51 protein-coding genes and 1 pseudogene (1 of these 52 running past the window's edge) are annotated in these 56,080 nt (G+C 73.1%); 26 read left to right on the forward strand and 26 right to left on the reverse strand.

Annotation, left to right across the window (positions count from 1 at the left end):
- Positions 1-217: 217 nt before the first annotated feature.
- Both IE273_RS18090 and IE273_RS18095 read left to right on the forward strand, forming a co-directional pair.
- Positions 218-1,111, forward strand: coding sequence for a polysaccharide pyruvyl transferase family protein (locus IE273_RS18090; RefSeq protein ID WP_189816215.1), 894 nt, complete (start codon positions 218-220; stop codon positions 1,109-1,111).
- 101 nt (positions 1,112-1,212) lie between these two features.
- The gene (locus tag IE273_RS18095) at positions 1,213-1,782 is read left to right on the forward strand and encodes a hemerythrin domain-containing protein (protein ID WP_189816216.1); all 570 of its coding nucleotides are present in this window, start codon (positions 1,213-1,215) and stop codon (positions 1,780-1,782) included.
- A gap of 110 nt (positions 1,783-1,892) precedes the next feature.
- On the opposite strand, the gene IE273_RS18100 is transcribed toward IE273_RS18095, so the two are convergent.
- The gene (locus IE273_RS18100; RefSeq protein ID WP_189816217.1) at positions 1,893-2,243 is read right to left on the reverse strand and encodes a DUF3040 domain-containing protein; all 351 of its coding nucleotides are present in this window, start codon (positions 2,241-2,243) and stop codon (positions 1,893-1,895) included.
- 261 nt (positions 2,244-2,504) lie between these two features.
- On the opposite strand from IE273_RS18100, the gene IE273_RS18105 reads away from it, so the two are divergent.
- From IE273_RS18105 to IE273_RS18140, 8 genes are all read left to right on the forward strand, one after another.
- The gene (locus tag IE273_RS18105) at positions 2,505-2,684 is read left to right on the forward strand and encodes a hypothetical protein (protein ID WP_189816218.1); all 180 of its coding nucleotides are present in this window, start codon (positions 2,505-2,507) and stop codon (positions 2,682-2,684) included.
- 209 nt (positions 2,685-2,893) lie between these two features.
- Positions 2,894-4,108 carry a cytochrome P450 gene (locus IE273_RS18110; RefSeq protein ID WP_189816219.1) on the forward strand — a complete coding sequence of 405 codons (1,215 nt, stop codon included), beginning with the start codon at positions 2,894-2,896 and terminating at the stop codon, positions 4,106-4,108.
- Between the two features lie 136 nt (positions 4,109-4,244).
- Entirely contained in the window at positions 4,245-4,988 is a 744-nt protein-coding gene (locus IE273_RS18115) for a beta-phosphoglucomutase family hydrolase (protein ID WP_189816220.1), read from the forward strand.
- Complete coding sequence (locus tag IE273_RS18120; RefSeq protein WP_189816221.1) at positions 4,985-7,381, forward strand: glycoside hydrolase family 65 protein; 2,397 nt, start codon at positions 4,985-4,987, stop codon at positions 7,379-7,381. The genes IE273_RS18115 and IE273_RS18120 overlap by 4 nt, the downstream gene beginning before the upstream one ends.
- A 31-nt stretch (positions 7,382-7,412) precedes the next feature.
- Complete coding sequence (locus IE273_RS18125; RefSeq protein ID WP_189816222.1) at positions 7,413-8,303, forward strand: class I SAM-dependent methyltransferase; 891 nt, start codon at positions 7,413-7,415, stop codon at positions 8,301-8,303.
- Positions 8,304-8,456: 153 nt separating this feature from the next.
- The gene (gene dhaK, locus IE273_RS18130) at positions 8,457-9,449 is read left to right on the forward strand and encodes a dihydroxyacetone kinase subunit DhaK (RefSeq protein WP_189816223.1); all 993 of its coding nucleotides are present in this window, start codon (positions 8,457-8,459) and stop codon (positions 9,447-9,449) included.
- Between the two features lie 67 nt (positions 9,450-9,516).
- Positions 9,517-10,122: a dihydroxyacetone kinase subunit DhaL gene (gene dhaL, locus IE273_RS18135; RefSeq protein WP_189816224.1), complete on the forward strand. Its 606-nt coding sequence runs from the start codon at positions 9,517-9,519 to the stop codon at positions 10,120-10,122.
- Positions 10,119-10,529 carry a PTS-dependent dihydroxyacetone kinase phosphotransferase subunit DhaM gene (locus IE273_RS18140; RefSeq protein ID WP_103816057.1) on the forward strand — a complete coding sequence of 137 codons (411 nt, stop codon included), beginning with the start codon at positions 10,119-10,121 and terminating at the stop codon, positions 10,527-10,529. Before dhaL ends, IE273_RS18140 begins: the two co-directional genes overlap by 4 nt.
- Before the next feature lie 332 nt (positions 10,530-10,861).
- Here the strand turns inward: IE273_RS18140 and IE273_RS18145 are convergent, their stop codons facing one another.
- Entirely contained in the window at positions 10,862-11,641 is a 780-nt protein-coding gene (locus IE273_RS18145) for a glycoside hydrolase family 75 protein (RefSeq protein ID WP_268257508.1), read from the reverse strand.
- A 418-nt stretch (positions 11,642-12,059) separates the two neighbouring features.
- On the opposite strand from IE273_RS18145, the gene IE273_RS18150 reads away from it, so the two are divergent.
- Both IE273_RS18150 and IE273_RS18155 read left to right on the forward strand, forming a co-directional pair.
- Entirely contained in the window at positions 12,060-13,037 is a 978-nt protein-coding gene (locus IE273_RS18150; RefSeq protein WP_189816225.1) for a fibronectin type III domain-containing protein, read from the forward strand.
- A 218-nt stretch (positions 13,038-13,255) separates the two neighbouring features.
- Positions 13,256-13,828, forward strand: a complete 573-nt coding sequence (locus tag IE273_RS18155; RefSeq protein ID WP_189816226.1) for a hypothetical protein — start codon at positions 13,256-13,258, stop codon at positions 13,826-13,828.
- A 36-nt stretch (positions 13,829-13,864) separates the two neighbouring features.
- On the opposite strand, the gene IE273_RS18160 is transcribed toward IE273_RS18155, so the two are convergent.
- From IE273_RS18160 to IE273_RS18175, 4 genes are all read right to left on the reverse strand, one after another.
- Positions 13,865-14,410 (reverse strand): PadR family transcriptional regulator, encoded by a 546-nt coding sequence (locus IE273_RS18160; RefSeq protein ID WP_189816227.1) that lies wholly within the window; start codon positions 14,408-14,410, stop codon positions 13,865-13,867.
- 31 nt (positions 14,411-14,441) lie between these two features.
- A complete protein-coding gene (locus IE273_RS18165) occupies positions 14,442-16,457 on the reverse strand; it encodes an NADPH-dependent 2,4-dienoyl-CoA reductase (RefSeq protein ID WP_189816228.1) in 2,016 nt (671 codons plus the stop codon).
- A gap of 162 nt (positions 16,458-16,619) precedes the next feature.
- A complete protein-coding gene (locus IE273_RS18170) occupies positions 16,620-16,994 on the reverse strand; it encodes a hypothetical protein (protein ID WP_189816229.1) in 375 nt (124 codons plus the stop codon).
- 94 nt (positions 16,995-17,088) lie between these two features.
- The gene (locus IE273_RS18175) at positions 17,089-17,970 is read right to left on the reverse strand and encodes a hypothetical protein (protein ID WP_189816230.1); all 882 of its coding nucleotides are present in this window, start codon (positions 17,968-17,970) and stop codon (positions 17,089-17,091) included.
- Between the two features lie 337 nt (positions 17,971-18,307).
- Here IE273_RS18175 and IE273_RS18180 point away from each other — a divergent pair, with 337 nt between their 5' ends.
- The gene (locus tag IE273_RS18180; protein ID WP_189816231.1) at positions 18,308-20,386 is read left to right on the forward strand and encodes a SpoIIE family protein phosphatase; all 2,079 of its coding nucleotides are present in this window, start codon (positions 18,308-18,310) and stop codon (positions 20,384-20,386) included.
- A gap of 78 nt (positions 20,387-20,464) precedes the next feature.
- Here the strand turns inward: IE273_RS18180 and IE273_RS18185 are convergent, their stop codons facing one another.
- Together IE273_RS18185 and IE273_RS18190 are read right to left on the reverse strand one after the other, a co-directional pair.
- The gene (locus IE273_RS18185) at positions 20,465-21,157 is read right to left on the reverse strand and encodes a putative protein N(5)-glutamine methyltransferase (RefSeq protein ID WP_229887275.1); all 693 of its coding nucleotides are present in this window, start codon (positions 21,155-21,157) and stop codon (positions 20,465-20,467) included.
- 211 nt (positions 21,158-21,368) lie between these two features.
- On the reverse strand, positions 21,369-22,463 hold the full coding sequence (locus IE273_RS18190) for an ABC-2 transporter permease (RefSeq protein ID WP_189816232.1): 1,095 nt from the start codon (positions 22,461-22,463) through the stop codon (positions 21,369-21,371).
- A 127-nt stretch (positions 22,464-22,590) separates the two neighbouring features.
- Here IE273_RS18190 and IE273_RS18195 point away from each other — a divergent pair, with 127 nt between their 5' ends.
- Complete coding sequence (locus IE273_RS18195; protein ID WP_229887286.1) at positions 22,591-22,989, forward strand: MarR family winged helix-turn-helix transcriptional regulator; 399 nt, start codon at positions 22,591-22,593, stop codon at positions 22,987-22,989.
- Between the two features lie 33 nt (positions 22,990-23,022).
- Here the strand turns inward: IE273_RS18195 and IE273_RS18200 are convergent, their stop codons facing one another.
- On the reverse strand, positions 23,023-23,784 hold the full coding sequence (locus IE273_RS18200; protein WP_189816234.1) for a GNAT family N-acetyltransferase: 762 nt from the start codon (positions 23,782-23,784) through the stop codon (positions 23,023-23,025).
- 326 nt (positions 23,785-24,110) lie between these two features.
- On the opposite strand from IE273_RS18200, the gene IE273_RS18205 reads away from it, so the two are divergent.
- The 6 genes from IE273_RS18205 to IE273_RS18230 all read left to right on the forward strand — a co-directional run bounded on the left by IE273_RS18205 (position 24,111) and on the right by IE273_RS18230 (position 30,098).
- Complete coding sequence (locus tag IE273_RS18205; protein WP_189816235.1) at positions 24,111-24,716, forward strand: sulfite oxidase-like oxidoreductase; 606 nt, start codon at positions 24,111-24,113, stop codon at positions 24,714-24,716.
- Entirely contained in the window at positions 24,709-25,464 is a 756-nt protein-coding gene (locus IE273_RS18210) for a ferredoxin reductase (protein ID WP_189816236.1), read from the forward strand. Before IE273_RS18205 ends, IE273_RS18210 begins: the two co-directional genes overlap by 8 nt.
- Before the next feature lie 627 nt (positions 25,465-26,091).
- Entirely contained in the window at positions 26,092-26,676 is a 585-nt protein-coding gene (locus tag IE273_RS18215) for an Rv1733c family protein (RefSeq protein WP_189816326.1), read from the forward strand.
- 247 nt (positions 26,677-26,923) lie between these two features.
- A complete protein-coding gene (locus tag IE273_RS18220; RefSeq protein WP_189816237.1) occupies positions 26,924-27,892 on the forward strand; it encodes an acetylxylan esterase in 969 nt (322 codons plus the stop codon).
- A 109-nt stretch (positions 27,893-28,001) separates the two neighbouring features.
- A complete protein-coding gene (locus IE273_RS18225) occupies positions 28,002-29,201 on the forward strand; it encodes a serine hydrolase domain-containing protein (protein WP_189816238.1) in 1,200 nt (399 codons plus the stop codon).
- A gap of 153 nt (positions 29,202-29,354) precedes the next feature.
- Positions 29,355-30,098: a GntR family transcriptional regulator gene (locus IE273_RS18230; RefSeq protein ID WP_189816239.1), complete on the forward strand. Its 744-nt coding sequence runs from the start codon at positions 29,355-29,357 to the stop codon at positions 30,096-30,098.
- Here IE273_RS18230 and IE273_RS18235 read toward each other — a convergent pair.
- From IE273_RS18235 to IE273_RS18245, 3 genes are all read right to left on the reverse strand, one after another.
- Positions 30,068-30,841: a class I SAM-dependent methyltransferase gene (locus tag IE273_RS18235; protein ID WP_189816240.1), complete on the reverse strand. Its 774-nt coding sequence runs from the start codon at positions 30,839-30,841 to the stop codon at positions 30,068-30,070. The two genes, IE273_RS18230 and IE273_RS18235, sit on opposite strands and share 31 nt — an antisense overlap.
- 96 nt (positions 30,842-30,937) lie before the next feature.
- Positions 30,938-31,402 carry a hypothetical protein gene (locus tag IE273_RS18240; RefSeq protein ID WP_229887276.1) on the reverse strand — a complete coding sequence of 155 codons (465 nt, stop codon included), beginning with the start codon at positions 31,400-31,402 and terminating at the stop codon, positions 30,938-30,940.
- A 27-nt stretch (positions 31,403-31,429) separates the two neighbouring features.
- Complete coding sequence (locus IE273_RS18245; protein WP_189816241.1) at positions 31,430-32,044, reverse strand: PadR family transcriptional regulator; 615 nt, start codon at positions 32,042-32,044, stop codon at positions 31,430-31,432.
- Positions 32,045-32,120: 76 nt separating this feature from the next.
- On the opposite strand from IE273_RS18245, the gene IE273_RS18250 reads away from it, so the two are divergent.
- Positions 32,121-32,519 (forward strand): nuclear transport factor 2 family protein, encoded by a 399-nt coding sequence (locus IE273_RS18250; protein ID WP_189816242.1) that lies wholly within the window; start codon positions 32,121-32,123, stop codon positions 32,517-32,519.
- A 30-nt stretch (positions 32,520-32,549) separates the two neighbouring features.
- Here the strand turns inward: IE273_RS18250 and IE273_RS18255 are convergent, their stop codons facing one another.
- Together IE273_RS18255 and IE273_RS18260 are read right to left on the reverse strand one after the other, a co-directional pair.
- Positions 32,550-33,425: a hypothetical protein gene (locus IE273_RS18255; protein WP_229887277.1), complete on the reverse strand. Its 876-nt coding sequence runs from the start codon at positions 33,423-33,425 to the stop codon at positions 32,550-32,552.
- 116 nt (positions 33,426-33,541) lie between these two features.
- Positions 33,542-34,792 (reverse strand): cytochrome P450 family protein, encoded by a 1,251-nt coding sequence (locus IE273_RS18260; protein ID WP_189816243.1) that lies wholly within the window; start codon positions 34,790-34,792, stop codon positions 33,542-33,544.
- A gap of 379 nt (positions 34,793-35,171) precedes the next feature.
- Here IE273_RS18260 and rho point away from each other — a divergent pair, with 379 nt between their 5' ends.
- Positions 35,172-36,320: a transcription termination factor Rho gene (gene rho / locus IE273_RS18265; RefSeq protein WP_189816244.1), complete on the forward strand. Its 1,149-nt coding sequence runs from the start codon at positions 35,172-35,174 to the stop codon at positions 36,318-36,320.
- 101 nt (positions 36,321-36,421) lie between these two features.
- Positions 36,422-37,267 (forward strand): annotated as a pseudogene (locus IE273_RS18270) (D-alanyl-D-alanine carboxypeptidase family protein); the annotation flags it as partial.
- A 59-nt stretch (positions 37,268-37,326) separates the two neighbouring features.
- Here IE273_RS18270 and IE273_RS44955 read toward each other — a convergent pair.
- From IE273_RS44955 to IE273_RS18325, 12 genes are all read right to left on the reverse strand, one after another.
- On the reverse strand, positions 37,327-38,751 hold the full coding sequence (locus tag IE273_RS44955) for a glycosyltransferase family 87 protein (protein WP_308437045.1): 1,425 nt from the start codon (positions 38,749-38,751) through the stop codon (positions 37,327-37,329).
- Complete coding sequence (gene mptB / locus IE273_RS18275) at positions 38,748-40,142, reverse strand: polyprenol phosphomannose-dependent alpha 1,6 mannosyltransferase MptB (RefSeq protein WP_189816246.1); 1,395 nt, start codon at positions 40,140-40,142, stop codon at positions 38,748-38,750. The genes IE273_RS44955 and mptB overlap by 4 nt, the downstream gene beginning before the upstream one ends.
- Before the next feature lie 212 nt (positions 40,143-40,354).
- A complete protein-coding gene (locus IE273_RS18280) occupies positions 40,355-41,284 on the reverse strand; it encodes a glutaminase (protein ID WP_373309367.1) in 930 nt (309 codons plus the stop codon).
- 142 nt (positions 41,285-41,426) lie between these two features.
- Positions 41,427-42,839, reverse strand: coding sequence for an aspartate ammonia-lyase (gene aspA, locus IE273_RS18285; RefSeq protein ID WP_189816247.1), 1,413 nt, complete (start codon positions 42,837-42,839; stop codon positions 41,427-41,429).
- 116 nt (positions 42,840-42,955) lie between these two features.
- On the reverse strand, positions 42,956-43,972 hold the full coding sequence (locus tag IE273_RS18290) for an asparaginase (protein WP_189816329.1): 1,017 nt from the start codon (positions 43,970-43,972) through the stop codon (positions 42,956-42,958).
- Between the two features lie 41 nt (positions 43,973-44,013).
- Positions 44,014-45,453 carry an amino acid permease gene (locus IE273_RS18295; RefSeq protein ID WP_189816248.1) on the reverse strand — a complete coding sequence of 480 codons (1,440 nt, stop codon included), beginning with the start codon at positions 45,451-45,453 and terminating at the stop codon, positions 44,014-44,016.
- On the reverse strand, positions 45,450-46,127 hold the full coding sequence (locus IE273_RS18300; RefSeq protein ID WP_189816330.1) for a FadR/GntR family transcriptional regulator: 678 nt from the start codon (positions 46,125-46,127) through the stop codon (positions 45,450-45,452). Before IE273_RS18300 ends, IE273_RS18295 begins: the two co-directional genes overlap by 4 nt.
- A gap of 184 nt (positions 46,128-46,311) precedes the next feature.
- Positions 46,312-47,148 carry an undecaprenyl-diphosphate phosphatase gene (locus IE273_RS18305; RefSeq protein WP_189816249.1) on the reverse strand — a complete coding sequence of 279 codons (837 nt, stop codon included), beginning with the start codon at positions 47,146-47,148 and terminating at the stop codon, positions 46,312-46,314.
- Between the two features lie 656 nt (positions 47,149-47,804).
- Positions 47,805-48,764, reverse strand: coding sequence for an SMP-30/gluconolactonase/LRE family protein (locus IE273_RS18310; RefSeq protein ID WP_189816250.1), 960 nt, complete (start codon positions 48,762-48,764; stop codon positions 47,805-47,807).
- A gap of 54 nt (positions 48,765-48,818) precedes the next feature.
- On the reverse strand, positions 48,819-49,106 hold the full coding sequence (locus tag IE273_RS18315; RefSeq protein ID WP_189816251.1) for a helix-turn-helix domain-containing protein: 288 nt from the start codon (positions 49,104-49,106) through the stop codon (positions 48,819-48,821).
- Between the two features lie 192 nt (positions 49,107-49,298).
- Positions 49,299-50,861: a glycosyl hydrolase 53 family protein gene (locus tag IE273_RS18320; protein WP_189816252.1), complete on the reverse strand. Its 1,563-nt coding sequence runs from the start codon at positions 50,859-50,861 to the stop codon at positions 49,299-49,301.
- A 106-nt stretch (positions 50,862-50,967) separates the two neighbouring features.
- Positions 50,968-52,989 carry a beta-galactosidase gene (locus IE273_RS18325; protein WP_189816253.1) on the reverse strand — a complete coding sequence of 674 codons (2,022 nt, stop codon included), beginning with the start codon at positions 52,987-52,989 and terminating at the stop codon, positions 50,968-50,970.
- Positions 52,990-53,225: 236 nt separating this feature from the next.
- On the opposite strand from IE273_RS18325, the gene IE273_RS18330 reads away from it, so the two are divergent.
- The 3 genes in view from IE273_RS18330 to IE273_RS18340 are tightly spaced (each overlapping or abutting the next) and all read left to right on the forward strand, a layout consistent with a single transcriptional unit that may run on beyond the window.
- On the forward strand, positions 53,226-54,542 hold the full coding sequence (locus IE273_RS18330; protein WP_189816254.1) for an ABC transporter substrate-binding protein: 1,317 nt from the start codon (positions 53,226-53,228) through the stop codon (positions 54,540-54,542).
- Positions 54,539-55,465, forward strand: coding sequence for a carbohydrate ABC transporter permease (locus IE273_RS18335; RefSeq protein WP_189816255.1), 927 nt, complete (start codon positions 54,539-54,541; stop codon positions 55,463-55,465). The genes IE273_RS18330 and IE273_RS18335 overlap by 4 nt, the downstream gene beginning before the upstream one ends.
- A protein-coding gene (locus IE273_RS18340; protein WP_189816256.1) for a carbohydrate ABC transporter permease crosses the window boundary here: on the forward strand, positions 55,462-56,080 show its 5' portion. Its footprint extends 287 nt past the window's final position; 619 of the gene's 906 nt are visible here — the first part of the coding sequence; it begins with the start codon at positions 55,462-55,464; its stop codon lies off the right edge, out of view. The genes IE273_RS18335 and IE273_RS18340 overlap by 4 nt, the downstream gene beginning before the upstream one ends.

Below are 56,080 nucleotides of genomic sequence, written 5' to 3' on the forward strand. Positions count from 1 at the left end.
CGCGTCGCCGGGACCGACGTCGTCGGCCCGCTGGGAAGAAGAGGGCTCGGCCCGGGTCCCCGCTGATCGGGGGGACCGGCCTGACAGGCCGCCGCTTGCTGGACGGCACTGGCAGCTGAGTTCCCCTGCCAGTTGTATTCACACGTTGGATTCTTATTCTCCGGTCCCAGGGGTACTCGCGCGACTCCTGCGCCCCGCCCACCACGCTGGAGAACCGATGCACCACGATGTCGCGGAGGCGGTCCTGCGCTCCCTGCACGCACCCGGCCGGCCTCCGGAGCGGTTGCTGCTCACCGGCTGGTTCAGCTTCCGGGACGGGGAGGCGACGGCCGGGGACGTGCTCGCGCAGCAGCACATGTCGGCCGCGCTGACCAGGGCGGGCATCCGGCACGAGACGGCGTGGAGCCCCGGCTTCCGGCCCGGTGAGCTGTCGCTGGAGACGGCCGACCCGCGGGCGTACGACACCCTGCTGTTCGTGTGCGGTCCCGTGCACGGGCCGCAAGTGGCCGCTCTGCACGGAAGGTTCGGGTTGTGCAGACGACTGGCGGCCGGGGTCTCGGTGGTCGATCCGGCGGACCCGGCGGTCACCGGTTTCCACGCGATCGTCGCGCGGGACGGCACCGCCGCCCCGGCCCGGCGCGATCTCGCCGCCGACGCCCCGACGGGCCCGCTGCCGCCCGTCGCCGGAGTGGTCCTCTCCCACGGCCAGGGCGAGTACGGGGCACGCCGCCGGCACGCGGAGGTGACCGAGCGGATCACCGGCTGGCTGGCCGGCAAGGACTGCGCGCGGGTGCCGGCCGACTCCCGGCTGGCCACCGACGACTGGCGGCTGTGCGCCACCGCCGAGCAGTTCCTCGCCCTCGTGGCCCGCCTCGACCTGGTCGTCACCACCCGGCTGCACGGCCTGGTGCTGGGCCTGCGCACCGGCACCCCGGTGATCGCGGTCGATCCGGTGGCGGGCGGCGCCAAGGTCAGCGCCCAGGCCCGCGCCCTCGACTGGCCGGCGCTGGTGGCGGCGGACGCGCTGACGCCGGACATCCTGGACCACTGGTGGGAGTGGGCGCTGTCCGGGGCGGGCCGGACGGCCGCCGCCTGTCACTCGATGCGCTGACCGGGCGCGGCGAGTCGTGTAGCGCGCCCGGCCGGGGGCACTCGGCGCGGCGACGGCCGGCCGTTCACGGGCCGCCGCGTTCCACGCAGGAGGTAACGACCATGGGTCACGGCGGAAACGTCATCCAGGAGCTGACCACGGACCACCGCGAGGTCGAGGAGATCTTCGGCCGCATCGAGGCCCTGCCGCCCGGCTCCCAGGAACGCAAGACCCTCTGCGACCAGGCCACGATCGAACTGGTCCGCCACTCGGTCGCCGAGGAGGCCTACCTCTACCCGGCGGTGCGCCGGCACCTGACGGGCGGGGACGCCCTGGCCGACAAGGAACTGGCGGACCACGCCAAGGCCGAGCAGATCATGAAGGACCTGGAGGGCTGCCAGGCGGACGATCCGCGGTTCGACTCGCTGATGGCGCAGCTGATGAGCGAGATCCGGTCCCATGTGACGGACGAGGAGCAGAACCTCTTCCCGCAGCTGGAGGCGGCCTGTCCCCCGGATGCGCTGATGGACCTCGGTGACAAGGTCCGCCGGGCGAAGAAGACGGCGCCCACCCGTCCGCACCCGTCGGCACCGGACACTCCCCCGGCCAACAAGCTGCTGGCACCGGGGGCCGGTCTGGTCGACCGGATGCGCGACGCGCTGACGGGGCGGGGCAAGGAGAGCCAGGGCTGAGCGAGGCCGTCGCCGCCCGGGCCCGCGGGGGCCGGGCGGCGCCGGCCTGTGGACTCACGCGTTCGGGTCCAGGTCCAGCGTCCGGACTCGCCCCAGCGCCGGGCCGCGCCTCACAGCCACGGTTGCGTGCCACGGGGCGTCCGGGCGCCGGAGCGGGGACGGGTGCGGGTCGCCCGGCACAGCAGCCGGAACACCTGGAAGAGGGCCAGCGGCCACAGCAGCGCGAAGCACCACAGCAACGCGGGGTCCGAGGTGCGGATGCCCATGACGGCGACGAACACCGACGCGACCGTCAGCAGCAGCACCGCCACCGGCAGCCAGACCTCGCGCGGGGCGGCGCCCATACGGCGCGCGAACCGCCGGTCCCGTCGCAGGTCCGCCTCGATCCGCAACAGCGCCAGCCGCTCGCGCGGTGACAGCCGTACCTCGTCGCGCATCTCCCACATCTCCCAGTCGTCCACGGCAACGCCACCTCCTCCGCCGATCGGCGGCATCCGGGTCCCGGGCGACCGAGTTCCCCGGTCGGCCCGGCCGATGCGGTGCCGTGGCGGCCGGGCGGACGAGGGGTGAGGAGGCTTGTGGGAACCCGGGGTGGAGAAAACTCCACCCCGGGTCCGGTGGCCACCCTGACTGAATCGCGGCCCTCGCACGGTCCACGATGGAGCCGGTCCAGCCTCCGTACGTCCGGCCGTCCGCCGTCGTCCGCCCCGCGAGGAGCCACCGTGTCCGAGTCCACCGAGGTCCAGCCGACGGTTCGGTCGGCGGCCCAGCAGACGGTTCAGCCGACGGCTCGGTCGGCGGCCCAGCCGGCCGAGGAACACCCGATGTGGCCCTGGGTGGTCGTCGCGGCCGTCGTGGCCGGCGTGGTCATCGTCCTCGTCAACGTGCTGATGACGGCCTGAGCCGGTTCGTCCCCGGAGCGCCCGTGGTGCGGGAGCGGTCGGCGTACCGCATAGTGAACACAGCTCTCGCACCAGGTCGGCCGGGGAGGACCGGGGCTGCCCGCACCACGCCTTCGCCCCCGGGGCCGCCGCGACGACGCTGAGCGGCCGGCACGGGTAGGACCGGCCCCCCGGAAGCGACGCGCCCGGCGGCGCACAAAGGAGGCTGTATGTCGTCCCACGACCCGGCAGTGCTCGACTGCCCCTTCGACTTCGCCGACGCACTGGAGTACGACCCAGCGCTGGACGCCCTGGCACGGCGCGGCCCGGTCAGCCGGATCCGGTTGCCCTACGGCGAGGCGGAGGCGTGGCTGGTGACCAGTTTCGCCGGAGTGCGCCAGGTGACGTGCGATCCCCGGTTCAGCCGGGCGGCGATCGTCGGACGCGACTATCCGAGGATGACGCCCGAGCCGATCGTGTCACCCGAGTCGATCAACGTGACGGACCCTCCGCACGCCACCCGGCTGCGGCACGTGGCGGCCCAGGCGTTCACCCGGGAGCGGGTGGCGGCCATGCGGCCGGCCGTGGACCGGGTGGTGGCCGGGCTGCTGACGGCGATGGACGAGGCGGGGCCGCCCGCGGACCTGGTCACCCATCTGTCCGTGCCGCTGCCCCACCTGACGATCTGCGAGCTGCTCGCCGTCCCCGAGGCCGACCGCGACGAGCTGCGCGCGCACACCATGCGGCTGCTGGCCACGTCGCCGGACGCGCGGAAGGACGCGGCCGACGCCAAGGCCTGCCTGCGGACGTACTTCGCCGAACGGATCCCGGCCCGGCGGAGCTCGCCGGGCGAGGACCTGCTCAGCACGCTGGCCACCGCCCCGGTGCCGGAGGGCGAGGAACCGCTGAGCGACGACGAGCTGGCGGTCCTGGCGGTGACGCTCATCCTCAGCGGCAACGACACCGCGACCTGCCAGATCAGCGACATCGCCTATCTGCTGCTGACCCGGCCCGAGGAGATGGCCGCGCTCGCGCGCGACCCCGGGCGGTTCCCCGGCGCGCTGGAGGAGCTGCTGCGGTTCATCCCGTTCCGCAAGGGCGTGGGCATCCCGCGGATCGCGCTGGAGGACGCGGAGATCGAGGGCGTCCCGATCCGCGCGGGCGACTACGTGCACGTGTCCTACCTCGCGGCCAACCGGGACCCGGACGTCTTCCCCGACCCGCACAGACTCGACCTGGAACGGCCCGTGCGCCCGCACATGACCTTCGGCTGGGGCGGGCACCACTGCCTCGCCGCACCGCTCGCACGGGCGGAGCTGGACAGCGCGGTCTCCGGCCTGCTGGCCCGCTTCCCCAAACTGCGCCTCGACGTCCCCGCCGAGGACATCGAGTGGGACAACGGCACCATCCGCCGCTTCCCGCTGAGTCTGCCGGTCACCTGGTGAGGCCGGGCCGGGCCACCACGGCGACGCGGTGGCCCGGCCCCGTCGCCCATCCCGTCTCCACCGAGTGGGTGCCTTCCGGGCCCGGGGCGCGGTGTCCTGCCGCCGCGGGCCGCCCCGGGCTCCTAGCCTCGGCGGCATGCTGGGGCTTCCTTCTCGTGTCCGTGCCTGTCTGTTCGACCTCGACGGCGTGCTCACCCAGACCGCGAAAGTGCACGCGGCTGCCTGGAAGGAGATGTTCGACGGCTACCTCCGCGAGCGCGCGACCCGTGAGGGGACCGCGTTCGTCCCCTTCGACGCGGTCGACGACTACGACGAGTACGTGGACGGGCGGCCCCGTGAGGACGGGGTGCGCACGTTCCTCGCCTCGCGCGGGGTGCACCTGCCCGAGGGATCGCCGGACGACCCGCCGGAGGCGGAGACCGTGAACGGTCTGGGCAGCCGGAAGAACAACCTGGTCCTACGGCGGATCCGCGAGGACGGCGTGGAGCCCTACGAGGGCTCGGTCCGTTTCGTGCACGCGGTGCGCGAGGCCGGACTGCGCTGCGCGGTGGTGTCGTCCAGCGCGAACTGCCGGGACGTCCTGGTGGCGGCCGGGATCGAGGACCTGTTCGACGAGCGGATCGACGGCGTGGTGGCACGCGAGCGCCATCTGCGCGGCAAGCCAGCCCCGGACACCTTCCTGGAGGCGGCCCGCGGACTGGGCCTCCCACCGGACGAGGCGGCCGTGTTCGAGGACGCCCTGGCCGGTGTCGAGGCGGGCCGGGCGGGACGGTTCGGCGTGGTCGTGGGCGTCGACCGGGTGGGCCAGGCGGAGCAACTGCGCGAGCACGGGGCCGATGTGGTGGTCCGGGACCTGGCCGAGCTCCTGGAGTCGCGGTGATCACTCATCCCAGCTACACGGTCGAGCCGTGGTGCCTGCGCGAGACCGAGCTCAATCTCGATGTGCTCGCCCAGAGCGAATCGGTGTTCGCGCTGTCCAACGGGCACGTCGGATGGCGCGGCAACCTCGACGAGGGAGAGCCGCACGGACTGCCCGGCGCCTATCTCAACGGTGTCTACGAGCGGCACCCGCTGCCGTACGCGGAGGCGGGCTACGGATATCCCGAGTCCGGCGAGACGATGATCAACGTCACCGACGGCAAGGTCATCCGCCTGCTCGTGGACGACCACCCGTGCGATCTGCGCTACGGCCGGCTGCGGGCGCACGAGCGGGTCCTGGACTTCCGCTCCGGTGTGCTCAGCCGGACCGCGCGGTGGACGTCGCCCGGCGGCCGTACCGTCCGGATCACCTCCCGCCGGCTCGTCTCCTTCACCCAGCGCGCGGTCGCCGCGATCGTCTACGAGGTGGAGCCGGTCGACGGACCGACGACGGTCGCCGTGCAGTCCGAGCTGGTCGCCAACGAACAACTGCCCAGCTTCCACGGCGACCCGCGCGTCGCGGCGGCGACCGAATCCCCGCTGATGCCCGAGGAGCACTTCGCGCAGAACACCCGGCTACGGCTCGTGCACTGCACCGGCAGCAGCAGGCTGCGGGTCGGTACGGCGGCCGACCACCTCGTCGAGGGCCCCGAGAGCACGAAGTGGACGGCGCACAGCGAGCCCGACGTCAGCCGGCTGACGGTGACCGCGGACCTGGTGCCCGGTCAGCCGCTGCGGCTGGTCAAGTTCGTGGCCTACGGCTGGTCCGGCGAGCGTTCGCTGCCGGCCGTGCACGACCAGGTGGACGGTGCGGTGGCGGCAGCCGTCAGCACCGGCTGGGACGGGCTGGTCGCCGCCCAGCGGGCGTACCTGGACCGCTTCTGGGCCGGCGCGGACGTCGAGGTGGAGGGAGACGTGCAGATCCAGCAGGCGGTGCGGTTCGCTCTCTTCCATGTGCTCCAGGCGGCGGCCCGCGGCGAGAACCGGGCGATCCCCGCGAAGGGCCTGACCGGAACCGGGTACGACGGACACTCCTTCTGGGACACCGAGTCCTATGTGCTGCCCGTCCTGACCTTCACCGCGCCGGAGGCCGTCGCGTCGGCGCTGCGCTGGCGGCACCGGACGCTGCCGGCGGCGCGGGAGCGCGCGCGTCAACTCGGGCTGTCCGGAGCGACGTTCCCCTGGCGGACCATCGACGGCGCCGAGTGCTCCGCCTACTGGCCCGCCGGTACCGCCGCCTTCCACGTCAACGCCGACATCGCCATGGCCGTCGTGCGGTACGTCATGGTGACCGGGGACGAGGAGTTCGAGCGCGCCGAGGGGCTCGACCTCCTCGTGGACACCGCCCGGCTGTGGCGCTCCCTCGGTCACCACGACCCGGAGGGCGTCTTCCACATCGACGGGGTCACCGGTCCGGACGAGTACAGCGCCTTCGCCCGGGACAACCTGTACACGAACCTGATGGCCCGGCAGAATCTGCTGGCCGCCGCCGACGCGGCGGTGCGTCATCCGCACCGGGCCGCGGAACTCGGCGTCGACGACGAGGAGGCCGCGGTGTGGCGGGACGCGGCGGCCCGTATGGCGCTGCCGTACAACGAATCCCTCGGTGTCCACGAGCAGTCGGCCGGCTTCACGAGCTTCCAGCGCTGGAACTTCGAGGCCACCCCGCCCGACGACTACCCGCTGCTGCTGAACTACCCCTACTTCGACCTGTACCGCAAGCAGGTGGTGAAGCAGGCCGACCTGGTGCTGGCCATGATGGAGTGCCCGCACGCCTTCACCGAGGAGCAGAAGGCGCGCAATTTCGCCTACTACGAGGCGCTGACCGTCCGCGACTCCTCCCTCTCGGCGTCCTGCCAGGCGGTGCTCGCCGCCGAGACCGGTCATCTGCGCCTGGCCTACGCCTACCTCGGCGAGGCCGCGCTGATGGACCTGGACGACCTGGAGCACAACACCCGTGACGGGCTGCACATCGCCTCCCTGGCCGGAACCTGGATCGCCCTCGTCGCGGGCTTCGGGGGGATGCGCCGGTACCTCGGCGAGGACGGGAAGCCGGGAATGCTGGCGTTCACACCGCGCTTGCCGGAAGCGCTGTCCAGGGTGGCGTTCACCGTGCTGGTGCGCGGACGCAGGCTGAAGGTGGACGTCGGCCGGTCCCGGGTGCGCTACCGGCTGGTGGAGGGCGGACCACTGGACGTGCTCCACCACGGGGAGCTGACGCCCCTGACCACCGACGGGCCGGTCGACCGCCCGATGCCCCCCGCTCCCACGCGTCCGGAACCCCAGCAGCCGCCGGGCCGCCGTCCGGCGGGCCTGCCCGTCGGGGAGGAGGACCGGGCTGAGACACTGGAGTAGCACGGCGGGACCAGACCGGTGAGGGGGCGCGATGGACCACGACGTGCGGCGGCGCATCGACCTGGAGGGCGTCCCCGAGACACTGTTGTGGAATCTCCATCAGCGGGCCTACGAGGCACGGCAGCCGCACCCCGTGCTCGACGACCCGAAGGCGATCGAGCTCGTCGAGCGCATCGACTACCCCTTCGAAGAGACCTTCGGCACGCCCTCCCCGCTCCTGGCCCAGGGGCAGGCCCTGCGGGTGCGCACCTTCGACGACGCCGTCAGGGCCTTCCTCCGGGAGCATCCCCGCGGCACCGTCGTCACGCTCGCCGAAGGGCTGGAGACGCAGTTCTGGCGGGTCGACAACGGCCGTGCGCACTGGCTCTGCGTCGAACTCCCGCAGACGGCGAAGGTGCGCCAGGCGCTGCTGCCGGACGAGGAACGCCGCCGGACGCTGGCGCGGTCGGCGCTGGACCCGTCCTGGCGGGACGAGGTGGACCCCTCGCACGGCGTGCTCGTCACCGCCCAGGGCCTGCTGATGTATCTGCGCCCGGCCGAGGTGCGGCAGCTGATCGCCGGCTGCGCCGAGGCGTTCCCCGGCGGATCGATGGTCTTCGACGCGGTGCCGCGGTGGTTCGGCGAACGCACTCTGAGCGGTCGGATGAGGACGGCGCAGGGCTACGTCACCCCGCCCATGCCCTGGGCGCTCGACGCCGGTGAGCTGCCGAAGATCCGCACGGCGCACCCGGCCGTCACCGAGGTGCGCGAACTGCCGCTGCCGCGCGGACGCGGCGCGTACTTCGGCGTGGTCTGGCCCGTGCTGCGGCGAGTGCCGGGGGCGCGCAACATCCGGCCGACCATGACCGTCCTGACCCGGTTCCGCCCGACCGCCCGGACCGCACGCGAACATGCTGGGCCCACCGTCCGCTACACACCGTGAAGAGGGGTGGTCGCAGGTGACCTTCGCCGCCGCAAGGTCGATACTTCCAGTAGACGGGACGGGCGGCTTCCCCCTCGGGAGGTCGTCAGTGCGCCGGTGACCTGCGAAGACACAGGTCTTGGGCTCAACCGCCAAGCTCACGAGGAGATACGCATGAAGATGCTGATCAACGTCCCGGAGACCGTCGTGGCGGACGCGCTGCGCGGTCTGGCGGCCGCGTATCCGGACCTGAACGTGGATGTGGAGCACCGGGTGATCGCCCGCCGGGACGCCCCCGTGGCCGGTCAGGTCGCGCTGGTGTCGGGTGGCGGCTCGGGGCACGAGCCGCTGCACGGCGGGTTCGTCGGCCCGGGCATGCTGTCCGCCGCCTGCCCCGGAGAGGTGTTCACCTCGCCGGTGCCCGACCAGATGGCGCGGGCCGCGGCGGCCGTGGACAGCGGCGCGGGCGTGCTGTTCGTGGTGAAGAACTACACCGGCGACGTGCTCAACTTCGACATGGCGGCCGAGCTGGCCGAGGACGAGGGCATCCAGGTCGCCAAGGTGCTCGTCGACGACGACGTGGCCGTCACCGACAGCCTCTACACGGCCGGCCGGCGCGGCACCGGTGCGACGCTCTTCGTGGAGAAGATCGCGGGCGCCGCCGCGGCCGAGGGGCAGCCGCTGGAGCGCGTGGAGGCCATCGCCCGCCGGGTCAACGAGAACTCCCGCAGTTTCGGCGTGGCCCTGAGCGCCTGTACGACCCCGGCGAAGGGCAGCCCGACCTTCGATCTGCCGGACGGCGAACTGGAGTTGGGCATCGGCATCCACGGCGAGCCGGGGCGCGAGCGCCGGCCGATGATGACCTCCGGGGAGATCGCCGACTTCGCGGTCAACGCCATCCTGGAGGACATGCCGCCGCGCAGCCCGGTCCTGGTACTGGTCAACGGCATGGGCGCGACGCCGCTGCTGGAGCTGTACGGCTTCAACGCGGAGGTGCAGCGGGTGCTCCGGGAGCGCGGGGTCGCCGTGGCCCGCACGCTCGTCGGCAACTACGTGACCTCGCTGGACATGGCGGGCGCCTCGGTGACGCTGTGCCAGGCCGACGAGGAGTTGCTGCGGCTGTGGGACGCGCCGGTGAAGACCCCGGCGCTGCGCTGGGGAATGTGATACGGCGGAGCAGACGGCGACCGATCCCGGCCGAACGGCCGACAGCCCTACCATGCGAGGAGATCCTGTGCTCGACGCCGCATTCTTCCGTCGTTGGATGACGACGGCCGCCGCGTCCGTCAGCCGCGAGGCGGAACGGCTCACCGCCCTCGACTCGGCCATCGGGGACGCGGACCACGGCAGCAATCTGCAACGCGGGTTCACGGCCGTGGCGGCGGCCCTGGAGAAGGAGGCGCCGGACACCCCGGGGGGCGTGCTGACGCTGGCCGGGCGGCAGTTGATCTCGACGGTCGGCGGTGCGTCCGGACCGCTGTACGGCACCCTGCTGCGCCGGACCGGCAAGGCGCTCGGGGACGCTCCCGAGGTCGGCGAGGAGGAGCTGGCCGCGGCGCTGCGCGCGGGCGTGGACGGGGTGATGGCGCTCGGCGGGGCGGCACCGGGCGACAAGACCATGATCGACGCGCTGGTGCCGGCCGTGGACGCGCTCGGGACCGGGTTCGGCGCCGCGCGGGCCGCCGCGGAGGAGGGCGCGCTGGCCACCACGCCGTTGCAGGCGCGCAAGGGGCGGGCGAGCTATCTGGGCGAGCGCAGCATCGGCCACCAGGATCCGGGGGCGACCTCGTCGGCGCTGCTGATCGCCGCGCTGGCCGACACGGCGGAGGCGGAGCGGTGAGCGGGGAGAAGCTGGTCGGGATCGTGCTGGTGTCGCACAGCGCGGAGGTGGCCGCCTCGGTCGCCGAGCTGGCCAAGGGGCTGGCGGGCGGGGCGACCGCGGTACCGGTGGCCCCGGCGGGCGGCACCGAGGGCGGCGGGCTCGGCACCAGCGCCGAGCTGATCTCCGCCGCGGCGGCCTCGGTGGACCGGGGGGCCGGGGTGGCGGTCCTCACCGACCTGGGCAGCGCGGTGCTCACGGTGAAGGCGCTGCTCGCCGAGGGCGACGAACTGCCGGACGGCACGCGCCTGGTGGACGCGCCGTTCGTGGAGGGCGCGGTGGCCGCCGTGGTCACCTCGGCCGCCGGGGCGGACCTGGACGCGGTGGAGGCCGCGGCAGCGGAGGCGTACAGCTACCGCAAGGTGTGACACCGGGGGCCCGGCCTGATCAGCGCCCAACGGGGCGCCCCAACCGGGCGCCCCTGCCGGGCGGCCCGAACGGGCCGACCGGCGACGGTCGGCCCAGCCGTCCCGGACCGGGCCGGTTTCTGGCGGCGCGGGGCACCCCGTCCGAGCTTGCCCCCGCACCGGGACGGCCGCTGAGGCACGAGGTGGCCCACGCCGCCCGCCCAGTGGCGGGATCAGGTTGCCCCGGACCAGTCCGGCCCGCGACCGCCAAGACGCGGACGGTCCGGCCCCTTGAAGCGCGGCGTGCCCGCTCCGCGTCGGCCAGTGGGCCCACGTTTCCCTGACCCGGGCGGTCAGTCGTTCGCGAGGAACTGCTTGGCCAGCCGCTCCCCCGTCGCCACCGCCTCCTCGTGGTCCTCGATGGGGGTGATCAGGGAGTTCCGGAAGACGATGTAGGTCACGTCGGAGGGCGCCCCGCCGGTGAGCGGGTCGGGGTCGATGCCCAGGCCCTGGGCGGTGGCGTAGGAGGCCTCGCCGATGAGGTCGCTCGGACCGGTGTCGCCGACGACCGCGTACTGCACCCGGTCACCGTGGACGACGGCCGCCACGGAGCCGCCCCGGATGCCGTGCGCGCGGTAGTCCCAGCGCGAGCTCGGCTCGGGGACCACGACGTACGGCAGGGTCTCGGCGTTCAGGTGGAGGCCGTCGGACTGCTGGAAGGCGGTGGTGGGGGCGAAGACCGGGTCGGTGCCGGAGTTGCAGTGGGTGGTGGGCCGGCCGTCGCAGTCGACGTCCAGGTCCGCCTTCCAGAAGACGGCGTCGTCGGTGCCGCAGACGGGGACGGTCGCGGGGCTGCCGGCGTCGGTGCGGTACCGGCCCCGGGAGAGCTCGGCGCAGGTGCCGGTCCGGGCCAGCAGGTCGTCGGCGGTGACCCCGCCCTCACCCTGGGCCGACCGGTCGTCGGCGGCGACCCCGCCCTCGCCCCGGGCCGGCCGGTCGTCGGCGGTGACCCCGCCCCCACCCCGGGCCGCGGGCCGCTCACGGGGCGGGACGGCGGTGGCCGGGGCGGGCAGCGCCGCCGGGGCGATCAGGGCGGCGCCGGCCGCGGCCAGGATCAGCGACGGGACACGCACGATGGGGGACCCTCTCGTCGGGGACATGGCGGACATCGAGCACACTGTGGTGCGGCTCCGGGCGCAGGGCCACGGGAGCCGCCGCGAAGGGGCCGGATGGAGCACGTGTCTGACACCCCGTAAGGGGACACCCGGGCGAGCCTCGGGGCCCGGCGGGGACAACAGGGGCCGGGGATCCGGACCGGGTACCGACCCGGATCCCCCGGCCACCCGCGCCGGCGCGGGATCGGCGACGACAGCGTGTCCGCGCCACAGGCATGAACTTCCCTGCCCTCTTGGGTAGTTCAGCCGTAGGGACGCTCAGCATACGTAACGTCCGGGGATGCTCACCAATGCGGCCCCCTTGCTGTGACCGTACGGGCCGGGCATATTGGTCCGGACCTTTAGGGATGCCGAGGCCGTCCGGGGAGGCAGAGCCGTGCGACGCGTTCCCGTTCCGCTCGTACTGGGCTGCGGCTCGCTGCTGCTGGTCGCGTCCTGCGGCTGGAGCCGGGCCGACGACGGTGGCGGCGAGGGCCGGGTGCCCGGCGCCCCGGTCGGGGTCACCGCCGCTGCGGGAAGCGCCACGAGCGTCCATGTGATGTGGAACGCGGCACCGGACGGCTCCGGGGTCCGCATCTACGAGGTCTATCGCGGCCCCACCAAGGTGGCGGAAGTACCGGGTTCGCAGCACATGGTGGACGTCACCAGGCTCAGGCCGTCCACCATGTATGCGTTCACCGTGCGGGCCCGGGACAGCGCGGGCAGGCTGGGCCCGCCGAGCGGGGCGGTGCGCGCCCGGACGCCGGCGGCAGCGGCGGCGGACCACTCGGCACCGACACGGCCGCCGACGACCACCGGGCGGGCCGTGGGCAGCCGCGCGGTCCAGCTGTCCTGGGGCGCGTCGCGGGACGACCGGGGCGTGCTGTCGTACGACGTCTACCAGGGCGGAGTGAAGATCCACAGCGTCGGCGGGAACCAGACCGCCACCGTCGTCACCGGTCTGCGCCCCGGCAGCCGTTACGTCTTCACGGTCCGGGCCCGCGACGCCGCCGACAACCTCTCCCCCGCCGGCGCGCCGGTCCGCCTCACCACACCGGGCACCGACGACGGCCGGAACACCGCCCCCACCGGGTTCACCGCCGCCACCCACCGCGCCGGCGGGGCCCACTACATCGACCTGGCCTGGGACCCGCCGCGCGCGGACGGGGTGATCACCGAGTACCAGATCCAGTTGGACCGCACCGCGACCACCTCGCTCGTCTGGGGCGGCACGCCGCCGCGCGGCCGGGCGCACCACAGCTTCTACGTCGGCACGGACGCCGGCGAGGAGCACCGCGTGCGGCTGCGGGCTCGACTGCCGGACGGCACCTGGGGCGGCTGGTCGGCGGAGCGGACGGTGACCACGGGCGGCTGACCGGCGCGCCCCGAAGGCGTGACCGCACACGGCTGACCGGCGCATCGAGCCGGCGTGTCCCGTCTGCGCCGGACGGCGGAACGCGTCACCCGGGCGGATCCGCCCCGCATGCGGGTGGGTCCGGGGACGCGTTGGCTGCGGTTGAGGCGGCACGGACGCTTCCCGACCCCCGGCGGCGCATGGGACGTACCGCCGACCGTGCCGCCGGAGGCCAGCCCATGCACACCTCGCGACTTCCGCTCCGCTCCGGCCTGACCCTGGCGGCTGCCGCCGCCCTCCCGGCCGCGCTCGCCGGGCCGTCCGCCGCGGTCCCGGGCATCTCGGTCAGCACCACCGGCACCACGGTCTCCGTGGTCACCAGCGCCTGCACCCTGATCAACGGCAGCTGGGGTACGGCGGCCCTGCTCACCAACCGGCAGGCGAACTTCGCCCAGGGCCGGCAGATGGCCCTGTCCGGCACGTCCGTCAGCCAGTCCGCCGCCTGGACGGGGGTGAACCCGGGGACGTACACCGTGGTGGTGGTCTGCTCCAGCGGCCTCACGGCGGGCAGCCAGTCGGTGATCGTGTCCGCGTCCGCGCCCGCGTCCGCGAAACCGGCGGTCCCCTCGACGCGACCGACGATCTCCTCGACGTCCGGCCCGGCACCGTCCCGGGGCGTGATGGGCGGGCTCGGCGGCGCCGCCCGCGACTACGGCCCGTTGACCCTGGGCGTCGGCGCGGCCCTGGTCGGCGCCGGGGTCGTCGCCACGGGCTGGGTGCTGCGCCGTCGCTCGAAGCCGTACCGGCTCTGAGCGGCCCGCACCGCCGTACCGGCGAGCGAGCGCCCCTCAGTCGGCGTCCGGCAGCTCGGCGAACTCCGCCAGGGCGTGGGTCAGCCACTGGGTCCAGAAGGTCTCCAGGTCGATGCCGGCCCGCAGCACCAGGTGACGCAGCCGGTCCTCCGGGGCGTCCCGGTCCGGCGGGAAGTCGCGCCGCTCGATCTCCCGGTACTCGGCCAGCTGCCGCCGGTGCGACTCCAGGTGGCGGCGCAGATCGTCCTCCAGGCCCGCGGTGCCGACCACGGCCGCCGCGCGCAGCCGCAGCAGCAGGGGGTCCCGCATGGTCTTCGGGTCCTGCGCGGCGGCGGTCCAGCGGGCCAGCTCGGCGCGGCCCGCGGGCAGGACCTCGTAACTCTTCTTCTGCCCGCGGGCCGGCTGCTCGGCCGGCAGGGTGCGGATGAGGCCCTCCGCCTCCAGCTTCCCCAGCTCGCGATAGATCTGCTGGTGCGTCGCGGACCAGAAGTAGCCGATCGACTTGTCGAACCGGCGGGTCAGCTCCAGTCCCGACGACGGCTTTTCCAGCAGGGCGGTGAGGATCGCGTGCGGGAGTGACATGGGCCCATCCTAGGGAGGCGCGCGCGGACCCCTACAGCGCCGCCGCCAGCTCCGTGCCTTGCTTGATCGCCCGCTTGGCGTCCAGTTCCGCCGCGACGTCCGCGCCGCCGATCAGGTGCGCGCCGCGCCCGGCGGCCACCAGCTCCTCGTACAGCTCCCGGCGCGGTTCCTGGCCGGTGCAGAGCACGACCGTGTCGACCTCCAGGACCGTGCTCTCGTCGCCGACGGTGATGTGCAGCCCGGCGTCGTCGATGCGGTCGTAACGCACGCCCGCCACCATGGTCACGCCCCGGTGCTTCAGCTCGGTGCGGTGGATCCAGCCGGTGGTCTTGCCGAGTCCGGCGCCGACCTTGCTGGTCTTGCGCTGGAGCAGGTGGACCCGGCGGGGCGGCGCGGGCCGCTCGGGGGCGGCGAGCCCGCCCGGCGCCCGGTAGGCCGTGTCGACGCCCCAGTTCCGGAAGTACGTCTCGGGGTCCTCGCTCGCCTTGTCACCGCCGTCGGTGAGGAACTCGGCGACGTCGAAGCCGATGCCGCCGGCCCCGAGGACGGCGACGCGGTCGCCGACGGGCGCGCCGTCGCGCAGCACGTCGAGGTAGCCGAGGACGCGGGGGTGGTCGGTGCCGGGGATGTCCGGGGTGCGGGGGGCGACGCCGGTGGCGACGACAACCTCGTCGAAGCCCTCCAGGTCGCCGGCCTCCACCCAGGTCTCCAGGCGCACGTCCACGCCGTGGGCGTCGAGCTGGTGGCGGAAGTAGCGCAGTGTCTCGTCGAACTCCTGCTTGCCGGGCACCTTGCGGGCGACGTTGAGCTGCCCGCCGATCTCGCTCGCCGCGTCGAACAGGGTGACGGTGTGGCCCCGTTCGGCGGCGGTGACCGCGCAGGCGAGGCCGGCCGGGCCGGCGCCGACGACGGCGACGCGCTTCTTCAGCCGGGTCGGCGCGAGGACCAGCTCGGTCTCGTGGCAGGCGCGCGGGTTGACCAGGCAGGAGGTGATCCGCCCGCTGAAGGTGTGGTCGAGGCATGCCTGGTTGCAGCCGATGCAGGTGTTGATGGCTTCCGGGGTGCCGGCGGCGGCCTTGGCGACGAAGTCGGCGTCGGCGAGCATCGGGCGGGCCATGGAGACCATGTCCGCGCAGCCGTCGGCGAGCAGTTGCTCGGCGAGTTCCGGGGTGTTGATGCGGTTGGTGGTCACCAGGGGTACGGACACCTCGCCCATGAGCTTCTTGGTGACCCAGGTGTAGGCGCCGCGCGGCACGGAGGTGGCGATGGTGGGGATGCGGGCCTCGTGCCAGCCGATGCCGGTGTTGATGATCGTGGCCCCGGCGGACTCGACGGCCTTGCCGAGCGCGATCACCTCGTCCAGCGAGGAGCCGCCCGGGACCAGGTCCAGCATGGACAGCCGATAGATGACGATGAAGTCCTCGCCGACGGCCTCGCGCACCCGCCGGACGATCTCGACGGGGAACCGCATCCGGTTCTCGTAGGAGCCGCCCCAGCGGTCCGTGCGCCGGTTCGTCCGCACCGCGATGAACTCGTTGATCAGGTAGCCCTCGGAGCCCATGATCTCGACACCGTCGTAGCCGGCCTGCCGGGCGAGGCGGGCGGCGCGCGCGTAGTCCTCGATGGTGCGCTCGACGTCGGCGTCGGTCAGCTCACGGGGCACGAGGGGGCTGATGGGCGCCTGGAGCGGGCTCGGCGCGACGAGGTCCTGGTGGTAGGCGTAGCGGCCGAAGTGCAGGATCTGCATCGCGATCCGGCCACCCTCGCGGTGCACGGCCTCGGTGACGGTCCGGTGCCGCTCGGCCTCCGCCTCGGTGGTGAGCATGGCTCCGCCCTCGTACGGCCGTCCCTCCTCGTTGGGAGCGATGCCGCCGGTGACGATGAGTCCCACTCCCCCGCGCGCGCGGGCCGCGTAGAACGCCGCCATCCGCTCGAAGCCGCGCTCGGCCTCCTCCAGGCCGACGTGCATGGAGCCCATGAGCACGCGGTTGGGCAGGGTGGTGAAGCCCAGGTCGAGCGGGGTCATCAGATGCGGGTAACGGCTCATCGGGCCCTCCGTGCGCGGTGTCGTCACCTCCTGTTGTAGAGGAAGCCCGAGGCTTTTTGCAACTAGTTGCACAACGGGCCGCGCGAGGGCCGGGGCGGTCCTACGCAGGGCGCCCCGGCCGGCGGTGAGCCGGCCGGGGCGCTGCCCGGCGTCTCGACGTGCTCAGCGGCTCTCCAGGCGCAGGTGCAGGTCCCGCTCCTGGTCGCCGGAGGCCGTGCAGGTCTCCTGCACGGTGAACATCGAGTCCAGGGTGTGGCGGAACCGCTCCACCGCCCAGTAGCCGCCCTGCACGTCCGCCTGGACGGGCGAGTCGAGGTGGACCGGCGGGCAGCCCCCGCCGCGGGCCTCCGCGACGTCGTACGTGCCGAGCCACACCATCGGACGGGTCTCGTGGAGCTGCTGCGGCACCTCTTCCGGAGCCCGGTCGGAGGCGAAGCAGGCGCTGAGCGCTTCGAAGACGAGCCGGGCGTCGTCCTTGGAATAGCCGCTGATCTCCACCGAGACGGTTTCCGGATGCGACCGCTCCGTGTCTGCCATGATCGCTCCTTTCGTGGCCGTGCTGCGGTGGAAGGGGGTACCCCGCCGAACCGCATCCATCCTCAGCAAAGCACCACCGGCCGCCGGGCACACCTCAGCCGCGGGAGAACTTGTACGTCTTGCTGTCCGTCAGCACGCAGAAGCCGGGCGAGACCACGATCACGCGCAGGGTGCCGCTGCGGCGGTCGTAGTCGATGCCCTCCGCCTCGAAGGTGCCCGAGCAGGAGCTGCGCAGCGGCAACTGGCGCAGCGCCGTGACATGGCCCGAGACGTCCGCCGTGCCGTTCGGCGCGGCCGACAGGTCGATCCGGAGCAGCGGCTTGGTGAGGCCGAACAGGCTGCCCTCCGGGTCGTCGGAGGAGCACAGCAGGGTGGTCGGACCGGAGAAGTCGCAGCCCTGGACGTCGCGGACGGCGTGGTCCAGGCGGACGGTGGAGACCTGCGGGAGGTTCGCCGAGGGGGAGGTGGCCGGGTTGACGCCCGGGGTCGGGAAGACCAGCAGCCGGGTCATCGTGCCCCACTCACCGGACAGCATCCACTGGCCGTCGGGCGAGATCGCGGCCCAGGAGTTGTTCAGCGCCTCGCCCGCGCTCAGCGTGTGCACGTACTCCGACCAGGCGCCGCCGGGCGCCTGCACCCGGAACATCTTGGAGTCGCCGGAGTCCCGCTGGTAGGGCTCGATGTAGTAGCCGTCGTACGAGGCGTCGGGGTCGCCGACGTGGTTCCAGCCGCGGCTGGAGACGCCGAGGGGGATGGTGCCGATGCCGGTGTAGCGGTTGGGGCTGTTCGCCGGGACCTCCACCGAGGTCAGGCCCTGGCTCTCGGTCAGCGGGTCGGCGCGGTCGGAACCGGTTTCGGTCCAGGTGTCGGCCGCGCGGGCGGGCGTGGGCGCGGCGAGCGACACGACGGCGGCGGTGGCGAGGGTGACGAGTCCGGCGAGAACTGCGTGACAACGTTGCCGGGCGGACGCGGGCATGGCCGACTCCTCTGACGGGGTTGGGGACCCGGGGTGAGCGCACGGGGACACTCGGTCGGCGGACAGTCTGGCGTGGCGTCGTAGTCATGTACAGACCAACAGAGCAACATGGGCGTGAACTCTCACGGCCCGCGGGACCGCGCTGTACGGTCCCGGCAGGGGGTCCGGCATCGTGGGCCCCGCCGGCGCGACGGCTTCGGCGGACGGCCGCGCCGTGTTGAGAGATGGTGGAGGTAGACGGCGAAGGCGTCGGAGAGTCGGGTGTGAGCGCGGTAGAACAAGGGGAGTCGGCACGGGGGACGGCGTGCCGTGCGGACGGGCGAAGGCGGTGCGTGGCATGAGTGCACCCGGGGCTCCGGTGACGGAGAGCGGCGAGCCGGCGCGTGGGCCGGTGCCTCCGGGCGGTCTGCTCGACGTCCTCGGCGTGGCGTCGGTGGTGCTGGACACCGACGGGCGGATCGTCCTGTGGAGCCCGCAGGCGGAGGAACTGTTCGGCTACACCGCGCGGGAGGCCCTCGGCCAGTACGCCGCCCGGCTGATGGTGCACGAACGGCACATCCAGCTCGTCGGCAAGCTCTTCGCCGACGTGATGCGCACCGGGCAGAGCTGGGCCGGCGGCTTCCCGGTCCGGCACAAGGACGGCAGCACCCGTCTGGTGGAGTTCCGCAACATGCGGCTGCTGGACGACCAGGGGGACGTGTACGCGCTCGGGCTCGCCGCCGACCAGTCGACCGTACGGCGGCTGGAGCAGGACGTGGCGCTGTCCGAGCGGATGGTGATGCAGTCACCGATCGGCTACGCGGTCCTCGACACCGACCTGCGGTTCGCCTCGGTCAACCCGGCCCTGGAGAAGATGAACGGGGTGCCGGCCGCCGGTCACGTGGGCCGGACGCTGCGCGAGGTGCTGCCGATGCTGGACATCGAAGCCCTGGAGGCCGCGGCCCGACAGGTGCTGGAGACGGGCGTGCCGATGATCGACACCACGCTCGTCGGCCGCACACCCGCCGACCCGGACGCGGACCACACCTGGTCGCACTCGCTGTACCGGCTGGAGGACGTCATGGGCAACGTGCTCGGGGTGGCGGTCTCGATGACCGACATCACCGAGCAGCACCGGGCCTCCGTCGAGCGGGAGGCCGCGCGGCGCCGGCTCGCGGTCATCGCGGACGCCTCCGCCCGGATCGGTACGACGCTGGAACTGGAGCGCACCGCCTGCGAGCTGGCCGAGGTCGCCGTGCCGGAACTGGCGGACGTGGCGGCCGTGGATCTGCTGGAGGCGGTGGTCGAGGGCCGGCGCAGCACCCTGGGCCCCTCGGAGGCAGCGGTGATCCGGGCCCTCGCGGTCCGTCCCGCGCAGGGCTCGGAGGCGGTGCTGGCCGCCGACCCGCCCGGCGGGATCGCCCGGTACGCGCCCGATCGCCTGGTCACCGAATGCGTGCGCACCGGCGAGGCGGTCCTGGTGCCGCAGGTGAAGGACGAGGACCTGCCGCGCATCGCCCGCTCCTCCGAGGCGGCCCTGCTGCTCGGCCGGGCGGGCCTGCACTCGTATCTCGCCGTGCCGCTGATCGCGCGCGGTGAGGTGCTGGGCGCGCTCGACCTCAAACGCACCCGCAATCCGGCGCCCTTCGACGAGGACGACGTCCTGCTGGCGCGCGAGCTGGCCGCCCGCGCGGCCGTGCAGATCGACAACGCGCGCTGGTACCAGAACGCCCGCAACACCGCGCTGACCCTCCAGCGCAGCCTGCTGCCCAGCCATCCGCCGGTCACCACCGGCCTGGAGGTGGCCTCCCGGTATCAGCCGGCGGGCGCCACCAGCGAGGTCGGCGGGGACTGGTTCGACGTGATCCCGCTGGAGGGGGGCAAGACCGCGCTCGTCGTCGGTGATGTGATGGGCAGCGGCATCGGCGCCGCCGCCACGATGGGCCGGCTGCGCACCGCGACGACCACCCTGGCCGCCCTCGATCTCGACCCGGCCCGGCTGCTGGAGCACCTGGACAAGACGACCTCGGCCCTGGACCACTCGATCGCGACCTGTGTGTACGCCGTCCACGACCCGCATCTGCGGCAGTGCCGGATCGCCAACGCAGGCCATCTGCCGCCGGCCCGGGTACGGCCCGGCCACCCGGCGGAACTGCTCGACCTGCCCACCGGTGTGCCGCTGGGAGTGGGCGGGGTCGCCTTCTCCACCGTCACGGTCGACTTCGAACCCGGCGACGAACTGGTCTTCTACACCGACGGACTGGTGGAGACCCGCCGGCACTCGCTGGACGAGCGGCTGGCCTCCCTGCTGTCCCTGCTCGACGACCCGGCCCGCCCGCTGGAGGATGCCTGCGACCTCCTGCTGCGCACGCTCCACCACCCGGACAACCACGACGACGTGGCCCTGCTCATCGCCCGGGCCCAGGAGTTGCCGTAGGACTCCTGCGGCCTCGGGCGGTCGAGCGGCTGACGGCGGTTCGGGGTACCGGCGGCCCGTGGCGGACCGGCATCACCCTCAGGCCCGGGGCCGTACGCCGATCACGGTCAGCAGGCAGCCGCCGGGGGCGAGCCACCCGGGTGCCCCGGCGGCCACCCGGCGCAGCACGTCGAGCCCGTCGGCTCCGCCGTCCAGCGCGGCCAACGGCTCGTGCTCGCGGGCCTCCGCCGGCAGCAGGGCCACCTCGGCGGTGGGGACGTAGGGCACGTTGGCGGTCAGGACACCGACCCGGCCGCGCAGGCCGGCGGGCAGGGCGTCGTACAGGTCGCCCTGGTGCGCCCGGCCGCCGAACGCGGCGAGATTGCGGTGGGCACAGCGCACGGCGGCCGGATCGATGTCGGCGGCGTGCACCTCCGCCCCGTCCAGGGCGGCGGCCAGGGCCGCGCCGAGCGCGCCGGAACCACAGCACAGGTCCACGACGACGGTCGCGTCGGGCGCGGCGGCCAGCGCCTGGTCGACCAGGAACTCGGTACGGCGGCGGGGGACGAACACCCCTGGTTCCAGGGTGACGCGCAGCCCGTGGAACTCGGCCCAGCCGAGGACCTGTTCGAGCGGCAGCCCGACGGCGCGCCGGTCCACCATGCCGGCCGTCTCCTCGGGGGTGCGGGCGGTGGCGAGGATCAACTCGGCCTCGTCCTCGGCGAAGACGCACCCCGCGGCGCGCAACGCGGAGACGACGGCGGACGGGGAGAACGGAACGGGAAGGGGCATGGAAGCCGAGAGCCTTTCGGGAGCGCGAAGCCTTCAGGGCGCTCCCGCGGTCACCGGTGCCGGTGTACCGCGCCGTCACGAGGAGAGAGCACCCCAGCCGACACAGCGGTAATGGGTCTCACCTCCTCGTCATCGAAGCCTCGGACAGGCGTCCGCGGCCGGACGGCCACCCTACCCCACGGCCCCCGACGGGCCCTCGGGGACGCCGGGTTCAGACACCGACCGTCTCCTCGGCCTCTTCCTCGGCCTCCTGCGCGGCCTCCTCCTCGGCGGCCCGCCGGGCCCTCCGCTCGGGCTCGGACACGGCTGACGCGGTGTCGGCCTCGGATGCGGTGGCTTCCTGGCGGGCGGCGCGGGTGCGCTCGTACCGGGCCGCCACCGCGGTCACCAGGACACCGGCGAGCAGCCAGGCCACCAGGGTCCACACGGTGCGGGCGAGGCCGTCGTCGCCGAAGTAGAGCAGGCTGCGGGCGCCCTCGACGAAGCCGGCGCCGTTCCAGAAGGCGTGCAGGGTGCCGAAGAAGCCGTTCTGGAGTTCGGGCCGGAACAGACCGCCGGAGCTGGTGAAGTTCAGCATCACGAACAGCACCATCATGGTGAGCGTGGTCCACCGCTTGAGGAACGTGTGCAGACCCACGCCGATGAGGAGGATGCCCGCCGAGTACAGCGAGGCCATGCCCCAGACCCCCGCGAGGTCGTGGTGGGCGAGGTGGAACACCGGCCCGGCGAGCAGCGCGCCGATGCCGCCGACCACGGCGGCGACGCCGAGCGCGAGCAGGGCCCGGACCCGCATCGCGAGGGCGGCACCCGCGGCGCCGAGCGCGGCGACCGAGGCGTACGAGCCGATGCTGACCGCGACCAGCAGGAAGAACAGGCCCTGGCCGGTGGGGTCGTCGGCGACCGGGGCGGCCACGTCGGTGACCTTCAGCGGGACGCCCTGCTCGGCGGCGACCGGCGTGAAGACCTTCTCCACGGCCGTGGCCCCCATGTCGGACGCGGCGGTCGCCACCAGCAGCTCGGGCGCCTTGGCGCTCGGCACATAGGCGCCGGTCACATCGCGGGACTTGAGCAGGTGTACCGCGTCGGCCCGGGTGGCGACCGTGCGGACGTCGAGCTTGTCCCCCGCGGCGTCCTTGACGGTCTGCGCGAAGACCTTCGCCTTCGGGGCGGTGCCGACGACGGCGACCGGCAGGTGGTTCGGCTCGGGGGTGACGAACGCCCCCATGTACGCGAGCCCCATGCCTAGGCACATCAGCAGCGGGGTGATCAGGTGCGTGAGCACATGGCGCAGTGCCGGTGACCTCATCGCGCGCGACCCTCCAAAGGTTGGCTTATACAACTCCGATTTCAAGTTGTACTATACAACTAGAACGTCGGAGGAGGTAATTCCCGTGAGCGCAGCGGAGTCGGCCGTCGAGACGATCCAGCGCGAGATGACCATCTTCGCCCGCCGGGCCCGTGCCTCGGCGGGCCGCATGCACCCCGAGCTGTCCCTGGTGTCGTACACCCTGCTCGGCCACCTGGAGGAGCGCGGCGGTTGCCGGGCCACGGACCTGGCGGCCCACTACGCCCTGGACAAGTCCACGGTCAGCCGCCAGGTCGCGGCCCTGGAGCGGGCCGGGCTGATCGAGCGCCGGCTGGACCCGGAGGACCACCGGGTCCAGGTGCTGCACCTGACGGACGTCGGCCAGGAGATCCTGGCCCAGGTCACCCGCAGCCGCCGGGCCGCGTTCCGGGAACGGCTCGCGGACTGGCCGGAGGAGGACCTGGTGCGCTTCGCCGCCTACCTGGAGCGGTACAACGCGGGCCCGGCCGGCGCGGACTCGGACTGAGGCGGTGGCCGGGCCGCGGGGAGCGGCGCCGGGTTACGGCACCGGTACCGCCGCTCGGTCCTGAGCCGGCCGCTGCGGCGCCCTCGCCGCGAGGAACGCCGTACGGCGGCGCAGCCGGAAGCCGAGGGACTCGTACAGCCGGATGGCGTTCGTGTTCTCGGCACTCGTGTGCAGGAACGGCGTCTCCCCGCGCTCCCGGATGCCGTGCGCGACCGCGAGGATCAGACGGGTCGCCAGGCCCTCGCCACGGAACGCGGGGTCGGTGCAGACCGCGCTGATCTCGGTCCAGCCCGGCGGATGCAGCCGCTCCCCCGCCATGGCGATCAGCGCGCCGTCGCGACGGATGCCCAGGTAGGTGCCGAGTTCCACGGTGCGGGGCAGGAACGGTCCCGGCTGGGTCCGCGCCACCAGGTCGAGCATCTCGGGCACGTCCGCCGGGCCGAGGCGGACCGCCTCCGGTTCCGGCGCCGCGGCGAGGCCGTCGTCCACGAACTGGACGCCCTCGATCCTGGAGGTGATCTCCCAGCCGTCCGGCACCTCCCCGCGGAAGCCGGGCAGCGGGACCTCGGCGCCGGGACCGGCCAGCGCGGCGAGGTCCGCCCAGTCCCGCGCGTCCGGCTCGTCGGGCAGGGCCAGCCACGGGGAGACGTCGACCGGATAGCGCAGCACCCGGCCGCGCCGCTCGGCGAAGTGGGCGTGCGGGCCGGTCAGGGAGGCGAGCGCCGGGTTGTCGAGGACGTGCGGGACACCGGCGGCGGCCGGACCGGGGACGCCCGGGCTGCTCATAGCACTCATCCGGCCACCTCGGTCACGGTCCTGGAGACATGGGCCTGGAGCATCCTCGTTTCCTCACTTCTCTCGTGCTGTCACCGGCGCACCGGAGCCGGCACTGATCGGCAAGGAGCGGCTTCGGGCCGGTATTCCCGGCCCGAAGCAGTGTTCACACGGCTGCAATGCCGCGCGATGAGCCAGCCGTACCACGGCGCGGGGCGGCGCGGTGAGCCCCGCGGGAAGGCGCCATGAGCAACACGCGGCGGGGCCGTGAGCAGCGCGCGGCGGGGCCACCGCCGTGACCGCCGGCCGGGACCAGAGCATCCCGGCCGACCACGTACGGTTGAACCATGAACGTCACGCGAGGCTTCACGGGGCGCCCGCGCGTCCACAACCCGGGGCTGCCGCCCGGGCAGTACGACACGCGCGACGACTGGCCCGTCCTGTCCGCCGAGGTCACCCCCGACCTCGCCCCCGCCGACTGGTCCTTCCGCATCGACGGCCTGGTCGAGCGCCCGCACACCTGGGACTGGGACGCGGCACACGCGCTGCCGGCGTCGGCCTACGACGGTGACATCCACTGTGTGACCGGCTGGTCGAAGTTCGGCGTGCGGTTCGGCGGTGTCTCGCTGGACGCGTTCTTCCATATGGTGCGCCCCCATGGGTCCGCCACACATGCCGTCGCCCGCTCCCACACGGGCTACACCACCAACCTGCCGCTCGCCGACCTCACCGGCGGGCGGGCCTGGATCGTCTGGGAGTACGACGGAGCACCGCTGCCGCCGGAGCACGGTGGCCCCGCGCGGCTGCTGGTGCCCCACCTCTACTTCTGGAAGAGCGCCAAGTGGATCGCGGGCATCACGCTCCTCGACCACGACGAGCCGGGCTTCTGGGAGCGCAACGGCTACCACGCGCGCGGCAACCCGTGGGAGGAACAGCGGTACTCCGGTGACTGAGACGACGACGTCCGTGACGCGGTTCGCGGTGCCCGGGCGGATCGCCGTGAGCGAGCAGGCGGCCTCCGTGTGGCAGACGGCCACCCTGACGGAGATCCGGCGCGAGACACCGCGGGTGGCCACGTTCCGGCTGGCGGTGCCGGAGTGGGCGGGGCACCTGCCGGGCCAGCACCTGCTGCTGCGGCTGACCGCCGCCGACGGCTATGTGGCGCAGCGCCACTATTCGATCGCGTCGGCGCCGGACGGCTCCGGGCACATCGAGCTGACCCTCGACCGGGTGCCGGACGGCGAGGTGTCCGGCTGGTTCCACACCGTGGCCCGGCCCGGTGACACGGTCGAGGTCCGGGGCCCGCTCAGCGGCTTCTTCGCCTGGCCGGGCGACCGGCCCGCGCTGCTGATCGGGGCCGGTTCCGGGGTCGTACCGCTGATGTCGATGATCCGGCACCACCGGGCGCGCGGCCTCGCCGTCCCGCTGCGGATGCTGGTGTCGGCGCGCAGTCCCGCGGAGCTGATCTACGCGTCCGAGCTGGGCGCGGAGACGACACCGGTGTTCACGCGCAGCGCTCCGCCCGGGGTTCCGGTGGGACGTATGACGACCGCACATATGGCGCCGCTCCTGGCCGAACCGCCCGTGGGTGGGTGGGAAGCCTATGTGTGCGGGTCCAACGGTTTCGCCGAACACGCTTCCCGACTGCTGGTGGCGGCCGGCCAACCGGTGGACCACATCCGCATCGAACGCTTCGGCTGACCCGTCGGGGCCGGCCGAGGCGCGGTGGCTCCGGGCGCTTCGGCCGGGAACGATCGGCTCTGCTGACATGGAGTCGGTCGCCCCTGACCGGCCGGGTCGGCGGCTGTCGAGCGGGTCGGTGGAGAACGACCGGGTCCCAGGCCACCGAGCGGGTCGGTTGAGACCGGGCGTAGGGGTTGCCCTCTAGCGCGCCGGGAGACCGGGCGGAGGGATCGCCCCCTAGCACGCCGGGAGACCCGGCGGAGGGGACTGGCCCCAACCCACCGGCCGAGATCCGGCGGAAGGACTGACCCCCAGCCCGCCGTCCCGTACCGATCACGGGCGCCGACCCCGAGCGCCTCGGCCGGGATCCAGCCCGTCGGCCCAGGGCAAGCGGTTCGGCCGGGACCCGGCGGGGCAGCGCCCGGTTGCGCCGGTGGCACCGCGCGTGATCGTGGGGCGCGTGCTGCGTGCAGTGCGCCATGCAGTGCGCCATATGGGCCGGAACTCGCGGTTCACGGCATGCGCGAGGTGCGCCGAACGGGGTACGAGACCACTGTGGACGCTCGTGTCCGTGAGCGGCGGGGGCGGTGGACCGGCGACCGGCTCCTCCCGCTCTCCGGCTCCGGCGGTGGCGAGGAGGTGGACATGCGTACCCGGGTGCGTGGCTGGCGCTGGCGGCGCAATCCGCTGCGGCGCCGGTCGGACGTCGTGGAGGCGTGGACGGTGCTGGTGGTCGCCGTCCTGATGTTCGTGGTCGCGCCCCTGGCCGGGGTGGCCGCGGGCCTGCACGCCCACGACCAGGCCCGGGCGCTCGCCGCGGCCCAGCGGGCCGAACGCCATCAGGTACGTGCCGTGGTGGTCGGCGACACGCCCCGGCGGCTGACCGCGTCGCAGAGCGACCACCGGCAGCCCTACCGCGCCCAGGTCCGCTGGACCGAGCCGGGCAAGGGGGTCCGGACGGCGTGGGCCCAGGTGCCGGCGGGGACCCGGCCCGGGGAGCCGGTGTCGGTGTGGTTCGACTCCCGGGGCCGCGGTGTCGCGCCGCCCGCGGACGACGTGGCCGTGTGGCAGCACACCGTCACCGTGGGGCTGTGCGCGGCGGGCGGTACGGCGTTCGTCGTCTTCCTCGGGCACGCGATCGAGCGCCGGATCGCCCTGCGCCACCGGCTGGCCGAGTGGGAGCGGGAGTGGGCCCGGACGGGCCCCCGGTGGACCCAGCCGCGCGCATGACACCCGGCCTCCGGGCGTGGCTACCAGGTGACCCGACCACTGGGAGCGCCCCCTCGCACCAGCTCTCGTACCAGCCCACCCCTCGGACCACCCGCGAGCAAGCGCTTACTCACCTCCGGGTCAGCCACGATGCCACGCACCAGGGAACGGCCGAACCCGGTCCACGCCCCCACCCGACCCTGGCGAGTCATCCGATCACCCACGTACGGTGAGGCGACGCAGTCTCCCTTCACGAAGGCGGTTGTTGATGGCCCTGTTCGATCTGCCCCTCGACGAACTCCGCGCCTACCGCAGCGAGTCCCCCGAGCCGGACGACTTCGACGCCTTCTGGGACAAGACGCTCCAGCAGGCTCGCGAGCACGAGCTGGACGCGCGCTTCGAGCCGGTGGAGACCGGACTGTCCACGGTCGAGGTGTACGACGTGACGTTCGCGGGGTTCGGCGGCCACCCGGTGAAGGGCTGGCTGCGACTGCCGGCCGGGGCCACGGAACCGCTGCCGCTGGTCGTGGAGTTCATCGGCTACGGCGGCGGGCGCGGCCTGCCGCACGAGAGCCTGCTGTGGGCGTCGACGGGCCGGGCCCACTTCGCGATGGACACCCGGGGGCAGGGCAGCGCCTGGGGTGGCGGGGGCGGCACGCCGGACCCGGTGGGCGCGGCGCCCGCGTACCCCGGGTTCATGACGCGGGGCATCGACGCGCCGGAGAACTACTACTACCGCCGGGTGTTCACGGATGCCGTGCGCGCGGTCGAGGCCGCCCGTTCCCATCCGCTGGCCGACCCGGCACGGACGGCGGTGACCGGCGCGAGTCAGGGCGGCGGGATCGCCCTGGCCGTCGGCGGCCTGGTGCCGGATCTGGTGGCGGTCGCCCCGGACGTGCCGTTCCTGTGCGACTTCCCACGCGGGACGACCCTGACGGACCGCCACCCGTACCGTGAGATCGGTTTGTTCCTCAAGACGCACCGAGGGCGCTCGGCGGACGTGCTGCGTACGCTGTCCTACTTCGACGGGGTGCACTTCGCGGCCCGGGGCCGGGCACCGGCCCTGTTCTCGGCGGCCCTGGAGGACCAGACCTGCCCGCCGTCGACCGTGTTCGCGGCGTTCAACGCCTGGGCGCACGAGGACAAGGCGATCGAGGTGTACGACTTCAACGACCACGAGGGCGGCGGTCCCTTCCAGGAGGCCGAGAAGGTGCGCTGGCTGCGCTCGTACGCCTGAGGGCCGCTGCCGGCGGCGCCGGTCTTTCCTCCGGTCCGACCAGTCGGTACGTTCGGAGCGACCGGGCCGCGGTGCCGCTGCCCGGGTTCCCGGCGACGACGGAGGTCACATGTCCGCGCACGAAGCCCAGGAGACACGGCAGACACCGCACACGGACGCGCAGATCCACGGGCACTGCGACCCCCGGTTCGCGGCGGTACGGGAGGCGTTCGCGGAGAACTTCCGCGAACGCGGGGAACTCGGCGCCGCGGTGGCGGTGACGGTCGGCGGGGAGACGGTGGTGGATCTGTGGGGCGGCTGGGCGGACGCGGCCCGTACCCGGCCCTGGGCACGGGACACCGTGGTGAACGTCTGGTCGACCACCAAGGGTCCCGTGGCCCTGTGCGCGCACATCCTCGCCGACCGGGGGCTGCTCGACCTCGATGCCCCGGTGGCCGCCTACTGGCCGGAATTCGCCGCCGAAGGCAAGGACAAGGTGCTCGTACGGCACCTGCTGTCGCACCGCGCCGGGCTGTCCGGGCTGCGCGAGCCGCACTCCCTGGAGGAGCTGTACGACTGGGAGCTGACCACCGCGCGGCTCGCGGCCATGGCGCCCTGGTGGGAGCCGGGCACCCGGTCGGGGTACCACGCGCTGACGTACGGCTTCCTGGTCGGGGAGGTCGTGCGGCGCGTCTCGGGACTGCGGCCGGGGGCCTTCCTGGAGCGGGAGGTGACCGGACCGCTCGGGCTGGACTTCACCGTGGGCCTGCCGGGGCGGGACTCCGGCCGGGCGGCGGAGCTGGTGCCTCCACCGGCCGTGTCGCGCAGTGAACAGGAGGCGGTATCGAGCCAGTTGGCGCCGGCCGCGCTGGCGGCCCTGGCCAACCCGCCCGTCGGGGCGGCGGAGGCGAACAGCCCGGCCTGGCGGGCGGCGGAGATCCCGGCGGCCAACGGCCACGGCACCGCCCGGGCGGTCGCGGCGCTGTACGGCGTCTTCGCCGGGCGCGGCTCGTACGGCGGCCGGCGGATCCTGTCACCACAGGCGGCGGAGCGGGTGGGCGAGGGCCAGGGCAGTTGCCGCGACCTGGTGCTCGGCGCGGGTTTCGAGGGCGAGACCGAGGTGGGGCTCGGGCTGTGGCTGAGCGGGCCCCAGGGGTCGTACGGCCCCAACCCACGGGCTTTCGGCCACGACGGGTTCGGCGGTTCCTGTGGACTCGCCGATCCGGACGCGGGGGTGTCGCTGGGCTACGTCATGAACCGGATGGGGCCGCACATCGCCAATGATCCACGGAAATCAGCGCTGGTGGACGCCCTCTACAGCGGCCTGTGAGGAGGTGGCGCGGCGCCCGGTGACCGCCGTGCGCGCGAGTGGATTTCGGTCGAACCGACCGGCCGCTCTTCCCTCGTGGTTTAGACCAATGGTAGTCATGGTCGCGCAATGAACCCGCATGACTACCCTTTGTCACCGACAGGAGGGCGCGGCATGGCCCGCACCACCCCGCACGACTCCCCGCCCGGCGACGACCGGCCCCTGTACGGGCGGATCGCGACGCTGCTGCTCGACGAACTGCGCGCCGGCACCATTCCACCGGGCGAACGGCTGCCGGGCGAACGGCACTTGGCCGCGCACTACGGGGTCAGCCGGGAGACCGTCCGGCAGGCGCTGGAGGTGCTGCGCCGCAGCGGAGCGGTCGCCACCGACCGGCGGGGCAGCCACGCGACGCTGCCCGGCCGGCCCGTCGAGGCGGCGGAATCACTCACCTTCCCGGTGGGTGCGCGGCCGGTGGACCCGTACGCGGTCGACCGGGCCACGGTGACCTGGGAGGCGCCGTCGCCGGAGCACGCGCGGGCCCTGGGTCTGGCCCCGCACCGGCCGACGCTGGTGCACCGGTACCGGTCGATGACGCCGGACGGCCGGTCGCTGCGCACGGCGGTGACGTCGTTCTCCGCGGTGGTGCTGGCCGAGGTGGCGGAGCTGGCCCGCTACCGGGACCGGGCCGACGGGGCCACGCCGGCGCAGCTGCGACGGGCCTACGACTGGATGCGCAAGGCGGGCTTGTCCCTGCACCACCAGGACGCCATCACCCAGGTCGGCGACGCCTCCTCGGTGCGGGTGACCCGGCGCGTGCACGACCAGTACGCGCGCCCTCTGGAGATCACCGACCTCGTGGTGGACGCCGAACGCGACGCCTTGGTCTACGAGTTCACGCTGCCTGCCGCGGGCTGACCGCCGAGGGGGGCCACGTCGGCTCGCCGGGCCATCACCAGCCGGGCGCGCGGACTGCCGTCGGCTCGCCGGCCGAACCCGGGCAGGACGCCCAGCTCTACCGCCAGGCCCGCGCGCTCCAACTCGCGCAGCACGGCGCTCAGTCGGAAGGTCCGGTAGTACATGACGAACGGCGGTCGCCACAACGCGTTGCGCACCCGCATCACCGCGTCGAAGCCGAGCAGCGTCCAGAAGCCGGGGTGGGCCGGGCCGGGCGGCGCGAACACCGGGAAGGCGAAGCGGCCACCGGGCCGCAGCGCCGAGCGGACCTGGGTGAACAGGCCCGGCAGTTCGCGGGGCAGGAAGTGGCCGAACGCCCCGAAGGAGACGACGAGGTCGAAGGCGGCCGTGAACGGCAGGGCCCGGGCGTCGCCGCGGACCCATGCGACCCTCGGCCCGTCGGCGGTCGGCACCCGCCGCCGGGCGACGTCGAGCATGCCGGCACTGAAGTCGACCCCGGTGACACTGCGGCGGCACAGCCCGGTCAGCAGGTGCGTTCCGGCGCCGGTGCCGCAGCACAGGTCCAGCCCGTCCGTGAAGGGGCCGAGCGGGGCGAGCGCCTTCGCCACGGAGTCCAGCACGGCGTCGGGCGTCCCGAAGGGGGTGTGATCGAACTTCGGCGCGAGCAGGTCGTAGCCGTGCTCGACGGACGACAGCGCCTGCACGGTCAGCTCGCGGAGTGTGGGGCCTTCGGGACCGAACATGACGTCAGCCTATGCCGGTGGTGTCGCGGCGCGGGCGAACGCGGGAAGAGCGACGACGGGCTCCCACCGTGCGCTCGGCCGGTCCCGGCGCCGCGTTCAGCCGAAGGCGTCGTGGCACAGCCGCGCGATCTCCAGTGTGGTGACGCCGTCCGCCTGGCGGCACAGGTCGCGCATCGGGACGGCGGCGGGCGGCCGGGAGGCGGGACGGGGGCGCCGGACCGGGTGTCGTACCGGTGCCCGGCGCTCCGGGCGGGGGTGTCGCACCGGCGGCCCGGCCGGCGCCACCGCCCGGGGAGGCGCCGCGGGCACCGGTACGCGGCCGGTCCCGGTGCTCCGGCGCGGCCCGGCCGACGAACGGGGCCCGTGGCCGGTGCGGACCAGCGCCGCGTTCCCGGACGGCGTTCCGACCGGCTCCCGGGGCACCGGGGGCCGCACCACCGTGTCCGGTGCGAGGGAGCGCCGGGGGCGGGCGGCGTCGGGCACGGGACCGGCGCTGACGGTGGTGCACCCGGCGACGGTCACCAGCGCCGCCACCAGCAGCGGTAGAAGTCGGCGAGGCACCCGCCCACTGTGCCGCACCGCCCCGGGTCACGACCCGTTCCGCAGGGGATCACCACCCTGATGAGCGATCCCCCGGGCCGGCGCGGCGTCGGGGCGCCGTCGCAGCACCGCGAGGACCCGCTCGCACCAGCGCAGGTTCTCCTCCTCGAAGGCGATCCCGGCCAGGAGCGTGAGGTACGGCCCGACCCGGTCGGCGGTCCGGAGGAACTCCTCCTCCGGACGCCCGTCGAGCAGGCGCTCGCGCACCCTCCGGTAACGGTCGAGCTTGCCGCGCGCCCAGCCCATGCGTTCCTCGACCAGTGCCCGGGTGGCCTCCGGGTCGCCCCCGTCCATGGCCTGGACCTTGATGAGGAGTTCGTCCCTGATCGCGGTGGGCCGCTTCGGCGGCTCGGCGGCGAACGCGCTCAGCTCGGCCCGGCCGGCCTCGGTGAGCGTGAACATCCGCTTGTTGGGACGGCGTTCCTGCTGCACGGTGCGGGCCTGGACCAGCCCGTCCCCGGCGAGGCGCTCCAGCTCCCGGTAGAGCTGCTGGGGGGTCGCGGGCCAGAAGTTCGCGAACGAGACGTCGAAGACCTTCGACAGCTCGTAGCCCGAGGCCTCGCCCTCCAGCAGGGCGGCCAGCACGGCGTACTTGAGCGACATGTGGACAGGCTAGCAGTCAGTTGAGTAATCTCATCGACACTTATTCAATTAGTTGACTATCGAGTAGGGTGAGCCGATGCGCGCGTTCCGCGAGGCGGTGGAGGCCGGGGACCTGGACGCCGTCGAGGCGCTGCTGGCCGAGGACGTCGTCTTCACCAGCCCGGTCGCCTTCAATCCGTACCCGGGCAAGGCGATCACCGCGGCGGTCCTGCGCGCGGTGGCCCAGGTCTTCGAGGACTTCCGGTACGTCCGGGAGATCGGCGACCCGGACGGCCCGGACCACGCGCTGGTCTTCCAGGCCCGGGTCGGTGACCGGGAGCTGACCGGCTGCGACTTCCTGCACGTGAACGAGGACGGCCTGATCGACGACCTCATGGTCATGGTCCGTCCGCTGTCGGGCGCGCTGGCCCTGGGCGAGGCCATGGGCGCGCGGTTCGCGCAGATCGCGGAGGAGGCCGGGGCGCGGTCGGCGTGAACCGCCGCGCTCGCCGCGGCACGGCGGCGATCAGTCCTGGAACTGCCGCAGCGTGGCCTTGGCGTCGGTCTTCAGCCAGTCGGTGACGTCGGTCAGCGCGGGCGGGTCCTTGTCCTCGTCGTACGAGGTGAGGTAGACGCTGTAGCTCATCGTGTACGTCACCCAGCCGTCGCGGACGGCGAGCGTGGCGTACCGGGAGCCGCTGGAGGAGGAGCCGTTCGTGGTGTCCTGGCTGACCAGGTAGGCCTCGTCGCCGATGCCCTCGACCGGGTCGACGTCGTAACCGGTGTGACTGTCCCCGTAGTTCTTCCAGGTGGCGGTGAACTCGGGCGCGGGGTCGGTCTTCTTGTGCAGGTCCAGTTGCATGGTCAGATAGGCGTCGGCGTAGGAGGAGCCGGACTTCTTCAGTCCCACGCTGCAGTAACTCTCGTCCAGCGCCTTGTCCTTGAGCGACGTGCGGGTCGGCGAGGAGTCGTTCTCGGTGTACTCGGCCTTGAAGGACGAGTAGTCGGCGCTGGAGCACATATTGGAGGGCGCCGAGTAGCCGCGCAGGTCCGCGCTGTCGCTCCGCCCGCCGATGAGGAGGACACCGGCCACCCACGCGGCGGAGGCGACGACCGCGCCGACGGCGGCCCACAGCACCGCACGGCCGGCCCCGCCGCCACCGGCCGGCGGGACGGGCCCGTACTGGGGTGCCTGCGCGTACGGGTTGCCCGGCTGGGGCTGTCCCGGCGCGGGCTGGGCGGCCAGGGTGGGCTGCGCGTGGAACGTTCCCGGCGGGGGCGACTGCGGGTTCGGGTACGGGTAGGCCGTCGGCTGCGGCGGGACGGCCGGTTGCTGCTGGGGCTGCGGGGGCCGCTGTGCGGGCTGGTCGGCCGGCTGCGGTGGCTGCGGTGGCGTGGACATGTCGCGAAGATAGTGCACGGTTGGCGGTCAAGTCCCCTGACGTCCGGGATCGTTACGGTCTGCGGACCTCTGTTCCCCGGTCCCGACGGTCCGGCCGGCGCGCGGAACGGGGCGGGTCACCCCGCCGCGAGTCGCACCGGCAGACCGCGCACGCTGTTGCCGACGAAGCCCGCGTGCGGCACCAGGTCGGCTTCGGGCACGGCGAGTCGCAGCGACGGGAAGCGGGTGAACAGCCGCTCCAGGGCGACCGTGGCCTCCAGCCGGGCGAGCGGTGCGCCCAGGCAGTAGTGGGCGCCGTGCCCGAGGGACAGGTGTCGTACGGCGCCGGGCCGGGCGGAGCGGGTGAGGTCGAAGCGGTCGGCGTCCGGGCCGTGCGCCACCGGGTCGCGGCCGGCGGCCGAGTAACCGGCGAGCACGGGGGTACCGGCGGGGACGAGCGTGCCGGCGACGGTCAGGTCCCGCACGGGATAGCGGAACGGGAAGTAGCTGACCGGCGCGTCCCAGCGCAGCGTCTCCTCCACCACGTCCGCCCAGCTCGCCCGGCCCGCGCGCACCAGGCCGAGCTGCTCGGGGTGGGCGCACAGGGCGCGCACGGCGTTGGTGATCAGGTTGAGCGTGGTCTCGTGCCCGGCGATGATCATCAGCAGCAGGGTGCCGATCAGCTCCTGCTCGCTGAGCCGGTCGCCGCCCTCGTCGCGGGCGGCGAGGAGGGCGCTCGTGAGGTCGTCGCCGGGCCGTGCGGCCTTCGCCGCGGCGATCTCGCCCAGGACGGCGACGATCTCGCGGTTGGCCGCGACGGCCTCGGCCGGTGCGGTGTCGGTGGCCACGACCAGGCTGCCGAGCCGGTGCAGGCGGTCCCGGAACTCCACGTCCACGCCCAGGAGTTCACAGATCACGCCCATCGGCAGGGGCAGGGCGAAGTGCCGCCGCAGATCGGCGACCCCGTCGCCCGTGGCGGCGGCCAGGGCCAGCCCGTCCAGCAGCGATTCCGTCAACTCCTCGATGCGCGGCCTTAGTTCCGCCACCCGGCGGGGTGTGAAGGCACGGGCCGCCAGGGACCGCAGCCGCCGGTGGTCGTCACCGTCGGCGGTCGTCATGCCCGGCACGGTGGCGAACGTCAGCAACGGCCAGCCCGCGCCGACCCTCCCCTCGCGCAGGGCGGCGAAGTGGCGCGCGTTCTTCGCTACGTGGGGGTGTTGCAGGAACTCCTTCAGCGCCTCGTGCCCGAGTACGGCCATGCCCTCGATCCCGCCGGGCAGCTCGACCGGGGCCACGGCGCCCCGGGCCAGCAGTCGCGCGTTGACGGCGTGCGGGCAGCCGCCGGCGGGGTCCAGGCGGTGCGGGACGCGGGCGGCCGAGGTGTCCACCCGATGCTCCTGACGTTCCCCTGACAAGGCGAATCCTCCTGACGTCTCCCCGAGGGGACGCCCGCCCCGGGAATAGCCCCGTCCGGTGGTGTGTTGACCGGAGCACGGACGCGGTACTCCCCCGAGTGGTACCGTTCCCTCAGCACTCGTGCACGGCCACCGTGGCCGCCGGTGCCAGTTTCTCTCCTTCACGCTGATCCGTCCGCCGTTTTCCGGATGTCCGGCTCCCGGCGCGTCAGCTTCTCGGCACCACCTCTGACGGCCCTTCCGCGCCGTACCCGAGGTGCCGTTCCCGCCGCCCGGAGGCAGTCACAGGCGCCTCCCGCTCGCGGCCTCCCCCCTTCTCCTCCCTGATCCGTCCGCGAAAGGACTCCCTCCCATGACCACCACACTCGAACACCCGTCCGCGACCCGGCAGGCCCCGGCCACCCCGCTCGTCACCGGCGTCCTCGACATCGACGCGCACGGGAAGGGGCACCTGCGGGCCGCCGGCCTCCTGCCCTCGCCCGCCGATCCGCAGGTCACGCCGGCGCTGATCCGCCGCCACGGGCTGCGCAAGGGCGACCTGGTGGAAGGCGTCCGGGGCGCGCAGCGGGCCCTGACCGAGGTCGCGCGCGTCAACGGACGCGCGCCCGGCGAGCCGGGTTCCCGGCCGCACTTCCGCGACCTCACCCCGCTCCACCCGCACCGGCGCATCCGTCTGGAACACCCCGCCTCCGGCCTGGCCGGACGCGTCACCGACCTGCTCGCGCCGGTGGGCAAGGGCCAGCGCGGACTCATCGTGGCCCCGCCGAAGACCGGCAAGACGGTGCTGCTCCAGCAGTTCGCCGCCGCCGTGGCCGGCAACCACCCCGAGTGCCGGCTGATGGTCCTCCTGCTGGACGAGCGGCCCGAGGAGGTCACCGAGATGCGCCGCTCGGTGCGCGGCGAGGTGTACGCCTCCACCTTCGACCGGCCGGCCAAGGAGCACATCGCCCTCGCCGACCTCGTCGTGGAGCGGGCCAAGCGCCTGGTGGAGGCCGGTGAGGACGTCGTCGTCCTGCTGGACTCGCTGACCCGGCTGTGCCGGGCCCACAACAACGCCTCCGCCGCCGGCGGCCGTACCCTGAGCGGCGGTGTCGACGCCGGCGCGCTGCTCGGCCCCAAGCGGTTCTTCGGCGCCGCGCGCCAGGCCGAGGAGGGCGGCTCCCTCACCATCCTCGCCACGGTCCTCGTGGACACCGGTTCCCGCGCCGACGGCTACTTCTTCGAGGAGCTGAAGAGCACGGGAAACATGGAACTGCGCCTGGACCGGGAACTCGCCGGCCGCCGCCTCTTCCCCGCCGTCGACATCGACGGCAGCGGCACGCGGCGCGAGGAACTCCTGCTCACCCCGGGCGAGTTGACGGCCGTACACGGTCTGCGCCGCGTCCTGCGCGCGCGGGACGGCGGGCCCTTCGGGCTGGAGACCCTGCTGGAGCGGCTGCGCGCGACACCCGACAACGCCTCGTTCCTGCGGCAGGTCCGGCCCACCCTGCCGGCCGCCTGACGCGCGGCCACGGGGCGGCCGGGTGCGGCATCCGGGTTGCCCCGGCGACCCGAACGGCCCGGCGGCGTGGCGCATACACACCAATTTCGTACTTTGATCATATGATCACCGGATTCTCTTATCGCGCGGCGGTGTCGGCCTGCTCCCTCTGTGTGGCGGGTCTGCTGACGCTGACGCCGGCCGCTGCCGCCGCCGGACCCCGGGCCGCGCAGCCCGCAGGGGAACCCGCCCCGCCCCGCCCCAGGGCGGCGGTGCCGGGGCCGTCCCTGCTCTACCGCTCCGGCGTCCAGGTCCGGCCGCACCGGGACACACCCGGGCTGCCGGACGTCTCGGCGCTCTCCTGGCTCGTCGCCGACGCGGGCAGCGGCGAGGTGCTGGCCGCGTACGACGCCCACCGGGAGCTCCCGCCCGCGAGCACCCTGAAGACCCTCTTCGCGCTCACCGTGCTCCCGGTGCTGCCCAGCGGGCAGCAGCACACCGTGCGGTACGGCGAACTGGACGACGTCGGCGAGGGCAGCAGCCTGGTCGGCGTCGAGGAAGGGCACACCTACCAGGTGGCCGACCTGTGGCGCGGCGTCTTCCTCAGCTCCGGGAACGACGCCGTGCACGTACTCGCCCGGATGGGCGGCGGCTGGGAGGCCACGGCCGCCCGCATGCAGGACAAGGCCCGCGCGCTCGGCGCCCTGGACACCCATGTGGTCTCCCCGGACGGCTACGACGCCCCCGGCCAGGTGTCCTCCGCCTACGACCTCGCCGTGTTCGGCCGGGCGGGCCTGCGCAACCCCGACTTCGCCCGGTACTGCGCCACCGCCGAGGCCCCCTTCCCCGGTGACGGGTCGCCGTACCCCATCGAGAACACCAACCGGCTGCTGACCGGCGAGGACGGCGTGGCGCCGTACCCCGGACTCATCGGGATCAAGAACGGCTACACCAGCAACGCGGGCAACACCCTGGTGGCCGCGGCGCGCCGGGGCGGGCACACCCTCGTGGTGAGCGTGCTCAACCCTCAGGCCGGCGGCGGGTTCACCGTGTACGAGGAGGCCCGCTCCCTGCTCGACTGGGGCTTCGCGGCGGACGGGCGGGTCGAGCCGGTCGGCTCGCTGGACGGGTTGCGACCGCACTCCTCCCGGCCGGCGGCGTCCGCGACGCCGGTGGCGGCGGCCGTGGCACCGGAGGACGACTCGGACTGGTCCGGCACCGCCGTCGTCGCGGGGCTGTCCGGGCTCGGCGCGGGGGCCGTGGCGCTGGTGCTGCGGGCCAAGGGGAACCGGGGCGCCCGCGACTGACCCACCGGCAGGCCGAGCAGCAGGCCCAGCGAGATCCACGTGTAGAGATTGCCGCCCAGGAACCCGTCGGGGCCGGAGGCGTCGTCGAACCACAGCCACACCACGCTGGTGCACAGCACCGCGTACAGGGCCGCCGCGATCCGCGGGCGCCCGGCGCGGACCAGCACCGCGAAGGAGGGCAGCAGCCACACCAGGTGGTGCACCCAGGTGATCGGGCTGACCAGGCAGGCCGCCGCACCGGTGAGCGCGAACGCCGCCGTCCAGTCGCCGGCCGCGACCGCCCGCCGGCCGCGCCACGCCCAGACGCAGAGGGTCAGCAGGACCGCCGTCGCCCACAGGGGGCGGCCGGTCTCACCGAGGCGGGCCAGCACCCCTTGCAGCGACTGGTTCGACACGTAGTCGAGGCGGCCCACCCGGCCGGTGTCCCAGAGCGCCTCGGTCCAGTAGAAGCGGGAGGCCGCCGGATCCGCCCAGGCGGCCAGCGCGGTCGCGGCCAGGGCGACGGCCGTCGCGGTGCCGGCCGCCCGCCGGCGCCCCGCGAGCAGCAGCAGGCCGATGAAGAGGGCGGGGGTGAGCTTCACGGCGGCGGCGAGCCCGATCCCCGCGCCCGCCCAGCGGCCCCGGCCGCTCGCCAGCAGCCAGGAGTCGCCGAAGACGAGGGCGAGCAGCACCAGGTTCACCTGGCCGAAGCTGACGGTGTCCCGCAGCGGCTCGAACAGGGCGAGCAGGCACAGGCACAGCGCCCACCGGTACCAGCCCTGCCGGCGCCGGTGCGGCCCGGCCAGCACGCGCAGGACCACCGCGAGCGCGGCGAGGTTCACCAGCAGGGACACCACGATCGCCGCGGTCCGGCCGAGCAGGGCCAGCGGCAGCATGGCGACGGCGGCGAACGGCGGATACGTGAAGCCGTACGGGGTGCCCGGCACCCGGTAGTCGTAGATCCGGCCGCCGTGGTGCACCCAGGTGTGCACGGTGCCGTAGTACACCCGCAGGTCGAAGAAGCCGCGCAGCAGTGGCACGGTGGCCGTGAACACGGTCACGGCCACCGCGAGGAGCAGGACGAGCAGCAGCCGGCCCCGGTCCGTGCGCGGCCCCGGCCCTCCCGGCCGTCCGGGCAGTCCCGGCCCCCTCCACCGGCCCGTCATGCCACGCGCCCCGGAACCGGGGTCCGGGCCGCCTGGTGGGCCTGCCACAGGACGACCACCCCGAGCGCCGCGCCGGAGACCGCGAGCACCAGCTGTCCGGGGTCGGCCGGGCCACCGCTGGGCAGCACGGCGAGGGCGAGCACTCCCGCCAGGGCGGCCACCCGGTGCCGTACCGAGGTACTGGGCGCGGCGGCGGCGATGAGGAACAGGCCCCACAGCACGTACCAGGGGCGGATCGCCGGGCCGAAGAGGGCGACCGCGAGCAGGCTCAGGCCCAGCGCGTACACCGGCCGGGGCCGTAGTCGCAGCCAGATCAGCAGGACGGCGACGGCGGTGGCCGCCAGGCCCAGCAGGTGCCAGGCCGGGACGGCCAGCGGGGCCAGACCGCTGCCGAGGTGTGCGAGCAGGGCGCCGGTGGCGCGGCCGAGCAGGCTGGTCAGCGCCCAGTTGTGCCGGGAGACCGGGGTGTCCAGGGCGCCGATCCAGCCGTAGCCGGTGCCGGCGACGGCCGTGGCGGCGACCGTCGTCGCCGCGGAGGCCGCCGCCGTGGTCAGCACGGCCGGCAGCGGACGGCGGCCGGAGCGGACCCGCAGGGCCACGACGACCGGCAGGCCGAGTACCGCCGGCGCCTTGACCAGGGCGGCGAGGGTGACGAGGACGGCGCCGACGACGGATCCGCGGCCCCGCGCGGCGACCAGGCCGAGCCCGAGCAGGCCGAGCATCAGGGCGTCGTTGTGGGCGCCCGCGACCAGGTGCAGCAGCACCAGCGGGTTCAGGGCGCCGAGCCACAGGGCGGCGGCCGGGTCGGCGCCGCTGTGCCGGGCGAGACGGGGCAGCGCCACCGCCATCAGGGCCACGCCGAGCAGGGCGACCAGACGCATGCCGAGCAGGCCGGCGGGCACCTCCCCGCGGGTCAGTGCGGACAGCGCCGAGGCGAGGGCCAGGAAGGCGGGGCCGTAGGGGGCGCCGGTGTGCCGCCACATCGGGGCGACCTCGTCGGCGAGCGGGCCGCCGAGCCGCGCCGGGCCGTGGGCGTAGACGTCCATGTGGGCGTCGACCATGGCGCCCTGCGCGAGATAGCTGTACACGTCCCGGCTGAACAGCGGCGGGGCCAGCAGCAGCGGGGCCGCCCACACGGCCAGGACGAGCAGCAGGGCGCGCGGGGTGGGCGGCTCGGGACCGCGGACCAGCCGGCCCAGGAGCACCCAGGCGGCGATGAGCAGGACGACCCCGAAGTACACCCCGACCAGGCCGAGCGCGGCCTGCGCCGAGGCGGGCGCCAGGAGGTCCCGGACGGGGAGGGCGCCGGCCGTCTCACCGCCGAGCGCGAGGAAGGCGGTGCCGGCCAGGCCCATCACCTGGCAGCGGCGGAGATCGACGGGGAACGCCATGGCCAACACCCGGTCAGCGTGTCGACGCCGGGTGACCGGAAGGAGACGACAGCCCTGCCGGGCGGGGGCCGGGGTATGACTGGCACGTGGTGGGTCGCGGCCGGATGCCCGGTACCGGCCTGTCGTGGCTCGTCGGCTTCCCCGGGGCCACGCCCGGATCCGGGCCCCCTCGCAGGTCGGCCGCCCCGCCCCGTGCCGGAGGGTGACGCGCCTCAGAACACCGACAGCCCGGTCAGGGTCGTGAAACGATCCAGGGCCGCCACACCCGCCACCGAGTTGCCGCGTTCGTCCAGGCCCGGGCTCCACACACAGAGCGTGCACCGGCCCGGTACGACGGCGATGATCCCGCCGCCGACCCCGCTCTTGCCGGGCAGGCCGACGCGGTAGGCGAAGTCGCCGGCCGCGTCGTACGTGCCACAGGTCAGCATGACCGCGTTGACCTGCTTGGCCTGGCTGCGGCTGAGCAGCCGGCTGCCGTCGGCGCGGATGCCGTGCCGGGCGAGGAAGCCCGTGGCGAGGGCCAGGTCGGCGCAGGAGGCGGCAATGGAGCACTGCCGGAAGTACTGGTCGAGCAGGACCGGCACCTCGTTGTCGATGTTGCCGTAGGACGCCATGAAGTGGGCGAGGGCGGCGTTGCGGTCACCGTGGGCGGTCTCGGAGGCGGCGACCTCCTCGTCGAAGCCGAGATCGGGGTTGCCGCTCTCGGCGCGCAGGAAGGACAGCAGCTCGCCGGCCGCGTCCCCGGTACGGGTGTGCAGGCGGTCGGTGACCACGAGCGCGCCCGCGTTGATGAAGGGGTTCCGCGGGATGCCGTTCTCGTACTCCAGCTGGACCAGGGAGTTGAACGGGTTGCCGGAGGGCTCGCGGCCCACGTGCTCCCAGAGTTCGTCGCCCTCGCGGGCCAGGTCCAGGGCGAGCGTGAAGACCTTGGTGATCGACTGCGTGGAGAACGGCTGCCGCCACTCCCCCACCCCGTACACCGTGCCGTCCAGTTCGGCGACGGCCATGCCGAACCTGCGCGGGTCGCGGGCGGCGAGCGCCGGGATGTAGTCGGCGGACCGGCCGCGCCCGGGAGTGCGATCGATCTCCGCCATGATGCGATCGAGGACCGGTTGGAACTGCGAGGACATGATCGTCATCATGCCGCACCCCTGGCGCCGGAGCGCTCCGGGGCGTCGACGACTCCCTCCGCGGCGGTGCCGGGGTCCGACGGGGGGATTCCCCGGGTGTGACGGCACCCGCCGTCCGGCCGGGAGGACGGGCCGGAGCGCGGGTGCCGTCGGGTCAGACCGCCGGCGTGGTCCCGCTGCCCGCGAGCACCTCCGGACGGAGGAGTCCGGTGAGCTGTTCGGCGGGCAACAGGCCCTTCTCCAGGACCAGTTCGGCCACGCCACGGCCGGTCGCGAGGGCCTCCTTGGCGATGTCGGTGGCGGCGGTGTAGCCGATGTGCGGGTTGAGCGCGGTGACCAGGCCGATGGAGTTCTCGACGGTGGCGCGCAGCCGCTCGGTGTTGGCGGTGATGCCGGACACACAGCGCTCGGCCAGGGTCAGGCAGGCCGTCCGCAGGTGCGTGACGGACTCCGACAGGGAGTGCAGGATGATCGGCTCGAAGGCGTTGAGCTGGAGCTGTCCGGCCTCGGCGGCCATGGTGATGGCGACGTCGTTGCCGATCACCTCGAAGGCGACCTGGTTGACCACTTCGGGGATGACCGGGTTGACCTTGCCCGGCATGATCGACGAACCGGCCTGCACCGGCGGCAGGTTGATCTCGCCGAGACCCGCGCGCGGACCGGAGGACAGCAGCCGCAGGTCGTTGCAGCTCTTGGAGAGCTTGACCGCGATGCGCTTGAGGACGCCCGACATCTGGACGAAGGCGCCGCAGTCCTGGGTGGCCTCCACCAGGTTGGCCGCCGTCACCAGCGGCAGGCCGGTGATGGCCGACAGGTGCCGGCGGGCCGCCTCGGCATAGCCGGCGGGAGCGTTGAGGCCGGTGCCGATGGCCGTGGCACCGAGGTTGATCTCATGGATCAGCTCGACGGCCTCGGCAAGACGGCTGCGGTCCTCCTCGATCATGACGGCGAACGCGGAGAACTCCTGACCGAGCGTCATCGGTACCGCGTCCTGCAACTGTGTACGGCCCATCTTGAGCACGTCACGGAACTCGACGGCCTTACGGGCGAACGCGTCCTGGAGTACGGACATCGCCTTGAGCAGTCCACGTACCGCGAAGATCGTCGCCACCTTGACGGCCGTCGGGTAGACGTCATTGGTGGACTGGCCGAGGTTGACGTCCTCGTTGGGGTGCAGATACGTGTACTGCCCCTTGGCATGGCCGAGCAGTTCCAGCGCGCGGTTCGCCACGACCTCGTTGGCGTTCATGTTGGTGGACGTGCCGGCACCGCCCTGGATGACGTCCACGACGAACTGGTCGTGCAGCCCCCCGGCCCGGATCTCCCGGCAGGCGGCCACGATCGCCGCCGCCTTCTGCGGCGCCAGCAGCCCGAGTTCCTCGTTGGCGAGGGCGGCGGCCTCCTTCACCGCGGCCAGGGCGTCGATCAAGTGCGGGTAGGCGGAGATCGGCGTGCCGGTGATGGGGAAGTTCTCCGTCGCGCGCAGGGTGTGGACACCCCAGTACGCGTCGGCGGGCACATCGCGGTCCCCGAGCAGATCGTGTTCGCTGCGGGTGGCGGCGGTCATGAGGGTACGGTCCTCTTCCTGGGGTGCGGAGGTGGAAGCGCCCCTGGAAGGGGCGCGGGGAACAGCGCGATCAACCACGACGGGCCCGCGGGTCGACGACGGCGGATCCGGCGGAGCTACGCGCAGGCGGTGAGCGGAACCGGGTCCAGCGCGCGCACGACCCGCACACATCCCACCGGCTCCCCGCCCCCGAGCACCGGCTCCCCCGCGAACTCGGTGAGCAGGGCGGGGTCGACGCCCGCGCGGGCGAGCGCCGCCGCGGCGACCGGGATCCGCGCCCGGTTCGCCCCGTCGGCGATCTTCACCGCGACGGCCCGGCCGTCCGGCAGCGCGGCGACCTGCACGCCCTCGTAGCCGTCCTTGGCCAGCAGCCCCGGCACGGCCCGCATCAGCGCGGCCACGTCACGTCCCGAGCCGGAGGCCATCTCGGCGTGCTCGCGCATCGCGTCGGCGACCCGGGCCTCGGGTGTGCCGGGCTCGGCGGAGGTGATCCGGGCGAGGGCGCGGGCGAGTCCGTGCGGGGAGACGGCGAACAGCGGCGCGCCGCAGCCGTCGACGGTGACCCGGGCGACGCGCTGGCCGGTCAGTTCCTCGACGGTGGCGGCGACAGCCTGCTGGAGCGGGTGCTCCGGGACGAGGTAGTCGTCCAGGGACCAGCCGTTGAGCTTGGCGGTCCACAGCATGGCGGCGTGCTTGCCGGAGCAGTTCTGGGCGAGCCGGGAGGGCAGCCGGCCCTCGCGGACCCAGGCGTCCCGGACGACCGGGTCGAACGGCATGTCGGGCACGTTGCGCAGGTCGCCCTCGGTGAGACCGGCGAGTTCGAGGATGCGGCGGGTGCCTGCGAGGTGGCGTTCCTCTCCGGAGTGGCTCGCGGCGGCCAGCGACAGCAGTTCGCCGTCGAGCGGCAGCCCGGCCCGCAGCATGGCCACGGCCTGGACGGGTTTGAGGGCCGAGCGCGGGTAGAAGGCCGCCTCGATGTCACCGAGCTGGAAGCGCACCTGGCCGTCGGCGCCGAGGACGACGACGGAGCCGTAGTGGATGCCCTCGACGACCCCGCCGCGCACGAGGTGGGCGACGGGGGCGTGGAGGGGTTCGCGGACGACGGGCGCGTCGGCGGGGGAACTGCTGTGCATCACTGCCTGCATCATGGGGTCGGGGTCGGCCGGTACGCGGGTCACGCGCCGGCGCCGGTGGACGTGCGGTTCATGCGGGCGCGGACGGCGAACCAGCCCGCGACCAGTGCGGCGACGATCAGCGGCAGGCAGAGCACGGTGGTGCGTCCGGCGCCGCCGTCGGCGTACATGAGGACCAGGACGGAGGCGAGGAACGCCAGCGTCACCAGTTCGGTCCAGGGGGAGCCCGGCAGCCGGTACGAGGGCCGGGCCAGCTCGCCGTTCCGGGTCTTCCGCCAGAACAGCAGGTGACAGAGCATGATCATGCCCCAGGTCGCGAGGATGCCGATCGCCGCGAAGTTGAGGACGATCTCGAACGCGTCGGAGGGGACGACGTAGTTCAGACCCACCCCGAGGACACAGATTCCGCTGGTGAGCAGGATCCCGCCGTACGGTACCTGGCTGCGGCTCATCCGCCCGGTGAACCGCGGGGCCGAGCCGCTCATCGCCATGGAGCGCAGGATGCGGCCGGTGGAGTACAGGCCGGAGTTCAGCGACGACATGGCGGCGGTCAGGACGACCAGGTTCATCACACCGCCGGCCGCCGGGACGCCGACGTGGGACAGGACCGTGACGAAGGGGCTCTCACCAGCGGAGTACTTGTTCCACGGGAGCAGCATCGAGAGCAGGACGACCGAGCCGACGTAGAACAGGCCCACGCGCCACATGATCGAGTTGATCGCGCTGGGCATGATCTTCTCGGGGTTCTCGGTCTCGCCGGCGGCGACGCCGACCAGCTCGACGGAGGCGTAGGCGAAGACGACGCCCTGGATGATCAGCAGCATGGGCAGCAGGCCGTGGGGGAAGACGCCGCCGTTGCCGCTGATCAGGGACGGGCCGGGGTGGTGGCCGTCGACCGGGTGCTGGGTGACCAGCAGGAAGATGCCGATGCACATGAACACGACGAGCGCGCCGACCTTGACGATCGCGAACCAGAACTCCAGTTCGCCGAAGATCTTGACCGAGATCAGATTGACGGTCAACACGACCGCGAGGGCGATCAGTGCGATCAACCACTGCGGGATGTCCGAGAACATGCCCCAGTAGTGGGTGTAGGTGGCGACCGCCGTGATGTCGGCGATACCGGTGGTCGCCCAGTTCAGGAAGTACATCCAGCCCGCGGTGTACGCGCCCTTCTCCCCCAGGAACTCCCGGGCGTACGACACGAAGGCACCGGAGGACGGACGGTACAGGACGAGTTCGCCGAGGGCCCGGACGACCAGGAAGGCGAAGACGCCGCAGACGGCGTAGGCGATGAAGAGGGAGGGGCCGGCGTCGGCGAGCCGGCCGCCCGCGCCGAGGAAGAGGCCGGTGCCTATGGCGCCGCCGATGGCGATCATGTTGACGTGCCGGTGCTTCAGCCCTTTGCTGTAGCCGGCGTCTCCGGCGTCGACATGGCCGGACGAGGGGCGCGTCTCGTCTTTGAGGTGCTGCTCGCTCACGCCTCGGGTCCGCCTTCCGTAGGGGGGTCCGTCCGTTGGGGACGCACGATGTCGGTGAGGGTCGTCTCGACGCGGTCCAGGTGGTGGCTCATGGCCGCCACGGCGTCGTGCTCGCAACCGTCGGTCAGCGCCTCGACGATCGCCCGGTGCTCGCGGTTGGACTGTTCGCGGCGCCCGCCCAGTTCGTTGAGGAAGGCCGACTGGCGCGCCAGTGCGTCGCGGATCTCCTCGATGACCCGGCGGAAGACCGGGTTCTGGGCGGCCTCGGCCACGGCGAGGTGGAAGAGGGTGTCCATCGCGACCCAGGCGGTGGTGTCCGTCTCCCGCTCCATGCGGTCGAGCAGGTGGGCCAGGTGGTCCAGGTTCTCCGGGGTGCGGCGCAGGGCCGCGTATCCGGCGACCGGGATCTCGATGTGACGACGCACTTCGAGCAGGTCGCTGGCGGCGTAGTCACCGAAGGTCGGGTCCTCGACCGCGTTCGCGACGACGAAGGTGCCCTTGCCGGTCCGGGACACGGTGAGGCCCATCGTCTGGAGCGCGCGCAGCGCCTCGCGCAGCACGGGCCGGGACACCTCCAGGGTGCGGCACAGCTCGGCCTCGGAGGGAAGCTTGTCGCCGATGGCGTACCGGCCTCGCTCGATGGCGTCGCGGAGGTGGGCGAGCACCGCTTCCATGGCGCTGACACGCCGCGGGGCCGGACCACCTGTCTGGCTGTCTGACAGGTTCACGGGAGCGATCCTGCGGGGTGCGGGCGGGGACTGTCAAGGCATTCCGTAAGGAAACATTCACGGGGTGCGGCGCCTGAATTCAGACATCCGCACCCCGTAGGTGATCAGCGGCTTCGCCCGGCCGCCGGACTCAGCTGCTGAGCGCGCCGGTGGCCAGCAGGCCGAGGAGGCCGACGCCGATGATGATCCGGTAGATCACGAAGGCGTTGAAGGAGTGCTTGGCGACGAACTTGAGCAGCCAGGCGATGGAGGCGTAGGCGACCACGAACGAGACGATCGTGCCCACGGCCAGCGGGGCCGCGCCGACCCCCGCACCGAGGGCGTCCTTCAGCTCGTACAGGCCCGCACCCGTCAGGGCCGGGATGCCGAGGAAGAAGGAGAGCCGGGTGGCGGCGACGCGGTCCAGGTCCAGGATGAGCGCGGTGGACATGGTGGCGCCGGAGCGGGAGAAGCCGGGGAAGAGCAGGGCGAGGATCTGGGAGCAGCCGACCCACATCGCGTCCTTGAAGGACGTGTCGTCCTCACCGCGCTTGTGCCGGCCCATCTGGTCGGCGGCCCACATCACGCCCGAGCCGGCGATCAGCGACCCGGCGACCACCCACAGCGAGGCGAGCGGGCCGTCGATCAGCGGCTTGGCGGCCAGGCCCACCACCACGATCGGAATGGTCGCGGCGATGACCCACCAGGCGAACTTGTAGTCGTGGTGGTAGCGCTCCTCGCGGTTGGTCAGACCGCGGAACCAGGCGGAGACGATCCGCTTGATGTCCTTGAAGAAGTACACGAGCACGGCGGCGATGGCGCCGACCTGGATGACGGCGGAGAACCCGACGACGGACTTGTCGTCGACGGGGATGTCCATGAGCCCCTCGGCGATCTTCAGGTGGCCGGTGGAGGACACGGGGAGGAACTCGGTCACCCCCTCGACTACTCCGAGGACGACGGCCTGACCGACGGAGATGGCGCTCATGGGATCCAGTTCTGAGGAGAGTTGGTCGACATTGCTGTAGACAGTACTTGCTGTGTCCGGCCGTACGGCAAGCGCCCGGGCCCGCCGGCGCCGGCGAGTGAGGCCCCGGCGAGAAGGGGGCCGGGAGACCCGCCGGCACGCTTGCCGCGACGTCCAGGGCAGCGTAGAGGGCCGGGCCGTCCTCGGTCAGCCGCGGCGTCGCGCGGGAGAAGGCCGGGCGGCGAAGGCGCCCCGCGGGAGGACCGAGTCGTGACGGGCCCGCAGAGCGCGGCCGGCGAGAGGACGCGGGGGTGCGCCGACGGGGGCTCCCGTGATGACGAGCGGCCGGTTCACAACGACTTCTTACCTCCACTGTCCGTTTTGTCCGGCGCGTTGTCCGGGCCGGACAGGAGGGAGACCTCGCGTGCGGACGTCGACCGCACAGGTGGAGAACGTGGTGCCGCCGCCGGCCGGGGCGCGCGCGAGCGCGGAGCGGGCCACCGCGCCGAGCGCGCCGCCGACTACCACGACGGGCTCCCGCGCGCGCCACTCGGACGGCCGCCGTCGTGGGGGCCGGACGCCGCGGATCGCCGTCTTCGGGAAGGTCATGCTGGTGGGTCTCCTGTTCGGCCCCTGTCCCGACGGACGATCCAGGCCGGGACCAGGCTACCGCCGCCTCAGCGGGCGGCGGGTCGGGCGCAGACCGCCACACCGGACTCCCAGAGGCTGCCGAGCACCAGGTGGTCGCCGACGGCGCACACGCTGGTGACCATGCGGAAACCGGAGTGCCGGCGGGTGAGGTGGTGGACGGTCCGGCCCCGGTCGTCGACAGCGACGACGCCGACGGTCCCGCTCGGGCGGTACGGCGCGTGGACGGTGGCCCGCGCGGCGGCGCGGCGGACGGCCGGCGGGGTGCGGTGCAGCAGGCCGAGCGGGGGGACACGGGGGCTCGCCAGGGCGACCCAGAGCGGCCCGTCGGGGCCCTCGCGCCAGAGGTTGTCCGGCATCCCGGGGAGGTCGGCGAAGGATTCGGCGTGTCCGGCGCGGGGGCCGGTGAGCCGGCAGCGGGTGAGCCGGCAGGAGCCGGTCTCGGCGACCACCAGGAAGGAGCCGTCGGCACTGAGGGCGAGCCCGTTGGCGAATTGCAGCCCCTCCAGCAGGACTTCGGGTTCCCGGCCGCCGGGGGCGAGCCGGAGCAGGCGGCCGGTCCCCGTGTGTTCGACGATGTCGCCGATCCACCGGTCCAGGGGGTGGCGGCGGCTGGAGACGGTGAAGTACACGGTGCCGTCGGGCAGGGCGACGGCGTTGCTGCAGAAGCGGAGCCGCTCCCCCGCCACCGTGTCCGCGAGGACGCGGACGGTTCCGTCGCGCGGGCCGACGCGCAGCAGGCCGCGTTCGGCGTCGCAGACCACGAGGTCGCCGTCCGGCAGGAGTTCGAGCCCGAGGGGACGGCCGCCGGTGTCGGCCAGCACCTCGGTGCGGGCCGTGAGCGGGTCGTCGAGGTGGTGGACGCGGAGGATGCGCCCGTCCGCCACTCCGGTCAGCACGCGCCCGTGCGGATCGGCGACGACGTCCTCGGGGCCGCGGGCGCGCAGGGAGACGTAGTGGAGCGGTACGAGTGCCGCCGATCGGTCCATGTGCGGTCCCTTCCGTCGGTGCCCCTGCCGGCAGCCGCCCCGTGGCCGTCCCCTTCACCAGCCCTTCTCGAACATCCGGGCCACCTCGGCGATGCGGATCTCGTCGCGCCGGTAGTAGGTGCGGCCGTGGATCCGGCGGGTGCGCAGGACGCCGAGGCGGGTGAGGAGGTCGAGGTGGGCGAGTGCGGTCCGGCGGGGCACGCCCAGCTTGGCGGCTACGGCCCGCGCGGTGACGCCGGTCTCGGCGGGGTCGCGGCGGCGCGGGACCGGGAAGTGGGCCGGCGGGTCCTTGAGCCAGTCCAGGATGGTCTGCCGCATCCGGCCCGAGGGAGTCCCCGTCATCCGTCCGCCCTCCCGTCCCCGGCCTCCTCGTACGCAGTCTTCCCACTGTGGCGCGGGCGACGCCGTCACGTCCGGGACTCGGCGGCCGTTGTCCGGTACCGAACGGCCGTGCGACCGAGGGGGGGGGTTCCGCCGCCGCGGAACACGGCGAGGGCCCGGCCGCCGCGGCGGCCGGGCCCGTTCACGGACGGCTCAGCGGTGGCCGAACCACGCCATGGAGGACAGCGCCTTGTCGTCGTAGCCGAACAGGGCCTGGTTCTCCCAGCCGTTGCCGGACGTGGCGTCCGCCGGGTCCCAGCCGTTGCCGGTGACGGCGGTCCAGGTCGCCTCCCAGTAGAAGACGCCGAGACCGCGGCCGTTCGGGACGGCCTCCACGATGCTCGCCACGTCGTTCATCCACTTGGTCTGGCCGGCCGCGGTCGCCGGGTAGCCGGGGACGAGTTCGCCGGTGGTGTCGATCTGGTTGGTGAGCGCGTCGTCGCTGTCCAGCCGGAAGGGGTACGCCGTCTCGGCGACGAACACGGGTTTGCCGTAGCGGGAGGCCGCGTCGTCCAGCGTGCTCTGGAAGTCGGAGAGCGGGCCGTGCCAGTAGCCGTAGTACGACAGGCCGATCGCGTCGAACCTGACGCCGTTCGCGACCGCGTTGTCGAACCACCACTCGGTGCCGGCCTTGTCCCCGCCCTTGGCCAGGTGCAGCGCGACCGGGGTGGACGAGTTGACCGCCTTGACGGCGTCATAGCCGGAGTTGATCAACCCGGCGAGTCGGCTCCAGTTGTCCGTGGACCCTTCTGACCACAGCATGCCGCCATTGATCTCATTGCCCACCTGGACCATGTCGGCGGTGGTGCCTTGAGCCTTCAAGGCGTTCAACACGTCGTACGTGTGGTGGTACACGTCCGTCTTGAGCTGACCGTACGTATGGCCCGCCCACGCGGCCGGCTTGTTCTGCCGGCCCGGGTCCGCCCAGCTGTCCGAGTAGTGGAAGTCCACCAGCAGCTTCATGCCCTGTGCCTTGACGCGCTTGGCCATCGCGAGGACGTGCGCCTGGTCGTTGAAGCCGTCGGCCGGGTTCACCCAGACCTTCAGGCGGGCGTAGTTCATGCCGGACGACCTGAGGATGGAGAGCGCGTCCCCGGTCGCTCCGGAACTCGTCCTGTAGACGCCGCCCTTGGCCTCGCTCTTGGCGAGGGAGGAGATGTCGGCGCCGTGGACGGATGTGCCTGTGGTGCCGGACGTGAAGGTGAGCTCGTCAACATTGATCCAGTTGCCGGCGTTCGCGTCACTGTTGACGCTGATGGTGCACTGGTTGTTGGTCACCTTGACCGACGTGACGATCCGTATCCACCCACTGGACGATATCGGCAGATCGGTGCGCTGTTCCGCACTGCCGCAGTTCTTGAGCGACATGTACGCGGCCTTCTGCCCGCCACTGGACCGGACCCACGCCGTCAGCGTGTAGGTCCCGTCGGCCAGCCCGGACAGGTACTGGTACGTCTCCACCCGGTAGGCGGACGACGCGTAGTGGCTGAGGCGGTAACTCCCGCCGTGGCCACCGGGCTCGGTGTACGAGGCGCCGGTGTCGCCGTACTCGGACCAGCCGGCGGGCGTGGCCGTGCCCGTGCCGTCGGATTCGAAGCCGCCGTTGGTGAGGGTGCTCGCGGCCTGGGCGCTCTGGGCGGGCAGGGCGGTGAGGGCGAGCCCGGCCGCGAGTGCCGGCAGCAGGATCCTGATGGTGCGTCTAGGAGGGAACTTCATCGTCCGTCGTCCCTTCGACGTGTGGGGAGGGTGTCCTCCGGCGGGGCTGGAGGAGAACCCCTCCGCCCACGGCTCTCGTGGCACGCGCGGGCGGAGGGGAGCCGGCTCAGCCGTCGAGTCGTACGACCCGGACGGCCCCCGCCGGGACCGCGAGGCGGCCCGCGGCGCGTTCGCCCGTCAGCAGTTCGGTCCCGGGCGTGTCCAGCGACACCTTGGTGTCGTCGGCGGTGTGGTTGATGACGAAGAGGTAGGTGCCCGAGTCGCCGCGGCGGAGCACGACCTCGACATCGCGGGGGATGTCGGCGCGCGGGGCGAGACGGGCGTCGTCGGCCGCCCAGCCGATGACCGCGTCCAGGCCCCGGGCGTCGAGGCGGGTGGAGACGTACCAGGCGGTGCCCCGGCCGAGCCGGTGCCGGGTGACGGCGGGGCGGCCCGCGGTGAGCCCGTCGGCGTAGGTCCACACGGTCTCGGCGCCGCGCGGGACCAGGAACTCCGTCCACACGTCCCCGGTCAGCTCGGAGCCGTCCGGGCCGGTCAGGCGGACCCGCTCGCCCTCGAGCAGCGGCGAGAACTCCTCCACGGTGAGCCCGAGGACGTCGCGCAACGCGCCCGGGTAGGCACCCTCGTGGACGGCGTCGTGCTCGTCGACGATGCCGGAGAAGTACGACACCACCAGCGTGCCGCCGTTGTGGACGTACTCCCGGACGTTGTTCCCGGCGGCCTCCGTCATCAGGTACAGGGCCGGCACGACGACCAGGGGGTATCCGGACAGGTCGGCCTCGGGGTGGGCGAAGTCGACCGTGAGGTGGCGGTCGTAGAGCGCCTCGTAGAAGGAGTCGGCGCGCTCGCGCGGGTCGTGGTCCTCGCTGGGCCGCCAGGCGAGGGTCTGCGCCCACCAGGACTGCCAGTCCCACAGCATGGCCGCGTCGGCCTCGGTGCGGGTGCCCCGGATCTCGCTCAACTCACCCACGCGGGCGCCGAGTTCGACCACCTCGCGCCAGACGCGGGTGTCGGTGCCGCCGTGCGGCAGCATCGCCGAGTGGAACTTCTCGGCGCCGCGCCGGGACTGGCGCCATTGGAAGAACATCGCGCCCTCGGAGCCGCGCGCCACGTGCGCGAGGGAGTTGCGGGCCATCTGGCCGGGGGCCTTGGCGGGGTTGCGGGGCTGCCAGTTGACGCCCGAGGTGGAGTGCTCCAGCAGCAGCCAGGGCGCGCCGCCGGCGACGGAGCGGGTGAGGTCGGCGGCCATCGCGAGGTTGACGTGGGTACGGCGGCCGTCGGTGATCAGATAGTGGTCGTTGGTGACGAGGTCGACCTCGCGGCCCCACGCCCAGTAGTCCATGGAGTCGCACTGGCTGAGCGCGGTCATGAAGTTGGTGGTGACCGGGACGCCCGGCGAGAGGCGGTGCAGGATGTCCCGCTCGGCGCGGAAGTTCTCCCGGATGGTGGCGTCGGCGAAGCGGTGGTAGTCGAGGGCCTGGCCCGGGTTGCCGACGGTCGGGGTGGCCCGGGGCGGGTTGATCTGCGCGAAGTCGGTGTAGCGCTGGCCCCAGAAGGCCGTGCCCCAGGCCTCGTTGACGGCCTCCACGCTGCCGTAGGTGTCCGCGAGCCAGCGACGGAAGTGGGCTGCGCAGGACTCGCAGTAACAGGCCGAGACGGGGACGCCGTACTCGTTGTGGACGTGCCACAGGGCGAGTGCCGGGTGGTCGCCGTAGCGCTCGGCGAGCCGGGTGGTGATGTTCGCGGCGGCGGCGCGGTAGTCGGTGTTGCTGTGGCAGATCGCCCCGCGTGAACCGAACTCGTAGCGCGTGCCCTCGGCGGTGACCGGCAGGGCCTCGGGGTGGGCCCGGTAGAACCAGGCGGGCGGCACCACGGTGGGCGTGCCGAGGTCCACGCGGATGCCGTTCCCGTGCAGCAGGCCGATGACCCGGTCGAGCCAGCCGAAGTCGTACTCCCCCGGCGCCGGCTCCAGCAGCGCCCAGGAGAAGATCCCGACGCTCACCATCGTGACGCCGGCCTCCCGCATCAGCCTGACGTCTTCCTGCCAGACGGATTCCGGCCACTGCTCGGGGTTGTAGTCCCCGCCGAAGGCGAGCCTGGTGAGGCCCCTGGGGCTGGTGTCCGGCATGGATCTCTCCCGCGAAATCGATCATTTGGGAACGTGCACACACATCCTTGGCGGTGCAAGCCCAACATAACCGCACAGCAACAACCATTGACAAGTGTCCGGGATGTTTCTCTACTGTGAACGCTCACAGAAGCATGGCAGGGGCTCTCGCGCTGCGAGCGCCCGGGTCATGTGAACGTGCACATCTGCATGGCAGGTCCCCGCAGCGGGCGGGGACCCAGGTCAGGGGAGAAACCATGCCGCACACGAAGCGCCGTCGCCTCGTGACAACCGCCCTCGCCGTGTCCCTCGGCGCCACCGCCCTCGCCGCCTGCGGTTCCGGGGACGGCACCGAGGCCGAGTCGGGTCCCGTCTCGCTCACGTACTGGACCTGGACACCCGGCATGGACAAGGTGGTGGACCTGTGGAACAAGGGGCCGGGGAAGAAGGACCGGATCACCGTCACGGTGAAGAAGCAGGCGTCCGGCGACACGCTGATCACCAAGATCCTCACCGCGCACAAGGCGAAGAAGGCCCCCGACCTGGTGCAGGCCGAGTACCAGGCGCTGCCGACGCTGGTCAGCAATGACGCGCTGGCCGACATCTCCGACGAGGTCGACGACGCCAAGGACAAGTTCGCCGAGGGCGTCTGGCAGCAGACCACGCTCGGCACGGACGCGGTCTACGCGGTGCCGCAGGACATCGGGCCGATGATGTTCTACTACCGCGAGGACCTGTTCAGGCAATACGGCCTGAAGGTCCCCACGACCTGGGAGCAGTTCGCCGAGACGGCCCGCCGGCTGAAGCAGAAGGCGCCGGACAAGGACCTGACCACCTTCTCCGCCGGCGACTCCGGTCTCTTCGCGGGTCTCGCCCAGCAGGCCGGCGCCAAGTGGTGGACCACCTCCGGCGACAAGTGGAAGGTCGGCATCGACGACGCCGCCACCCGGAAGGTCGCCGACTTCTGGGGCGGCCTGGTCAAGGAGGGCGTCATCGACAACCAGCCGATGTACACCCCGTCCTGGAACAAGGCGTTGAACACCGGCAAGCAGATCGCCTGGGTGAGCGCCGTGTGGGCGCCCGGCACCCTGACCACGGCGGCGCCGGACACCGAGGGCAAGTGGGCCATGGCCCCGCTCCCCCAGTGGTCGGCCGACCAGGACGTCACCGGCAGCTGGGGCGGTTCCTCGACTGCGGTGACCACCGACTCCGCGCACAAGGAGGCCGCCGCCGAGTTCGCGGCCTGGCTGAACACCGACCACGACGCCCTGAACGCGCTGGCGAAGGAGGGCGGCATCTACCCGGCCTCCACCTCGGCCCAGCTCAGCGGCGCCTTCTCCAACCCGCCGGCGTACTTCTCCCACCAGGCGGACTTCTACACCAAGGCCGCCGGCATCGCGAAGACCACCGCGCCGTCCGCGTGGGGCCCGAACGTGAACGTCGCCTACACCTCCTTCAAGGACGCCTTCGGCCCAGCCGCCAAGAACAAGTCGGACTTCACCGCCGCCCTGCGGAAGGTGCAGGACGACACGGTCGCCGACATGGAGAAGCAGGGCTTCGAGGTCGCTCGGTGAGCGGCTCCACCAGCCGGAGGTCGTACGGGGTCAAGGGGGCCCCGTACGGCTTCCTCCTCCCCGCCACGGTCCTGTTCGCCCTCTTCTTCGCGCTGCCCATCGGCTACGCGGTCTGGCTCAGCTTCCGCAAGGTGCGCGTCTCCGGGCTCGGCCTGGGGTCGGGTGCGCGGAAGGAGGTGTGGGCCGGCTTCGAGAACTACACCGGGGCCTTCCGGGACAGCGAACTGCTGCACGGCGCGCTGCGCGTGCTCGGCTACGGCTGCATCGTCGTCCCGGTGATGCTCGGCCTCGCGCTGCTGTTCGCGCTGATGCTGGACTCCGAGAAGGCGCGGCTCGCCCCGTTCACCCGGCTCGCGATCTTCCTGCCGTACGCCATCCCCGGCGTGGTGGCCGCGCTGCTGTGGGGCTTCCTGTACCTGCCGGACGTCAGCCCGTTCTACTTCGTGCTCGACAAGCTGGGCCTGCCGCAGCCGGACCTGCTGGACGGTGGTCCGCTCTACCTCGCCCTGTCGAACATCGCGGTCTGGGGCGGCACCGGCTTCAACATGATCGTCATCTACACCTCGCTGCGGTCCATCCCGGCCGAGGTCTACGAGGCGGCCGAGCTGGACGGCGCCACCCCGTTGCAGGTCGCGCTGCGGATCAAGATCCCGATGGTGGCGCCCTCGCTGGTGCTGACCTTCTTCTTCTCGATCATCGCGACGCTCCAGGTGTTCAACGAGCCGACCACCCTGAAGCCCCTCACCAACTCGGTCAACACGACCTGGAGCCCGCTGATGAAGGTGTACCAGGACGCCTTCGGCCGGAACGACATCTACTCGGCGGCGGCCGAGGCCACGCTGATCGCCGTGGTCACGCTGCTGCTGTCGTTCGGCTTCCTGCGGGCCGCGAACCGCCGTAACAAGCAGGAGGCAACGGGATGAGCACCCTCGCCGTCCGCAAGGCGGCCCCGGCCGCCGGCACCACCCCGGGTACCGCGCAGGGCCCTCCGCTGCGCCGCCGGATCGCGCTGATCCCGACGGTCACGCTGCTGCTCGGCGCGGTCTACACCCTCCTCCCGGTCGCCTGGGTGGTGATCGCGTCGACGAAGTCCGGGCACGAGCTGTTCTCCACGTTCACCTTCCTGCCCGGCACCGGCTTCGCCGACAACCTCAAGGACCTGAACGCCTACCGGAGCGGGATCTACTGGGAGTGGATGGGCAACTCCGCCCTGTACGCCGGTCTCGGCGCCCTGCTGTCCACCGCCGTCTCGGCGTTCAGTGGCTACGCGCTGGCGACCTACCGCTTCAAGGGCCGCGAGGCGATGTTCAACGTCCTGCTCGCGGGCGTCCTGATGCCGCCGGTGATCCTCGCGATCCCGCAGTACCTGCTGCTGGCGAAGGCCGACCTCACGGACTCCTACCTGTCCGTGCTGCTGCCGCAGATCCTCTCCCCGTACGGCGTCTACCTGGCCCGGATCTACGCCTCCGCCGCCGTGCCGGCCGACGTGGTCGAGGCCGGGCGGATGGACGGGGCGAGCGAGTGGCGGATCTTCACCC

It is taken from the genome of Streptomyces olivaceoviridis (assembly GCF_014650115.1).
GTDB classification, from domain to species: domain Bacteria; phylum Actinomycetota; class Actinomycetes; order Streptomycetales; family Streptomycetaceae; genus Streptomyces; species Streptomyces olivaceoviridis.

Excerpts from the sequence above, each read along its gene's own strand:
- IE273_RS18090 (WP_189816215.1), top strand. The coding sequence starts at position 218 with ATGCACCACGATGTCGCGGAGGCGGTCCTGCGCTCCCTGCACGCACCC.
- IE273_RS18095 (WP_189816216.1), top strand. The coding sequence starts at position 1,213 with ATGGGTCACGGCGGAAACGTCATCCAGGAGCTGACCACGGACCACCGC.
- IE273_RS18110 (WP_189816219.1), top strand. The coding sequence starts at position 2,894 with ATGTCGTCCCACGACCCGGCAGTGCTCGACTGCCCCTTCGACTTCGCC.
- IE273_RS18115 (WP_189816220.1), top strand. The coding sequence starts at position 4,245 with ATGCTGGGGCTTCCTTCTCGTGTCCGTGCCTGTCTGTTCGACCTCGAC.
- IE273_RS18125 (WP_189816222.1), top strand. The coding sequence starts at position 7,413 with ATGGACCACGACGTGCGGCGGCGCATCGACCTGGAGGGCGTCCCCGAG.
- dhaK (WP_189816223.1), top strand. The coding sequence starts at position 8,457 with ATGAAGATGCTGATCAACGTCCCGGAGACCGTCGTGGCGGACGCGCTG.
- IE273_RS18155 (WP_189816226.1), top strand. The coding sequence starts at position 13,256 with ATGCACACCTCGCGACTTCCGCTCCGCTCCGGCCTGACCCTGGCGGCT.
- IE273_RS18160 (WP_189816227.1), bottom strand. The coding sequence starts at position 14,410 with ATGTCACTCCCGCACGCGATCCTCACCGCCCTGCTGGAAAAGCCGTCG.
- IE273_RS18165 (WP_189816228.1), bottom strand. The coding sequence starts at position 16,457 with ATGAGCCGTTACCCGCATCTGATGACCCCGCTCGACCTGGGCTTCACC.
- IE273_RS18170 (WP_189816229.1), bottom strand. The coding sequence starts at position 16,994 with ATGGCAGACACGGAGCGGTCGCATCCGGAAACCGTCTCGGTGGAGATC.
- IE273_RS18175 (WP_189816230.1), bottom strand. The coding sequence starts at position 17,970 with ATGCCCGCGTCCGCCCGGCAACGTTGTCACGCAGTTCTCGCCGGACTC.
- IE273_RS18180 (WP_189816231.1), top strand. The coding sequence starts at position 18,308 with ATGAGTGCACCCGGGGCTCCGGTGACGGAGAGCGGCGAGCCGGCGCGT.
- IE273_RS18185 (WP_229887275.1), bottom strand. The coding sequence starts at position 21,157 with ATGCCCCTTCCCGTTCCGTTCTCCCCGTCCGCCGTCGTCTCCGCGTTG.
- IE273_RS18190 (WP_189816232.1), bottom strand. The coding sequence starts at position 22,463 with ATGAGGTCACCGGCACTGCGCCATGTGCTCACGCACCTGATCACCCCG.
- IE273_RS18195 (WP_229887286.1), top strand. The coding sequence starts at position 22,591 with ATGACCATCTTCGCCCGCCGGGCCCGTGCCTCGGCGGGCCGCATGCAC.
- IE273_RS18200 (WP_189816234.1), bottom strand. The coding sequence starts at position 23,784 with ATGAGTGCTATGAGCAGCCCGGGCGTCCCCGGTCCGGCCGCCGCCGGT.
- IE273_RS18205 (WP_189816235.1), top strand. The coding sequence starts at position 24,111 with ATGAACGTCACGCGAGGCTTCACGGGGCGCCCGCGCGTCCACAACCCG.
- IE273_RS18215 (WP_189816326.1), top strand. The coding sequence starts at position 26,092 with ATGCGTACCCGGGTGCGTGGCTGGCGCTGGCGGCGCAATCCGCTGCGG.
- IE273_RS18220 (WP_189816237.1), top strand. The coding sequence starts at position 26,924 with ATGGCCCTGTTCGATCTGCCCCTCGACGAACTCCGCGCCTACCGCAGC.
- IE273_RS18225 (WP_189816238.1), top strand. The coding sequence starts at position 28,002 with ATGTCCGCGCACGAAGCCCAGGAGACACGGCAGACACCGCACACGGAC.
- IE273_RS18230 (WP_189816239.1), top strand. The coding sequence starts at position 29,355 with ATGGCCCGCACCACCCCGCACGACTCCCCGCCCGGCGACGACCGGCCC.
- IE273_RS18235 (WP_189816240.1), bottom strand. The coding sequence starts at position 30,841 with ATGTTCGGTCCCGAAGGCCCCACACTCCGCGAGCTGACCGTGCAGGCG.
- IE273_RS18245 (WP_189816241.1), bottom strand. The coding sequence starts at position 32,044 with ATGTCGCTCAAGTACGCCGTGCTGGCCGCCCTGCTGGAGGGCGAGGCC.
- IE273_RS18250 (WP_189816242.1), top strand. The coding sequence starts at position 32,121 with ATGCGCGCGTTCCGCGAGGCGGTGGAGGCCGGGGACCTGGACGCCGTC.
- IE273_RS18255 (WP_229887277.1), bottom strand. The coding sequence starts at position 33,425 with ATGTCCACGCCACCGCAGCCACCGCAGCCGGCCGACCAGCCCGCACAG.
- rho (WP_189816244.1), top strand. The coding sequence starts at position 35,172 with ATGACCACCACACTCGAACACCCGTCCGCGACCCGGCAGGCCCCGGCC.
- IE273_RS44955 (WP_308437045.1), bottom strand. The coding sequence starts at position 38,751 with ATGACGGGCCGGTGGAGGGGGCCGGGACTGCCCGGACGGCCGGGAGGG.
- mptB (WP_189816246.1), bottom strand. The coding sequence starts at position 40,142 with ATGGCGTTCCCCGTCGATCTCCGCCGCTGCCAGGTGATGGGCCTGGCC.
- IE273_RS18280 (WP_373309367.1), bottom strand. The coding sequence starts at position 41,284 with ATGATGACGATCATGTCCTCGCAGTTCCAACCGGTCCTCGATCGCATC.
- aspA (WP_189816247.1), bottom strand. The coding sequence starts at position 42,839 with ATGACCGCCGCCACCCGCAGCGAACACGATCTGCTCGGGGACCGCGAT.
- IE273_RS18290 (WP_189816329.1), bottom strand. The coding sequence starts at position 43,972 with ATGCACAGCAGTTCCCCCGCCGACGCGCCCGTCGTCCGCGAACCCCTC.
- IE273_RS18300 (WP_189816330.1), bottom strand. The coding sequence starts at position 46,127 with ATGGAAGCGGTGCTCGCCCACCTCCGCGACGCCATCGAGCGAGGCCGG.
- IE273_RS18305 (WP_189816249.1), bottom strand. The coding sequence starts at position 47,148 with ATGAGCGCCATCTCCGTCGGTCAGGCCGTCGTCCTCGGAGTAGTCGAG.
- IE273_RS18310 (WP_189816250.1), bottom strand. The coding sequence starts at position 48,764 with ATGGACCGATCGGCGGCACTCGTACCGCTCCACTACGTCTCCCTGCGC.
- IE273_RS18315 (WP_189816251.1), bottom strand. The coding sequence starts at position 49,106 with ATGACGGGGACTCCCTCGGGCCGGATGCGGCAGACCATCCTGGACTGG.
- IE273_RS18320 (WP_189816252.1), bottom strand. The coding sequence starts at position 50,861 with ATGAAGTTCCCTCCTAGACGCACCATCAGGATCCTGCTGCCGGCACTC.
- IE273_RS18325 (WP_189816253.1), bottom strand. The coding sequence starts at position 52,989 with ATGCCGGACACCAGCCCCAGGGGCCTCACCAGGCTCGCCTTCGGCGGG.
- IE273_RS18330 (WP_189816254.1), top strand. The coding sequence starts at position 53,226 with ATGCCGCACACGAAGCGCCGTCGCCTCGTGACAACCGCCCTCGCCGTG.